Genomic DNA, 56,555 nt, shown 5'->3' with positions numbered 1-56,555 from the left:
GGGCGACGTCGTCGTCGACGGCGGCAACTCCCGCTTCACCGACGACAAGATCAACGCGGACCACCTCGCCGAGAAGGGCATCGGCTACGTCGACGCCGGCGTCTCCGGCGGCATCTGGGGTCTGAAGAACGGTTACGCGCTCATGGTCGGCGGCTCCGCGGAGAACGTCGCGAAGGTTCAGCCGTTCTTCGACGCGCTCAAGCCGGAGGGCGACTACGGCTACGTGCACGCCGGCCCGGTCGGCGCAGGCCACTTCGCGAAGATGGTCCACAACGGCATCGAGTACGGAATGATGCAGGCCTACGCCGAGGGCTACGAGCTGCTGATGGCCGCCGACGTCGTCGAGGACGTCCCGGGTGTGCTGAAGAGCTGGCAGGAAGGCACCGTCGTCCGTTCCTGGCTGCTCGACCTGCTCGTGAACGCGCTCGAGGAAGACCCGAACCTCGACGAGATCAAGGGGTACGTCAACGACTCCGGCGAGGGGCGGTGGACCATCGAGGAGGCGATCAACCACGCCGTGCCGGTGCCGGTGCTCGCCGCGTCGCTGTTCGCCCGGTTCAGCTCGCGGCAGGAAGACTCGCCGGCGATGAAGGCCGTCGCCGCGTTGCGCAACCAGTTCGGTGGCCACGCGACCACCAAGGCGGGCCAGGCTGCGACCGCGGCCCACCTCGGCGGGCCGGGCGACACGATCGACTCCTGACTCCCCGGCAATTCCAGCTTAAGAAGGGGAAATGAACACGGATCGGGCCGGGACCCCTCACCGGCAGGGTGGCACGTACGTCCGCCACCTGTCCCTGGTCGACTACCGCAGCTATCCCGCGGTGTCGGTCGACCTGGAACCCGGCCCGAACGTGTTCGTCGGACCCAACGGTCAGGGCAAGACCAACCTGGTCGAGGCGATCGGCTACATCGCGACGCTCGGCAGCCACCGGGTGGCGACCGACGCGCCGCTGGTGCGGGCAGGTGCCGCGCGGGCGGTGATCCGCGCGGCCGTCGTCCGCGACTCCCGCGAGCTGCTGGTCGAGCTGGAGATCGTGCCGGGCAAGGCGAACCGGGCCCGGCTCAACCGCTCGCCGGTCGCCCGCCCGCGTGACGTCCTCGGCGCGCTGCGGACCGTGCTGTTCGCCCCGGAGGACCTGGCGCTGGTGCGTGGCGACCCGGCGGAGCGGCGTCGCTTCGTCGATGACCTGCTGGTGGCGCGCTCGCCGCGCTACGCCGCCGTCCGAACCGACTACGACCGGGTCCTCAAGCAGCGCAACGCGCTCCTCCGCACCGCGGCGTCCGCACGCCGGGCCTCGAAGGGCGGCGGGGACCTCCGGACGCTGGAGGTATGGGACGGTCACCTGGCCGCGCACGGCGCCGAGCTACTGGCCGGCCGGCTCGAGGTGCTCGCAGCGCTCGAACCGTACGTGGCGAAGGCCTACGACGCGGTCAGCGCGGGCCGCGGCCGCACCCGCCTGGCCTATCGATCGTCCACTCATGGCGACGCGGCCACCGACACGCCGGAGCCGGTCGCCGACCGCCCCGAGTTCAACGTCGACGTCGCCGAACTGACCCGGAGCATCCTGGCCGCGCTCGCCGCGTCCCGGAGCCAGGAGATCGAACGCGGCATCACGCTGATCGGGCCGCACCGCGACGACGTCGTGCTCTGGCTCGGCGACCTGCCCGCCAAGGGGTACGCCAGCCACGGCGAAGGCTGGTCCTACGCGCTGGCGCTCCGGCTGGGCAGCTACGACCTGCTGAGCGCGGACGGCGGCGAGCCCGTCCTCATCCTCGACGACGTCTTCGCCGAGCTGGACACCCAACGCCGGGAGCGGCTGGCCGGTCTGGTGGGGGATGCTTCTCAGGTGCTGGTGACCGCGGCTGTCGCCGCGGACGTTCCGCCGGCGCTGCAGGGTGCACGTTTTGATGTCGCGGCGGGGGAGGTCACTCGTGTCTGACGAAGCAGCGGACGCTAAGCCGGCGGACGCCGCATCGGGCGGCGCGTCCGGCACCGGGAAGAAGCCGGTCGCCGGCGCACAGCTCGCCCGCGCCGCGCTGGACGCCGCTCGCGCGGCGGGCCGCACGTACACCACCCGCCCGGGCGGTCCGGCTCGTCGACCCGGTGACGGCCAGAGCCCGAAGCGGCGGCGCTGGAGCGGTGCCGGCCCCGATCCGCGCGATCCGCAGCCGCTGGGCAGCCTGGTGCGTCGGATGGTCACCGAGCGCGGATGGGACCGGGCCAACGCCGAGGCCAGGGTGCTCGGTGACTGGGAGAAGCTCGTCGGCCCCGAGATCGCCGCGAAGTCACGCCCGGTCGGGCTGCGGGACGGCGAGCTGACGCTGCAGGCGGAGTCCACCGCGTGGGCGACGCAGCTGCGGCTGCTCTCCGGCAAGCTGCTCGGCCTGCTCTCCGCCGAAATCGGGCCCGACGTCGTCAAGAAGATCCGGGTGCACGGCCCGGCCGCGCCCAGCTGGAAGCGGGGTCCGCTCTCGATCCGCGGACGCGGACCGCGGGACACCTACGGCTGACGGCGCGTTCGGCGCTGGGCTTCGGCGGACGGCCGGAATCGGTCCGGCTCCTCCCCGTACTCCTCGAGCGTGTGGGCGACCCACCCGGCGCACCGCGCGATCGCGAGGATGGCCAGCCCCGCGTCGGCGGGCATGCCGGCGGTGAACGTCAGTGCGGCCACGCCGAAGTCGATCGTCGGGGCGAGTGGGCGACCGCGCCGGCCGGTCGCGAGGAACTGCTCCACGGCTTCCCACCGACCGCGGTGCGGCGGCTCGGCGGCCAAGACGTCGATGAGCGTCCGGCCGCGGGGGTCGCCGTCCGGGTAGAGCGGGTGGCCGAACCCCGGCAGCTGGTTGGCCTGGTCGAGTAGCCGCGCGACCACGGTGACCGCTCCGTCGCGTTCCGCCTCGGCCAGCGTCCGGTGCACCAGCGGCGCCGTTCCGCTCTCGACCGGGCCGTCGAGCGTGTAGAGCGCGCCCCCGATCGCCGCGTACGGGTGCGCACGGGCCGACGCCGCGACGCGGGCCGCCACCGTCGATGCGGTCACCGTGTGGTCGGCGAGCAGCCCGAGTGCGGTGTTCAGGGAGGCTACGGTGGTCGGCTCGGCGGGGAGTGCGGTCAGCGCGCTCCACAGGCGGTGTGCCACCGATCCGGGCGTCGCGTCGGTGTCGTTCTGACGGGGCAGGCCGTCGACCAGGGCGCCGATCAACGTGGCTGCGGTGATCATCACGGCTTCGGGGCGGAGATCCGCTCGCAGCGGGTCGACCGCGCTGACCGCGGCGACGATCGCCCGGATCCGGTCCAGCAGGCGGGTGCCGTGCGGCAGCGCGCCCGCGGCCGCACGAGCAGCGTCGACGAACTCCGCCGGACCGGTGAACGAGAGCGGCGGCTGCCCCTCGGACCAGAGCCAGCCGGCGACCGCCTCGAACGAGTCGGTGCGCGCCATCTCGCAGGCGTCCCGTCCGCGGTACCAAAGCCGCTGGTCGCGGACCTCGCTGATCGCGCTGCGGATCGAGACGCCGCCGCCGGCGGCGGCCACCGGCGTTCGCGGTTGCTGCGCCATCTGGTCGAGCTCGGCCGGGTCGAAGAAGCTCGTCCGACCGTCGGCACCCCGGACGCGGGCCAACAACCCGCGGCTGACGTAGGCGTACAGGGTTGCCGGTTTCACGCCGAGCCTGCGGGCGGCTTCCGCGGTGGACAGCAAGGAGACCTCGTCGGTCATCCCTCACCTCCCCGCTCGCCCACCCTGCCCACATTGATCAATGTATCGATGCGGTGTCTCCGCGGGATGGCGGTATCCACAGGTGTCTTGTGGATATGTGGATCAATATCGATCGACCCAGGTTGCAGGCGTGTGCGGGAGCAGCGGCCGGCCGGGAATCAGGCGAGCGTGCGGGCGATTTCGACGCCGAGCCGGTGACCGGACAGCCAGGCAGTCTCGATCCGCGGTGACCCCCAAGCGTCGCCGCACAGGCCGATCCGGGCGTCACCGAAGTGGTACGACGTCGCGCGCGGCCCCAGCGGTCGCGCCTCGCGCCACGGTTCGACGTACGTCCAGCTCGGCGGCTCGTCGATCGCGAGAATGCCGCAGACGGCGTCGATCACGGTCTCGGCGGCCTGATCGGGGTCGTCGAGGTGAGCCGTGGCGAACTCCGCAGTGGTGTGGGCGACCAGGACGGGCGCGGAGTCGCCGCGGCGGCGGCCGTCGTCGGCGATCCACTCCACGACCGGGTCGTCGTGCACGAAGACCCCGTCGACGTCCCACCGTCGGTCGGGCCAGCCTGCGGCCACCGCGAGCACCGGTGACCAGCGGGAATCCGCGGTGGCCTCGCGCTCGGCGGCGCAGGCAGGGTCGAGCAGGCGGTGTGCCTGCGGGTCCGGCATCGCGAGCACGACGGCGTCGGCGGGCCATCCGTTGACGCGTGGGCCGGGGCGGACATCGGTGACCGGGTCGCCGAGCGACACCAGCAGCCCGGCCGCGAGGTCCTCGATGAGCGAGCGCAGGCCTCCGGGAGTGCCGTAGCGGACCGGACCGTCCTCGCCGCGGTCGAGGCCCTCCGGGGTGTGAACGGCGAACGAGCTGGTCCACGGGTGGGCGAGGCCGCGGTGGACCCAATCCTCGGCGACCGCACGGAAGGCGTCGTCGCGGCAGGTGAAGTACGACGCGCCGAGGTCCACCGGGCGGCCGCTCAGGTGCCGGGTCGCCATCCGTCCACCCATCACGTTCGACCGCTCGCGGACCACTACCCGGTGACCGGCGCCGACGATCGCCCTCGCACACGCGAGCCCTGCGATCCCCGCACCGATGATCTGCACGTCAGCCGCCATGCGTCCATCGTCACAGCCCGCCCGCGCCGACCTCCCCGGGCCTGGTGCATGGTCAACCCCGTTCCATGACGATCTATGTTGATCAACATCGATCAGACTGCAGCCCAGAGGTGCCTCGGGGAGTTATCCACAGGCCGCCTGTGGAAATGTGGATCAAGCGAAATCGACATTGATCGACAGCGATCGCTATGCATCATTCATCTCATCGAGCACACCGTTCCCGATCGCTTCACCGTCCAACTCGGTCGGTCGCGAGCCCGCTAAAGTCATCCGGCATGGCGACTTCGGCAGCCGAGAAACGACGGCTTCTCGAGCGACTGAGCCAGGTCGACCGGCAAGCGGCGAGCCTCACCCTGCTGCGACAGCAGATTCACGAGGCCGTCTCGCAGGTCGACTCGGCGATCGCCGGCACGGCGACCGGCTACGACCGAAAGGTCCTCGATCAGCTCCAGCGGAACCTCGACGAGCTGGACCGATCGATCGAACTGATGCGCAGCGCGGTCATCGAGGGCCGCAACTTCGCTGCGCGGGTGCCTGAGTGATCGCGACGACCCCAGTTATTCACGCGGGGCCGGTGGGAGAATGACCACGGAGAGCGCGCGAACCGGCACCGAAGGTTCCTGGAGGCGGCCCGATGTCATCTGAGTTGGAGCGGATCGCCGGACGGCTCCGCTTCCTCTCCGACCAGGCCCAGCAGCACCGGCGCCCCGTGGTGGAGGCGTCGCAGAAGCTCCGGGACGCTGCGAGCGCGGTGGCCACGCTCCGGTTCGACCAGCCCGAGGGGCCGCCGATCACCGCGCCACCGAGCCTGGCGGCGCACCTCGTCCAGGCCGCTGACCGCGCGCGGGAAGCCGTGGTGCCGTTGACCCAGACCGCCGAACTGCTCCGCACATTCGCCGCGCGCCTCGCGGCCGGTGGAGCGGCGAGTGGCGCGGCCGGTGGAGCAGCGAGTGGCGCGGCCGGCGGGGCGCCGGGTGGAGCGGCGTCGCCCGGTGGCCAGCCGACGGGCACCGGCCCGTCGGCTCCGGCCGACCCCGGCGCACCCGGAGGTGGCTATCCACAGCCCGATTCCGCACCGGCCCGCCCCCGCCCGGCCGGTGCCGACCGTCGGTTACCCGGCCTGACGACGTCGAGCGGAGCCCGTCCGGGTGAGGCCTCACGGTACGGTCGCTATCCGACTACCACAGCGACCAGGTTCGCGCCGGGAAACCGGTCGTACGAAGTCGGCAGCCAGCCCCAGTAGGTACCCACGTGGACGGGGGGCCAAAAGCGTCAGCTTGCCCACAGGGTGCGCCGCTGCGACTTCCTGTCGGACGTGACGGCTAGACTGGATCTCGTACCCGCGCGTGTCAGGCTTCGCCGCGCCGCGCTCCTCCGGTGCTCACACCGGTCGGCGCGTCGTGGCGATGGGATTCCTGTTGCGCCAGACGCCGCCGGACCCGCCGGTGGAGAGAGCAGCCGAGGCCACTCAGTGTCAGAAAAGAAGAAGTCCGGCTACAACGCCAGCTCCATCACTGTTCTCGAAGGCCTCGAAGCAGTCCGCAAGCGTCCCGGTATGTACATCGGTTCCACCGGTGAGCGCGGCCTCCACCACATGGTCTGGGAGGTCGTGGACAACGCGGTCGACGAGGCGCTCGCCGGCTACTGCGACACGGTCGAGGTCACGCTGCTCGACGACGGCGGAGTCCGCGTCGTCGACAACGGCCGTGGCATCCCGGTCGGCCTGCACCCGGTCGAGAAGCGTCCGGCCGTCGAGGTCGTCCTCACCGTGCTCCACGCCGGTGGCAAATTCGACGGCAAGTCCTACGCGGTCTCGGGTGGTCTGCACGGCGTCGGCGTCTCGGTCGTCAACGCGCTCTCGCACAAGCTCGAGGTCGAGATCAAGACCGACGGCTACGTCTGGTACCAGCCGTACGAGAACACGCAGCCGGCCGCCAAGCTGGAGAAGCGCGGTGCGACCAGCGAGCACGGCACCGCGATCACGTTCTGGGCCGACCCGACGATCTTCGAGACCACGACCTACAACCTCGAGACGATCCGGCGCCGTATGCAGGAGATGGCGTTCCTCAACCGGGGCCTGACGCTGATCCTGCGCGACGAGCGCGGCGAGGACGAGGAGCGCGGTGAGAAGCCACGCGAGTACACGTACCAGTACAAGGGCGGTATCGCCGACTACGTACGGTTCCTCAACGAGAAGAACACCCCGATCCACAAGAGCGTGATCGAGTTCGCCGGTGAGAGCCAGGGCCTCGCCGTCGAGGTCGCGATGCAGTGGAACGAGAGCTACCGCGAGTCGATCCACTCGTTCGCGAACACGATCAACACCCACGAGGGCGGCACCCACGACGAGGGCTTCCGCACCTCGCTGACGAGCATCGTCAACCGGTACGCCAAGGACAAGAAGCTCCTCCGCGGCAACGACGACAACCTCACCGGCGACGACATCCGTGAGGGTCTGGCCGCGATCATCAGCGTCAAGATCGCCGACCCGCAGTTCGAGGGCCAGACGAAGACCAAGCTCGGCAACACCGAGGTGAAGTCGTTCGTCCAGAAGATCTGCAACGAGTGGCTCAACGACTGGTTCGAGCGCAACCCCAGCGAGGCCAGGGCGATCATCCAGAAGGCCTCGGCCGCGTCCCGGGCGCGCATCGCCGCGCAGCAGGCCCGCAAGCTCGCCCGCCGGAAGAGCGCGCTGGACTCCAACGCGATGCCCGGCAAGCTGTCCGACTGCCAGTCGTCCGACCCGCGTGAGTGCGAGCTCTACATCGTCGAGGGTGACTCGGCAGGCGGCTCGGCCAAGCAGGGGCGCGACCCGAAGTTCCAGGCGATCCTGCCGATCCGCGGCAAGATCCTGAACGTCGAGAAGGCCCGGATCGACCGGGTGCTGAAGAACAACGAGGTCCAGTCGCTGATCACCGCGCTGGGCACCGGCATCCACGACGAGTTCGACATCGAGAAGCTCCGCTATCACAAGATCGTGCTGATGGCCGACGCCGACGTCGACGGTCAGCACATCCGGACGCTGCTCCTGACGCTGCTGTTCCGCTTCATGAAGCCGCTGGTCGAGCTCGGCCACGTGTACCTCGCCCAGCCGCCGCTGTACAAGGTGAAGTGGAACAAGAAGGGCGACGACGCCCAGTACGCGTTCTCCGACCGCGAGCGCGACGGTCTGATCCGGCTCCGGCAGGAGAAGAACCCCAAGGCCAAGCCGGACGACATCCAGCGGTTCAAGGGTCTCGGCGAGATGAACTACCCCGAGCTGTGGGAGACCACGATGAACCCGGCGACCCGGACGTTGCTCCAGGTCACGCTCGACGACGCCGCGGTGGCCGACGAGCTGTTCAGCGTCCTGATGGGCGAGGACGTCGAGGCGCGCCGAACGTTCATCCAGCAGAACGCTAAGGATGTCCGTTTCTTGGACATCTAATTCGATCTGATGTTTGTCGTGTGGAAACGCTGGTAAGGGGCTGCAAATGCGCCGTACTGCGCAAGGCCAGGGCCGGAAGTTGTCCACACTGTTCACAGCCTCATCCACATCGTAAAACGGCATATCGGAAAAATCTCCCCGCCGCGGGAGCGATATCCACACCGGAAGGCAGTTCGTGACCGAGACGACGACCCCGCCACCCTCCGGCGACCGCGTCGAGCCCGTCGGGCTCGAGGTGGAGATGCAGCGCAGCTACCTCGACTACGCGATGAGCGTCATCGTCGGGCGCGCGCTACCGGATGTGCGGGACGGCCTCAAGCCTGTGCACCGCAAGGTCCTGTACGGCATGTACGACGGCGGTTACCGGCCGGAACGCGGATACGTGAAGTGTTCCCGCGTCGTCGGTGACGTGATGGGGCAGTACCACCCGCACGGTGACACCTCGATCTACGACACGCTGGTCCGGATGGCGCAGCCCTGGTCGCTGCGCCACCCGCTGATCGACGGCAACGGCAACTTCGGCTCGCCGGGCAACGACCCGGCCGCCGCGATGCGCTACACCGAGTGCCGGCTCGACCCGTTGGCCATGGAGATGGTCCGGGACATCGACGAAGACACCGTCGACATGGTCCCGAACTACGACGGCCGGGCGACCGAGCCGGCGATCCTCCCGTCCCGGTTCCCGAACCTGCTGGTCAACGGCTCGGCCGGCATCGCGGTCGGGATGGCGACCAACATCCCGCCGCACAACCTCCGCGAGGTCGCGGCCGGCGTCCAGTGGTGTCTGGACAACCCGGATGCGCCCGAGGAAGAGACCATCGTCGCGATGGCGGCCCGGATCAAGGGCCCGGACTTCCCGACCGGTGCGTTGATCGTCGGCGCCGAGGGCATCGCGGACGCCTACCGCACCGGCCGCGGTCTGGTCCGGATGCGGTCGGTCGTCGAGGTGGAGGAAGACCGCCGCGGCCGCCAGATGCTCGTCGTCACCGAGCTGCCGTACCAGGTCAACCCCGACAACCTGGCCGAGCGCATCGCCGAGCTGGTCAAGGAGGGCAAGCTCGCGGGCATCGCCGACATCCGCGACGAGTCCTCCGGCCGTACCGGCCAGCGCCTGGTTCTGGTCCTCAAGCGGGACGCGGTCGCCAAGGTCGTGCTGAACAACCTTTACAAGCACACCCAGCTGCAGGACTCGTTCGGCGTCAACATGCTGGCGATCGTCGACGGCGTCCCGCGGACGCTGAACATCGCCCAGATGGTGCGGTACTACGTCGCCCACCAGGTCGAGGTCATCGTCCGGCGCACCCGCTACCGCCTCCGCAAGAAGGAGGAGCGGGCCCACATCCTGCGTGGTTACCTCAAGGCGCTGGACGCGCTCGACGAGGTCATCGCGCTGATCCGCGCGTCGGAGACCGTCGACGTCGCGCGCACCGGCCTGATGCAGCTCCTGGAGATCGACGAGCTGCAGGCCACCGCGATCCTGGACATGCAGCTGCGTCGGCTGGCCGCTCTCGAGCGGCAGAAGATCATCGACGAGTACAACCAGTTGATGGAGGACATCGCCGAGCTCGAGGCGATCCTCGCCAGCGACGAGCGCCAGCGCCAGATCATCGGCGAGGAGCTGCAGGCGATCGTCGACAAGTACGGCGACGACCGGCGGACGACGATCCTGCCGTACGACGGCGACGTCTCGATGGAAGACCTGATCGCCGAGGAGCCGGTGGTCGTCACGATCACTCGCACCGGCTACGCCAAGCGCACGAAGGTCGACCTCTACCGGTCGCAGCGGCGTGGCGGCAAGGGCGTCCAGGGCGCGGCGCTCAAGCAGGACGACATCGTCGCCCACTTCTTCGTCTGCTCGACCCACGACTGGATCCTGTTCTTCACGAACAAGGGCCGGGTCTACCGCGTCAAGGCGTACGAACTGCCGGAGGCGAGCCGAACCGCCCGCGGCCAGCACGTGGCGAACCTGCTCGCGTTCCAGCCGGACGAGCACATCGCCGAGGTCATCGAGATCCGCACCTACGAGGACGCGCCGCACCTGGTGCTGGCCACTCGGAACGGGCTGGTGAAGAAGACCCGGCTCACCGAGTTCGACTCGAACCGGCAGGGCGGCGTCATCGCGATCAACCTGCGCGACGGCGACGAGCTGGTGGGCGCGGAGCTGATCAACGAGAACGACAACCTGCTGCTGGTCAGCAAGCAGGCTCAGGCGATCTGCTTCAAGGCGGACGACGAGTCGCTGCGCCCGATGGGCCGGGCGACCTCGGGTGTTATCGGTATGCGGTTCACCGGCGAGGACGAACTGCTCTCGATGCACGTGGCTCGCGAGGGTATGGATGTCCTTGTCGCGACCGAGGGCGGTTTCGCCAAGCGGACACCAATTGAGGAGTATCCGGTCCAAGGTCGTGGTGGTAAGGGGGTTGTGACTGCCAGGATCGTGTCGAAGCGCGGACGGCTCATCGCGGCCCTTGCGGTAACCACCGATGATGAGCTCTTCGCCATCACGTCCAACGGCGGTGTGATCCGGACGCCGGTGCGGCAGGTTCGTCGCACTCGTGACCGGAACACGATGGGGGTCAAGCTCATGGAACTCCCGGCCGGGGTGACACTGGTGGCGATCGCGCGCAACGAGGACGAACCTGACGGACAGGACGGCTGATGACTGACTCCGAGAGCACGGACGGTCCGGGCGCTCAGAACTCGAGCGGCCCGGCCCGGGCGTCCGCCGCGGTGGGGAAGGCCACCGTGGGCAGAGCCACCGTGGGGGGCGCCACCACGCCGTCGCGCGACACCGGCCGGAGCGGCAACACTGCCGCGCCGTCGGCCAAGCCGACGGCGCCGAAGCAGCCCACCAAACCGGGGGCGACCGACGCGTCCTCGCCCGCGACGACCAAGGCGGCAGGCGCTCCGGCGCCGGCCGCCGGGTCGCAGGGGGGCACGAGCGGGGCCGGGACCGGCGCGGCCAAGCCGGCCGCCGCCGGTACGACGCCGTCCGCGAGCTCCGGAGCCGCTGCCTCCACGCCGACCAAGGCGTCGAGCCCGACGAAGCCCGCCGCGGCGAAGAGCACCCCGGCGTCCGCGTCGGCAGCTTCGGCGTCCGGCGGCGCCGCCAACGGTGCCACCCGGCCGGCGACGAAGAGCCAGGGCACCACGTACGGCAAGCCGGTGGCCACCCCGGCCCCGGCCGCGGCGTCCGGTTCGCCGACCACCCCCACGTCCGGGGGCGGAACCAGCACCTCCGCCGCGCGCACCACCGCTTCCGCGAAACCGCCGACGCCGACCCCGTCCCCGGCTGCGGCCACCGCGTCGATGCCGTCGTTCGACCGGGACACCAGCGTGTCGCAGGCGAGCCGTCCGGCCACCGCGTCGGTCAGCCCGCCGGCCGCGCACGCCGTGGGTGGTACGCCGCAGGCTGCCGCCGCCAGCGCGGCGCCCGTCTCCGGCGGCTCAGCGGGCCAGCCGAGCGGCGCTGCGGCCCCGCCCAGGGTCCAGGTCGGAGAGGCCGTCCGTTCGGCGCGTCAGACCGTCTCGGCGGCCGCGAGCCGGGGTCCGCGCCGGGCCCGGCTGCAGCTGAAGAAGGTCGACCCCTGGTCGGTGATGAAGTTCTCGTTCGCAGTGTCGCTGGTGCTGTTCATCGCGTCCGTGGTGGCCACGTCGATCCTCTACATGGTCCTCGGGGCGCTGGGTGTCTGGGACAGCCTCAACGACACGATCAGCACGGTCACGGCCGGCCAGGACGGCAGCCAGGGCGTCGACCTGGCGATCACCGCGAAGATGGTGATCGGTGGATCGGCCCTGCTCGGAGCGGTGAACATGGTCCTGTTCACCGCGTTGGCGACGCTGGGCGCGTTCATCTACAACGTGTGTGCCGACCTGGTCGGCGGCGTCGAGCTGACGCTGGCCGAGCGCAACCAGTAGCGGCTCGCCGGAGGTCCCGCTGCCCCGCCGGGGGTAGCGGGTTTGGGGCCGGGCGGACGGGTAGGGTAATCTTTCGTCCGCGTCGGGGGCTATAGCTCAGTCGGTTAGAGCGCATCGCTGATAACGATGAGGTCGCTGGTTCGATTCCAGCTAGCCCCACCAGCGCCCGCATTGGTGGGGGCGGAGAAGGGAGCATTCTCCATGTGGAAGAAGGCGCTCGTGCTCGCGGCCATCGCGGGCATCGCCGTTGTGGCTGCCAAGAAGTTCAAGGAAGCCAGCGACGAGCGTGAGCTCTGGCACGAAGCCACCACGGCGCCCGACCACCGCTGATAGCTCCCGCCGTAACGGCGCCCTGCGGTTCGCCGACGGCGTACGCGGGGACGTAGCTCAATTGGCAGAGCACCGCCTTTGCAAGGCGGGGGTTAGGGGTTCGATTCCCCTCGTCTCCACTCCTTCGGGCGGGCTGCGCCGCACCGAAGACTGACACCCTGAACGGGGCCGTGCGAACACTCGCGCGGCCCCGCTCGGCGTTCCGCCACCGGGAAAGACCCCAACCGCGTGACTCCGGTGCGTAATGAGTCACCCGTTCCCTATCCCCGCAATAACGGAAAAGCCATCTTTCTTGGCCCTGCTGTGGCCAATTCCCCCGAGATTCCGGCCTCGTGACCTGCCCCAACGCCCGAATTCAACTACATTACGTAGTGAAGAATCGCGCAGCGTAACAACGCACTCATCTCTTCGGACGGAAGAATCCACAGACTTCCGATCGCTGGCTTGATTCTTCATCTCCTTGGCTATGCTCCTGTCGACTGGTCGCGATGTACCTGCCATAGCGGCTCGAATCCGCCGGTAGAGAGACGCGATTCAGGCGATCGACCGGAAGAGACTGGGAAGCCGCCCGCTGTGGTGCGGCGAGCGTCGGACGCACCGTCGCGTCCACAGTGCGGCAGCACTGCGACGGGGAGCCGGCGCCCATACACTTCTGGCTGTTTCTCGCGCTACCCCGGGCGGCGGCGCGACTGACGCTAGGGAGCGTGATGGCAGTAGGCCTGCAGGAGGCGCGGTCGGCCACGCCGGCCGAACCACCGAGTCCGGCCTCCTCCCGCTCCCCGCTTCCGCCAAAAAAGCCGAAGGCACCGCCGTGGGCGAAGGTCTGCGTGATCCTGGGCACGGTGCTGGTCGTCCTCGCGGGCGGCACGCTCACCGCCGCCTACGGGCTCAGCCAACGCTACGAGAGCAAGCTGAAGCGCGCGGATATTCTGGGTGACCTCTCGGAGGAGCAGTCCACCTACACCGAGGGCCCGCTGAACTTCCTCATCCTCGGTTCCGACAACCGCACCCAGGACGAGTCGTTCGCGCAGAACGAGGGCACGCGGTCGGACACGATCATGCTCGCCCACGTCGACAAGACGCTCAGCAAGTCCTACATCGTCTCGATCCCGCGAGACAGCTACGTCGACATCCCCGCGTCCGACGACGGCAAGTGGGAGGGCGGCAAGAACAAGATCAACGCCGCCTACCAGTACGGTGGCCCGGCGCTGACCGCGAAGACCGTCCAGCAGCTCACCGGTATCGAGCTCAACGGCGCGTTCCTGCTCGACTTCAACAGCGTCCGCAAGCTGGTCGGCATCGTCGGTGGCGTCGAGGTCTGCATCCCGTTCTCGATGAGCTCGATCCACACCGATCGAGTCTGGAAGAAGGGCTGCAACTTCCTCACGGCCGACGGCGCGCAGGACTTCATGCGTCAGCGTAAGAGCGTTCCCGGTGGTGACTTCGGCCGCATCCAGAACCAACAGCGCGTCGTCCTGGCGGTCGCGAAGAAGATGACCACCAAGGGTGTCCTGACCGACCCGGTCAAACTCGACCGGCTGCTCACGACCGTGGCCGAGTCGGTGACCGTCGACGAGAACGTCGACCTGCCCGACCTCGCGCTCGGACTGAAGAAGCTGCGTCCGACGAGCCTGCGCTGCACGACGGTTCCGTTCACTACCGACCAGCTCCCGACGCCGTACGGTGTTTCGGTCGAGCTGGACGAGGTCAAGGGCGAGGAGCTGTTCGCCGCGATGCGCAACGACACGATGGACGCCTACCTGGCCGCGAACCCACCGCAGGCCGCCGGCGGGACGACGGCGTCCACCGGCACGTGCTCGTAACCCCGGCCAAGCCCAGGCGCCGCGACGAGATCCTCACGATCGCGGTAGACCTGTTCGCACGCCGTGGGTACCACGGGGTCTCGATGGACGACATCGGCGCCGCAGCGGGGGTCACCGGCCCGGCGTTGTACCACCACTTCGCCGGCAAGGAAGCGATGCTCGCCGCCGCGTTCACGCCGGTGAGCGAGCATCTGCTGACCGAAGGACGCCGCCGGACCGCGGCCGCGGATACCCCGGTCGCCGCCCTGCAGTCGTTGATCGCTTTCCACGTCGACTTCGCGCTCGGCAACCCGGCCGTGATCAGCCTCTATCTGCACGAGATCGACCGCTTACCGGAGGACAGCAGGCGGACGATCCGTCGCCTCCAGCGTCTGTATGTCGAGGAGTGGGTGGCGGTCCTCGGGAACGTGCGGCCGGAGTGGGACCGGCCGCAGGCCCGGGCCGCCGCTCACGCGGCATTCGGCCTGATGAACGCGACCCCGTTCCTCGATGACGAACTCGAGCGCGCCGACGCCGCAGAACTGCTCGGCCACCTCACGCTGAACGCCCTACTCCCGCACTGATCCAGACGGTTCACTCGCTATACCACGGGGTATCAAGCCCACCGCTGGGCCGCGAAGCCGCAACCCGAGCAGCGTCCTCGGCCCGACCTCAGCAGAAGGGGTGGGTCGCATGACGACCGAGCTAGCGGCAAAACTCGATGTCAACGGCATCGACTACACGATCCTCGGCATCTACTTCGCCATCGTCATCGCGATCGGGTTGCTCGCCCGGCGTGCGGTCGCGACCAGCGAGGACTTCTTCCTGTCGGGCCGTGCACTCCCCGCGTGGGTCACTGGGTTAGCGTTCGTCGCCGCCAACCTCGGCGCGCTGGAGATCCTCGGCATGGCCGCGAACGGCGCCGAGTACGGCATCTCCACCGTGCACTTCTATTGGATCGGCGCAGTTCCGGCGATGGTCTTCCTCGGCCTGGTGCTGATGCCGTTCTACTACAGCACCCGGGTCCACAGCGTCCCCGAATACCTGCGCCGGAGGTTCAACCGGCCGACGCACGCGTTCAACGCGCTGACGTTCGCCGTGGCGTCGGTCCTCACCGCGGGCGTCAACCTTTACGCGCTCGGCCTGATCATCCAGAGCCTGCTCGGCTGGCCGCTCTGGTTGGCGATCTTCATCTCGGCGTTCTTCGTCCTGATCTACATCACGCTCGGCGGTCTCTCCGGCGCGATCTACACCGAGGTGCTGCAGTTCTTCGTCATCCTCGCCGGCCTGATCCCGCTGGTCGTCGTCGGCCTCTCCGCGGTCGGCGGCTGGGGTGGCCTGAAGGACAAGGTCACCGAAAACACCGACATCGGGGCCGCGGCGTTCAGCCAGTGGGGCGGTACGGCGGTCGGCAACGCCACCAACCCGCTCGGTGACTGGATCGGCATCGTCTTCGGTCTAGGGTTCGTGCTCTCGTTCGGCTATTGGACGACGAACTTCGCCGAGGTGCAGCGCGCACTCTCCGCCAAGGACCTCTCGGCCGCCCAGCGCACACCGCTGATCGGCGCGTTCCCGAAGATCTTCATCCCGGCGCTGACGATCATCCCGGGGCTCGTGGCGCTCGTCCTGATCCCGAAGCTCGGCCAGAACGGCGGCCCGACCTACAACGACGCAATCCCGGAACTGATGGCGAAGTTCCTGCCGAACGGCGTCCTCGGTATCGCGCTGACTGGTCTGCTGGCGGCGTTCATGGCCGGTATGGCCGCCAACGTCAGCTCGTTCAACACGGTGTTCACCTACGACCTGTGGCGGCCGTACGTCGTCAAGGACCGGCCGGACCGGTACTACCTGCAGGTGGGCCGCATCATCACGGTCATCGGCATCCTGATCGGCATCGGCACCGCGTTCATCGCCGCCGGTTTCTCGAACATCATGAACTACGTCCAGGCGTTGTTCTCGTTCTTCAACGCGCCGCTGTTCGCGACGTTCATCGTCGGCGTGTTCTGGAAGCGGATGACGCCCTGGGCTGGTTTCGCAGGTCTTGTCTCCGGCACCGCGGCCGCGGTGTTCGCGTACCTGACGCTCAACAACAAGCTCGGCATCCCGGAGATCGTGCACATCGAGTCGATCCAGAGCCGCAACTTCTGGGGGGCGGTCGCCGCGTTCGTGGTGGACGTCGTGGTCACCGTGATTGTCACGATGCTCACCAAGCCGAAGCCGCTGGACGAGGTCAAGGGCCTGGTCTGGGGCGTTCCCGACCCGGACAACCCGGACGCCGCCGATGCTCAGAAGGTCCGCCGCTGGTGGGAGTCGCCGAAGCTGCTCGGTTTCACCGCACTTGGCATCACAGCCGTCCTGTCGTTGATCTTCCTCTGAGTTAGGAGGCGAACCCATGTCCGAAACCGACGAGGAAGTTCACGCCAAGTCCGCGTCCCGCAGCCTGTTCGATCTGCGGTGGCTGATCGCCGGCCTGTTCGTCCTGTACGGCGCCCTGCTCATCGTCCTCGGGATCTTCGACACCGACGCCGAGGTGCAGAAGGCCGACGGGATTCGGATCAACCTGTGGACCGGCATCGGGATGCTGATCCTCGGAGCCCTGTTCGGGCTCTGGTCGTGGTGGCGGCCACTGCGCCCGAACGCGCCCGCGTCGGTGGCCGCTCAGTCCGAAGAACACGATTCGGACGCCTGAGAGCAGCGGGGCACGGGGTTAGCGCCCGCGCTCTGCGCTACTGGATCGATCCAGTGGTGTACCGCGCTCGCGCCGTGTACCGAGTCACATCCGATGTACGGACGTCATCCTTTGGACAGGGACCTGACTTCCGCCCGGCCTATTCTTGAGCGGTTGGTCTGCGGGTAGATACTCCGAGCGGAGGTGACGGCATGGTCAACAGTGAAATCCGGCCCACAGAGGCGCACTCCGATCGGCAGCGATCGCGGCCGATGGCACGGGCGCTGGCCGCGCCGGTCCGGACGCTCGGCAAGGTGCTGCCGCGTCCGTTGGGTGGCCCCACGACCGCCGCCGACTCGCATCCCTCCCGATCGCCCGGCTCGGCGATCGTCGACTGCGGCCTCTACATCGACGGCGTCCGCCGTCCCGGCCGGATGGACTACGTCGCCGCGCTGGAGGCCGCCAAGCGCAACGACAACGCGTTCGTCTGGCTGGGCCTGCACGACGCGACCGCGGACGAGTTCTCCGACATCGCGAAGACGTTCGGCCTGCACGAACTCGCCGTCGAGGACACGATCGTCGCGTTTGCTCGCCCCAAGCTCGAGCGCTACGCCGACGTCACGTTCGTCGTGATCAAAACCGCCCGCTACATCCGCAGCGGCGCGCTCACCGCGACCAGCGAGGTCGTCGAGACCGGCGACGTGATGCTGTTCCTCGGCGAGCGCTTCGCGATCACCGTGCGGCACGGCGACGCCTGCCGGCTCCGCGGCGTACGCGCGAACCTGGAGCAGCGCGACGACCTCGTCCGGCAGGGGCCGTGGGCGGTGTTCCACGCCGTCGTCGACCAGATCGTCGACCGGTACGTCGAGGTGGTCGACGCGATCGAGGACGACATCGACGAGCTGGAAGCCAGCGTCTTCGACAACTCGAACGTCGACATCCCGCGGATCTACAAGCTCAAGCGCGAGGTCGTGGAGCTCAAGCGGGCCGTGCTACCGCTCGCGCGGCCGCTGGAGAGCCTGGTCAGCGGCGCGGTGATGAGCGTCCCGCAGGAGATCCGGCGCTACATCCGCGACGTCGCCGACCACCACAGCCGCGTCGTCGACCAGATCGCGAGCTTCGACGACCTGCTGAACTCGATCCTGCAGGCGAGCCTGGCGCAGGCGGGCATCCAGCAGAACAACGACATGCGGAAGATCTCCGCGTGGGCGGCGATCGGCGTCGTACCCACCGCGGTGGCCGGCATCTACGGCATGAACTTCGACTACATGCCGGAGCTGACCTGGCGGTTCGGCTATCCGATGGTGCTCTTCATCATCTTCGTGATCTGTTTCAGCCTCTATCGGCTGTTCAAAAAATCCGAGTGGTTGTGAACGCGAGGGGCCCGCGACCGTTGCCGGCCGCGGGCCCCTCGCCACTCGATCCTGCTCAGCTACGACGGCTGTTCGCCTCCGCGGAGTCCTTGACCGACGAGGTGGTGCTGTCGGTCGCGGAGGTGTGGGACGTGGTGTCGGTCTTCGACGACGCCGCGCTGGTCACCGCATCCTTCGCGGACGTCGCAGCGCCGGTCACGCGATCCGCCACCTGCTCGGCCTTCGCCTTCGTGGTCGACCGGGTGTCGGGCTCGACGAGGTCGTACTCCTCCCACTCCGGCTGACGGTTACGCCGGGCTGCGAGTGCCGCAGCGGCACCGACGGCGGTGCCCGCCGCCAGCGCACCGAGCATCCACGGCCACCGGCGACGCCGCTCGCCACGCAGTGCGCGAGCGGTTTCCTGCGCCCGCTTCGCGGCTTCCTTACGCTGGCCACGAGTCTGCTTCTCGAACTTCTTCGCAGACTTCTTGACCTGCTTCTTGGAAGTGGACTGGGCCTCGACCGCGGCCGCGACGAGCGGCGCGAGCGCGATCAGGACCTGGTCGACCTTCGGCTTCGCAGTGCTGACCACCGTGTCGCGCGCCGACTCCACCCGCGGCGAAACGGCTTCCTTGGCGTGTTCGAGCGCGTACTCCAGCTTCGGAGCGACCGCCACCCGCGCTGCTTCCACCTTCGGGGCGACGGCTACCCGCGCGGCGTCGACCTTGGGCCCGAGCGCCTCGCGAGCGCTGCCGACCGCCGGCTTGACCGCGTCCCGTGCCGCCCCGGCGGTCGCCACAGCGGCGTTGCGGAGGTGCTCGACCCCCGCCCCGACCTCTGCACCGATCTCCTTGGCCTTGGCCGACGCTTGGTCGAGCGTCGAGGCCTTCTTGCGACGGAACACCATCTTGCCCCCTCTGTGTGGGTCCTCGATGTCCCTATCCTGCACGTCGGTCCAAGCTCGTACCAGCGTGGCAGGATGGGGCCTACACGATAGAGAGGAACTACCCCGTGGCCGACGATCTTTACGCCACTCTGCACACGAATTTCGGGCCGATCACGATCAAGCTGTTCCCGAACCACGCGCCGAAGACCGTGCGCAACTTCGTGGGCCTGGCAGAAGGCAGCATCGACTGGACCCACCCGCGGACTGGTGAGCGTGGCCAGCGGAAGCTGTACGACGGCACGATCTTCCACCGCGTCATCGACGGGTTCATGATCCAGGGCGGCGACCCGATCGGCACCGGCACCGGTGGCCCGGGTTACCAGTTCGCCGACGAGTTCCACCCCGACCTCGTGTTCAACAAGCCCTACCTGCTCGCGATGGCGAACGCCGGGCCGGGGACGAACGGCTCCCAGTTCTTCATCACGGTGGGGCCGACGCCGCACCTGAACCGGCGCCACACGATCTTCGGTGAGGTCGTCGACGCGGAGAGCCAGAAGGTCGTCGACGCGATCGCACAGGCTCCGACCGGCCGCGGTGACCGCCCGGTTCAGGACGCCGTGATCGAGAGCGTGACGATCGAGCAACGCCCGGCCTAACCCGGGTTGACTCCCGACCGCGCCTGGGAACTTCGTTCCCGGGCGCGGCGTTCGGCGTGGCGAGGCTACGAGCGAGCAGAGGATGGGCAGTGACCGAGGACAGCGCGCGGACCACCGCGACGCCCGTGTGCTACCGGCACCCGGACCGCAGCACTTACGTCTCGTGTGTCCGGTGTGACCGGCCGATCTGCCCCGACTGCATGCAGCCGGCCTCGGTGGGATTCCAGTGCCCGGAGTGCGTCCGCGAGGGCCGTAAGACGACGACGCAGGCGCGCACGGTCTTCGGCGGTGGCCTCTCCGGCGAGCAGGGAACGGTCACCCGCACGCTGGTCATCATCAACGTCGCCGCATGGGTGTTGACGCTCGTCGCCGCGGTGCTCACCGGTGAGGTGGGGCTGCGGCAGCTCGGCCGCTTCGTGATCTTCGGCGGCATCACCGGCGTCACCGAATGGGGCGCGGCGGTGCCCGCCTACTCGTGCGGTTTCGCCGGTGAGGTCTGCGGCGGGATAGCGTCGGGTGAGTTCTGGCGGTTGCTGACCGCCGACTTCCTGCACTACGGGCTGATCCACCTGGCCTTCAACATGTACGCCCTGTGGATACTCGGCCGTGAGTGCGAACGTCTGCTCGGCCGTGGACGCTTTCTGGCGCTCTACCTGTTCGCCGGCGTCGGCGGATCGGTGGCCGTCTACCTGTTCTCGCCGCTGAACGAGGCGTCCGCCGGTGCGTCCGCGTCGATCTTCGGCCTGCTCGGCGCGATGTTCTTCTTCCTGCGCCGGCTCCGTGCCGACCCGCGCGGGCTGGTGTTCCTGATCGTCCTGAACTTCAGCCTGGGCTTCGTGGTCGCCAACATCAGCATCTGGGGCCACATCGGCGGGTTCGTCGTCGGCGCGGCCGTCGGCGCCCTGATGGCCTACCTACCGTCCGGGCCCAACCGGGCACGGCTCCAGTGGATGGCGCTGAGTGCCGTCGGTGCCGCGCTGCTCATCCTGGTCGCGCTGCGGACCGCGTCCTTCGGCATCCTCTAGCGACCGGTGCGGAAGGTCGCCAGCTCCTCCGCTACCTCGGCCGGCGGTGCCCCCAACTCGTACTGGGTCAGGAAGTACAGGTCGTCGTCGACGTCGATCTCGAGCATCGTCGAGCGCCCCAGCAGACGACGACGTCGATCGACGCGAATCCGATCGATGACCGCCCACGGGTAGCGACGCCGCCCGGACAGCCCGGACAGCACGGTGACGCCCTCGGCGTCGGCCTCCAGACGGACCGGCACGAGGACGTCACGCAGCCCGGACAGGCTCAGCCCTCCCGCCACGAGGAGCCCGAGCACGGCACCGACCAGGTCGCGGGCGATTGTGACGACGGCCACCACCAGCACACCGGCCACGACGAACTTCGCGACCGGAACAGCGATGGGTACCCGCCACCGGCGGACTGCCTCGTCACTCACGAAACATCCCGAGGTTTTCCACAGGCTGAGGGCGCGGTCGCCCACAACCCGGCGGAGTTATCCACAGTTTCCACAGGCTCCGACGCCGTTCAGAGGGCTATCTGTGGATGACGGGAGCCGTTACCGCCACTGGGTGAACACACCCAGGCTGGCGACGAGCATCCCGAAACCGATGGCGAGGTTCCAGGCGGACAGCTCGGCGACGGGGTACTCGCCTTGTGTCATGTAATAGGTCACCAGCCACGCGATCCCGGCGACGATCAGCGCGATTGCCACCCCGGGTACCCACCGCGGGCTGGGTTTCGCCCGCTTTGCGGTGGTGGTGGCGGCCGGCCGGACATCCGTCGGCGGCGTGTAGACCTTCTTCTTGCGTACGCGTGACTTCGGCACGGGTTTCTCCTGATACGGGGTTCCCGGGTTAGCGTAGTCGTCTAAGGCTCTCGACGAGGAGGCGATGTGGCGGCGATCCGGCCGACCGGGTTCGATCCCGGCAGCCAGCGCCCCCGCAGCTCCGGCCGACGTTCGGGGTGGCGTCGGCTCGGCAGCCGATCTCCGCGGCACCGAGCGGGTCGACCGCGCGCGGGGGCGACCCGGCATGCGCTGGGTTGGCGCCTCGCTCTACCAGGCGTTTTGGTCCTGGCCGGCGTGTTGTTCGCCACGAGCGCCGAGACCTCGAAGGGTTCCGATCTTCGAGGCGGTCGCCGAGATCAGCTCGCGGAGTTGATCCGACGCGGTAACACTGAGGTGGCAGCATCTGAACGTCGGGCCGCCGAGCTTCGTCGTTCAGTTGATGAGGCCACACGTTCGCGCACGCGCACCGACGCCCGCCTGGAAGGCCCGCAGCGGGAGGTCGACGCACTAACCGGGCCGGCAGGGCTCGGCAAAGTTCGCGGACCGTCGCTCACGGTCAAGCTCGACGACGCCCCGCGTCGGCCCGGCGGTGTGTTGCCGCCCGGTGCCAACGCAGACGACGTGGTCGTGCACCAACAGGATGTGCAGGCGGTGGTGAACGCACTATGGGCGGGTGGCGCGGAGGCTATGACGATTATGGGGATCAGGGTGATCTCTACCAGCGCCGTCCGGTGCGTGGGCAACACCCTCCTCCTGCACGGGAGAACGTTCTCGCCGGCGTTCGTGATCACCGCGATTGGCAACGTCTCGTCGATGCGGGCCGCCCTCGACGCGTCGCGCGGGGTGTGGCTGTTCCGCCAAGCGGCTCGCGCATGGAACCTGGGGTATACGGTTGGCGACCCCCAAGTCGTCACGCTGCCGGCGTACGACGGTCCCACCGGATTGACCCACGCGACGAACCCGAGTCGCTGATCCGCAGCTCGATCCGGACCTTCGGTGAGGTTCTGATCACCCTCGGGCTCGTCGTGCTGCTGTTCGCCACCTACGAGGTCTACGGCAAGGCTCTTCAGGTCAACGCCGAGCGGGACCGGCTCAACGCCCAGTTGGACCAGCAGTGGGCCGCCGGTCCGTCGCCGAGCACGTCGTCCGGTCAGCCCGCCGAACCGCTGCCCGGCGAGGGCATAGCCCGGCTCTACATCCCGAAGCTCGACCAGAAGTGGGTAGTCGTCGAAGGCGTCGATCCGGACGACATCAAGCTCGCGCCCGGCCACTACCCGGACAGCCAGATGCCGAACGAGCCCGGCAACTTCGCCGTCGCCGGTCACCGGCTCAAGGCGATGTTCTACGACCTGGACAAGCTGAAGGACGGCGACACGATCGTCGTGGAGACGCAGACCGACTGGTACGTCTACGAGGTCTCGAAGAACTTCATCATCAAGCCCACCGAGGTCTCGGTGGTGAGCGCGAACCCGGAGAACCCCGGGCAGGAGCCGACCGAGAAGATGCTCACGCTCACCACGTGCAACCCGAAGTGGGACAACTACGAGCGCCTGGTCATCTGGGCCAAGCAGACCAAGACCCAACCCCAGTCGGCCGGACGCCCGGCCGAGGTGCAGTAAGGAGGACTGCTGGCGTGTACGGGTGGATCTGGGACCACCTGCCGGGCAACGTGGCGGTGAAGGCGCTCTGCGCGCTGGCCCTGCTCGCCACCGTGCTCTGGCTGCTCTGGTTCGTGGTGTTCCCGTGGGCCGAGCCGCTGCTCCCGTTCGGCGACGTCACGGTCGACGGCAGCACCGCAGGAGCCTAATTCTGTCGTCGGTAGGTGTCACAATCGACGGGTGAGCGTACGCATCCTGGTCGTCGACAACTACGACTCGTTCGTCTACAACCTGGTGCAGTACCTGGGCCAGCTCGGTGCGGAGTGCGTCGTCCGGCGCAACGACGCGGTGAAGCCCGCCGAGGTGCTGGCCGGTGACATCGAGGGCGCTCCGGTCGACGGGGTGCTTCTCTCGCCCGGTCCTGGCACGCCGGAGGACGCCGGCGTCTGCATCCCGATGGTCGAACAGCTCGCCGGTCAGGTGCCGCTGTTCGGGGTCTGTCTGGGGCACCAGGCGATCGGAGTGGCCTACGGGGCCACTGTGAACCGCGCACCCGAATTGCTGCACGGGAAGACCAGCGAGGTCCACCACGACGATGTGGGCGTTCTGGCGGGGCTCCCCGACCCCTTCACGGCCACCCGGTACCACTCGCTGGCCGTCGTGGAAGACACGCTGCCCGCCGAGATCGAGATCACCGGGCGCACGCCGTCCGGTGTCGTGATGGCGATGCGCCACCGCGAGCTGGCCGTCGAGGGTGTGCAGTTCCACCCCGAGTCGGTGCTCACCCAGGGCGGCCACCGCATGCTGGCGAACTGGCTCGGCGCCTGTGGCGACCCCGCGGCCGTCGACCGGTCGACGCCGCTCGTCGAGCAGGTCGAGGAACGGCGCCTGGCGGCTTACGTCTGACCCGCACATGAATATGGCCCGGCCTCGAGAGAGGCCGGGCCATATTTCGGCGGTTCAGCGCACTAGCTCATTGGTCCCTCGCTGGGGCGTCGCGCCCGGGGACGCCGTGGTGTCCGTGCTCTCGGTCGGCTCCGTGGGCTCGGTCGGCTCGGTGTCGTCGGACGGCGACTCGTTCGGGTCGGGCGACTCCGGCGCTGCGCCGGACGACACGGTCAGCGTGATCGTGGTCCCACGGTCCTGCTGGGTGTTCTGGTTCGGCGACTGTGCGATCACGGTGTCGGCCGCCTTGTCGGACGGCGCGTCCTGCCTCCGCACCTTGAGCCCCCGGGACTCCAGCTTGCTCTTGGCGTCGGCGTACGTGTTGCCCACGACGTCAGGCACCAGCACGCGGTTGGCCTTGGAGATGTAGACCGTCACCGTGGTGCCCTCCGGCACCTCCGCGTCCGCTTTCGGGTCCTGCCTGGTGACGCTGCCCTCGGGCAAGTCGCTGTCCTCGTCGACTTCCACCCTCATCTTGAGCTTGGCCTGCTCGAGCCGAGCGCGAGCGCCGTCCTCGTTGGTCTCCGACAGGTCGGGCACCTTGACCTTGTCGGGTCCGGCGCCGACCGAGATCTCGACCGTGTCCCCCTCCTCGGCGGTCTCGCCGGCGGGCGGGTTCTGCTCGATCACCTTGCCTTTTTGTTCGGCGGTGCTCTGGACGGTCTTCGACTCGACCTTCAGCCCCTGGGCTTCCAGCGCTTTCCGCGCCGAGGCCTCGAGCGTGTTGACGACGTTCTCCACCGTGACCTGTTTGCCGCCACCACCGCCCAGCTGGCTGGCCGCGAACGCCACCACGGCGATCAGCGCCACCACCGCCAGGATGCCGACCGCGATCGTTCCGCCCCGGCGCTTGTTGGGAGCACCGCCGACCGCCCCGCCGGTCGACGTCGGGTAGCCGCCGGCAGCACCGGGAACCACCCGAGTGGCGGCCGCGCCCCCGCCGAGCACCGCGGTCCGGTCGTTGCCCGCCGCCACCGGAGTCGCCGCCACCGGACGCCCGGCTGCGGCACGCAGCAGGTCGGCGCGCATTTCACCGGCGCTCTGGTAGCGGGCCGCGGGGTTCTTGGCCATCGACTTCAGCACGATCGCGTCGATCGTGGCGCTGACCTCAGGGTTCCGCTGGCTCGGCGGAACCGGGTCTTCCCGCACGTGCTGGTAGGCCACGGAGACCGGGTTGTCGCCGGTGAACGGCGGCTCGCCGACCAGGAGCTCGTAGAGCAGACAGCCGGTGGAGTACACGTCCGATCGGGCGTCCACGGTCTCGCCGCGAGCCTGCTCCGGCGAGAGGTACTGGGCGGTGCCGATCACGGCCGACGTCGCGGTCATCTGCGACGACGCGCTGGTGATCGCCCGCGCGATGCCGAAGTCCATCACCTTGACCGCGCCCTGCGGGGTCAACATGACGTTTCCGGGCTTGATGTCACGGTGGATGATGCCGTGCCGGTGGCTGAAGTCCAGCGCGGCGCAGACGTCCGCGACGATCTCCAGGGCACGCTGCGGCATCAACCGCCCTTCCGCGCCCAGGACCTCCTTGAGCGTGTGGCCCTCGACGTACTCCATGACGATGTAGGGCACCGCCACGTTGTCCCGGGAGGAGTGGTCCTCCCCGGTGTCGTAGACCGACACGATCGCCGGGTGATTCAGCGCCGCCGCGTTCTGGGCCTCCCGGCGGAACCGGGCCTGGAAGCCGGGGTCGCGGGCAAGGTCGGAACGCAGGACCTTGATCGCGACGTCCCGGCCGAGCCGATGGTCACGTCCCATGTGGACTTCGGCCATTCCGCCGTAGCCCAGCACGGTGCCGATCTCGTACCTGCCGCCAAACAGGCGGGCGTCCGTCATCGCCTAGTCCTCGGTATCGCGGGCCCGACCGGGCCCTCGGTGCGGATCATCAGTTCGCTCGCTGCTCGATGATCGACTTCATGATCGTTCCGGCGATCTCCGCGGAGGAGCTGCTGGACTTGCCGGCGTTCTCCAGGACCACGGCTACCGCAGCGACCGGTTCACCGCCGACGATCGCATAGCCGATGAACCAAGCGTGGTCCTGCCGTTCGTTGCCGTCCTCGGCGGTACCGGTCTTGCCGCCCACGTCGGCACCGTCGACCTGTGCCTTGGTGCCGGTGCCGTTCTGGACGACCGCGCGCATCATCTTCTGAACCTCGCCGGCCGCGGACTCGCTCAACGGCGTGGAGAGGGTCTTCTCCCTGGTCGTCGAGAGCGTCGTGTAGTCGGCCGACTCGACCTTCTTCACCAGGAACGGCGTCATCAGCTTGCCGTTGTTCGCGACGGCTGCGGCGATCATCGCGCCCTGCAGGGGCGTCATGCGGACGTCACGCTGACCGATGCTCGACTGCGCGATCGCCGGCGGGTCCGGGATCTCTCCGGTCTCGCTGGCGGCGACGTCGGTCGGCACCTTCATCTCCTCGCCGAACCCGAACTCCTTGGCCTTCTCCTTGATCCCCTCGGCGCCGATCTCCTCGACACCGAGCTTGGAGAACACCGTGTTGCAGGACTGCTGGAGCGCGTACTCCAGGGTCACCGTGCCGTCGCCGCAGGGCGAGCCGTTGTAGTTCTCGATGTACTTCGTGGTCTGCGGCGCGGTGTAGCGGAGCGGCGCCTCGACGTCGGAGTCGGCCGAGTAACCCTTGTCGACCAGCGCCGAGGCCATGATCACCTTGAACGTGGAGCCCGGCGGGTAGGTCTGACGCAGCGCCCGGTTGAGCAGCGGCTTGTTCACGCTGTCGCCGTTCAGCTGCTTCCAGGCGTCCTTCTGCGGCTGGTCGGTGTGCGCCGCGAACGGGTTGGGGTCGTACGCCGGGTTCGAGACCAACGACAGGATCTCGCCGGTCTTCGGGTCGAGCGCGATCGCCGCGCCCTTCTCCCCCTGGAGCGCGTCCGCGGTCGTTGCCTGGACTTCCTTGTCCAGCGTCAGGATGACGTTGGCGCCCTTGCTCTTCTTGCCGGTGATCATGTCGGTGATCCGCCGCACGAACAGCTTGTCGGACTCCCCGGAAAGGTCCTCGTTCTCGGCTGCCTCGAGCTCGCTGTTCCCGTAGATCATCGACTGGTAGCCGGTGACGTGCGAATACAGCTCACCCTGCGGGTACTTCCGCTGGTACTTGTACCGGCCGTCGGTCTCGACGGACTGCGCGATCGCGGTGTCCTCCACCATGATCAGCCCGCGCGGACGCTCGTAGCTGGAGATCCGGACGCGCTCGTTCAGATCGCTCGTGCGGTAGTCGTCACCCTTGACCACCTGGACGTAGTTCAGGTTGACGAAGAGCAGCGCGAAGAGCACGAACACCGCGATCGCTACGCGTCGAAGCGGAGCGTTCATCGGCTCGGCACCTCCGGTCGACCCGTCATGGACGGACTGCTCACAGCTTGACCACCTCGGTCGGGGCGTCCCGCAGTTGCAGCGGCGGCGCCTTCACCTTCGCCGGACGCCGACCGGCGTCCGAGATCCGGATCAGCAGGCCGATGATCAGCCAGTTGGCGATCAGCGACGAGCCACCGTATGCCAGGAACGGGGTCGTGAGACCGGTGAGGGGGATCAGCTTGGTCACCCCGCCCACAATGACGAACGTCTGCAAGGTGATCGAGAACGCCAGCCCGCCGGCGAGGAGCTTGCCGTACGAGTCGCGGACGTCTAGACCGGCCCGGATGCCCCTGGACGCGATCAGCGCGTAGAGCATCAGCAGCGCGGTCAGGCCGAACAGCCCGATCTCCTCGCCGATCGCCGCGAACACGAAGTCGGTGCTCGCGTACAGGCTGAGCAGGTTCGGCGATCCGGCACCGGGGCCGGCGCCGAACAGGCCACCGCTTCCCAGCGCGAGCAGCGACTGGACGATCTGGTAGCCGGCGTTGAACGGGTCGTCGAACGGGTGCAACCAGACGTTGACGCGCAGCTGCACGCGGCTGACGACCAAGAACGCCGAGTAGGCACCGGCCATGAACAGCAGCAGGCCGATCACCAGCCAGCGCCAGCTGTTCGTGGCGATGTAGAGCATGACCAGGAACAGCCCGAAGTACAGCAGCGAGGACCCGAGGTCCTTCTCGAAGACGAGGATGCTGAGGCTGACCAGCCAGGCGCCGATGATCGGTGCGTACGCGCGGAACAGGAAGCCCGGCGTGGCCTTCAGCGTCTGGTACTTGCCGACGATCTGCAGGAACTCGCGGTTGTCCACCAGGCTGCGCGCGAAGTACAGCAGCAGCGCGATCTTGGCGAACTCACCGGGCTGGATCTGACCGATGCCCGGGATGATGATCCACAGCTTGGCGCCGTTGATCTCGCTGAGCGACGACGGCAGCACCGCGGGCAGCATCACCAGCACGAGGCCGGTGAACAGCGCGATGTACCCGAACCGCGCGAGCGAGCGGTGATCACGGACCAGCCAGAGCAGAGCGACGAAGCCGAGGATCGCCACGGTCGCCCAGATGTACTGCTTGAGCGCTTCACTGCCTTCGCCGCCGAGGACGCCGGCAGCCAGGCGTTCGTCCGGCGTGAGCCGTCCGAGGTCCAGCCGCCGGATGAACACCACGCTGATGCCGTTGATCGTGGCGACGGCGGGCAGCAGGAGCGGGTCGGCGTACGGGGCCAGGAACCGCACGGCCATGTGCGCGCCGAAGAACAGGAGAGCGAGCAGACCGGGCAGCGCGAGCGCACCGGCGTTGATCTCGCCGAGCACCGAGCCCTGGACCGCGACCGACATACCGGTCACCACGACCAGCGAAACGATCAGCAGGAACAGCTCGGTGTTGCGCTGGTTGTTGGCCAGGGGCCGGTCGGGCCGCCCGATCACACTGGTGAGAGCGGGTTCGGCACCGCCGGCGGGGCGGGGAGCGGCCGAAGCCGTCACCGGACCTCCCGACAGTTCACGCCGGGCTTGTCGACCTCGTTGGCGGGGAGGACAACCCCGGAAGGCCGCGAGGCGGAAGGCGTTGCGCCACTGGGGGACGCCGGAGCGCTGCTCGACGGCGTCGTGTCGGTGGCACCGCTGGGGCTCGCGCTGGCAGTGGGCGTGGGCGACACGGAGCCCGACGGTGTGGCGGAAGTCGACGGCTTGCCGGAGGGCGACGCGGCGACGTCACCGTGGCACCACGGGAGGACCTTGTCCTGCCGCAGGTTGTCCACGATCGTGTACGCGTCCTCACGGTTCTCGGCCGGGATGGTCTGTTCCACCGATTCGCGGGCGACCTGCTGCAGGTCGTCGACGCGGAGATCGGTGTCGGATTGCAGAGTGGAGAACTCCAGGCCCGCAAGAGAGCCGGACACGCCGCGGTATATCGCAACGTGTCCGGCTTCGGTGGTTCCTACGTAGTACTGCTGCTGCGTGTAGTGCCAGGCGGCGTAACCGCCGGCGGCCAGCGCGGCCAGCACCAGGACGGTCAGGAGTGCGGTGGTGCGGCGGCGATGCTTGCCGCCGCGTTCCTCCGGCTCCGGCTCGTCGTCGACGCCGTAGTCGTCGTCGAGCGTCGGCCGCGGGGGCGTGGCGAGCGCCGCCCGCCCTGCCGCCGTGTCCGCGGTCGCCGACGTCGTCCGGTCACGTGCGGCGGCGCCACCGACGACCGGCGCGTTGTCGGCCAGGCGGTCGTCGAGGATGTCCGCCACGATCACCGTGATGTTGTCCGGCCCGCCCCCGCGGAGCGCGAGCTGGATCAACCGGTTCGCGACCTGCGCCGGATCGTCGATCCGCATCGCGTCCGCGATCGTCTCCATCGAAACGACGCTGGACAGGCCGTCGCTGCAGAGCAGGTAGCGGTCGCCGGCGCGAGCCTCCCGCACCGAGAACTCCGGCTCGACCTCCCGGCCGTCCAGCGCCCGGGTGAGCAGCGACCGCTGCGGGTGGGTGTTCGCCTCGTCGGCGGTGATCCGACCCTCGTCGACCAGCATCTGGACGTAGGTGTCGTCCCGGGTGATCTGGTGCAGCTCGTTGTTGCGCAGAACGTACGCGCGGGAGTCACCGACGTGAGCCAGGGCTAGCCGAGACCCGCTGAACAGCAGCGCGGTCAGGGTCGTTCCCATGCCCTCCAGGGCCGGGTTCGCGTCGACGGCGTCCCGCAGCTGCTGGTTCGCGTGCCCGATCGCGCCCCGGAGCGCGTCGACCAGGTCACTCGAGGAGACGTCCTCGTCCAGCGGCTCCAGAGCCCGGACGACGATGTTCGACGCCACCTCGCCGGCGGCCATGCCGCCCATGCCGTCCGCGACCGCGAGCAGTCGCCCACCGGCGTAGACCGAGTCCTCGTTCCCTTCCCGGATGAGACCTCGGTCGGACTTTGCCGCGTAGCGCAGCGTGAGGCTCATTCGCGATCCTCACTGAGGAGGTGCCAAAACTGCATGCTTCGCTCGCTTCGCTGGCTCATGAGCGCAACTCGATCGACGTGCGCCCGATCCGGATCGGCGCGCCCAGGGGGACAGGGGTCGGGCCGGAAATCTTGGTCTGGCCAAGATACGTGCCGTTGGTCGACCCCAGGTCTTCGATCAGCCACTCGCCCGCACGCGGCACCAGACGTGCATGCTGCGCTGACGCATAGTCGTCGTTCAGCACCAACGTCGAGTCATCCGCGCGCCCGAGGGTGATCGGTAGATCACTCAGCGTGATCCGAGTCCCGGTCAGCGCGCCCTCCGTGACGACCAGCGTCCGCGGGACACCGGCGTCTCCGCGACCACGCTTGACCTTCGCCGGACGCCCGGGCGGAGCCAGCGGCACGCCACGGGGCGTCGCGACCAGCCGGGGCTGGCGGGCCCCGGTCAGGTCACGCCGGATCACTCCGACGACGGCGAACACGAACACCCAGAGCAGCGCGAGAAAGCCGAACCGGGCGACCGCGAGAACGACTTCCGGCATCAGCCATCCAGCCGGAACGTGAGCGACGTCGTCCCGAGCTGAACGACATCGCCGTGCTGGAGCGCCGCCGCGTTGATCCGGTTCCCGTTCACGGTGGTGCCGTTGGTCGAACTCAGGTCGGTCAGCACCACCCGCGAACCGTCGAAGTCGACGCGCGCGTGCTGGCGGGAGATGCCGACGTCGGCCAGGCGCACCTGGGCGCCCTCGCCACGTCCGATCACGGTCGAGCCGATCACGATCGTGAACTGGCGGCCGTCCGACGTGATCAGCCGAGCCTGCCGGGCGCCGTAACCGCCGCCCTGCGGACCGGGTGCGCCGTAGGGCGCGCCGCTCGAGTGCATCGGCGGTCCGCTGACCGGCCCGTATCCGGGCGGCCCGCTGACCGGGGGCAACCCGCCACCGTGCGGTGGCATGTTGTACCCCTGCGGCGGCGGGTTCTGGTACGGGTTCGGGCTGTGCGCCGGCTCGACGCCACCGGTGTAGACCTCGGCGGCGATCCGGAACATGCCCGTGTCGAGGCCATCCCCCCGCTCGATCTCGACGATGACGTCTCCGTACACCGTCCAGCCCTGCTCGCCGATGTACTCGGCCTGGGCCTGAGCCAGTTCCTGCGCCAGCGGCGCCGCGTACTGCGCCAGCCGATCGTGGTCGCTGGGACTCAGATCGATGATGTAGCGGTTGGGAACCAGGGTGCGCCCACCGCCCAAGATGGACTTGTGCGCATCCGCCTCACGCTGCATTGCGCTTGCGATCTCCACGGGATGTACGACTCCCTTGAAGACCTTGGCGAACGCCCCCTCGACGAGGTTCTCCAACCTCTTCTCGAAGCGCTGCAGAACGCCCACCGGTTCCTCCTGTCCTCGGTTCGGCATGATCGTATCGGCCGCCGCGAACCCCCGAGTGGGGAGCATCCGGCACGTGTTAGAGTTCCCAAGTCTTCGCCGGGCAAGTGGCGGAATGGCAGACGCGCACGGTTCAGGTCCGTGTGTCCGAAAGGACGTGGGGGTTCAACTCCCCCCTTGCCCACAACTTCACCCGCTCGCCCTTCCGGGGCGGGCGAGGTAAGCCCTCTCCGGCTGAGCATGCGGCTACGACCCTCTGTGCTCGGGATGAGCGTCTGCGATCCGACACCAGTGACGGTTGCCCTGGTCACCGGCCGCACGCATCCACGGACGGCCGGAGCCGCCCCGGTTGCGTCGGCGGTACTCATAGCATCCCCTCATCGCTCGCCCTCGGAGCGCGGAACGCTACTACCGGGGCCGTTCGGTGTCGAAATCGTTGCGCGCGAAACGCCCCGCCGCATCCCCTTCCGGCCTTGAAGACCTGTTAGATCCGCCGAGCTACGCCCGGCAGCCTTGCCTCTCTAGACCGAATGGCCGATCGGTAACCCTCCTCCCGCTGTCGTGTGCGCCACACTGCCGGGCGGTGTCAGGCCGGGAAGCGCTCGCGGAGCGCGGGCAGCAACTCCTTCTCCGACCAGTTGAGGAACCCGTCCTGGTGGTCACCGCCGATCTGCACCAGCGCGACGTGAGTGAAGCCGGCGTCGACGTACGGGCGGACGGCCTCTGCGACGGCGTCCACATCGGCGCCGCACGGGATCGATTCAGCAACGTCCTCGGCCCGGACGAACTGGCTCGCGCCGGCGAAGCCGGCCGGACCGGGCAGCTCGGCGTTGACCTTCCAACCGCTCCCGAACCAGCGGAACTGCTCGTGCGCGCGGGAGACGGCCGTGTCCTTGTCCGGGTCGTAGCTGATCGGCAGCTGACCGACCTTCGGCGCACTCTGCTTCCCGCTCTCCCGGTCGAACTGGTCGATCAGCTCCCCGACCGGCTCCACCGCGACCAGGAAGTCCGCGTTCTCGGCCGCCAGCTCGACCGACTGACGCCCGGACACCGCGATCCCGATCGGCGGGGGCTCGTCCGGCACGTCCCAGAGCTTCGCCGAGTCGACCCGGAAGTGCTCGCCGACGTAGTTCACGTACTCGCCGGTGAACAGCGCGGCGATGATGTCGACCGCCTCGCTGAGCATCTCGTGCCGGACGTTCGCCGACGGCCACCCCCGACCGACGACGTGCTCGTTGAGGTTCTCGCCCGAACCCAGACCCAGCCAGAACCGCCCGTCGGTGAGCAACCCCATCGTCGCGGCCTTCTGGGCGATCACCGCCGGGTGGTAGCGGACGGTAGGGCAGGTCACGTAGGTCATCAGCGGCACGCGTTCGGTCACCTGGCTGACCGCGCCGAGCACCGACCAGGCGTACGGGGCGTGGCCCTGTTCGTCTAGCCACGGGAAGTAGTGGTCGCTGATGACTTCGAAGTCGAAGCCGGACTGCTCGGCCCGCCGGGCGTCCCGGACCAGGGCCGTCGGTCCGGCCTGTTCACACATGAGCGTGTAGCCAAAATCCACCATGAGGCGGCGTTACCCGCGGAGCCATTCGGTACGCGATCGCGCGTGGCAGGATCGGCGCCAATGTTGTTCACCGACGCCGAGCCGGTCTCGGACGACGCCCTGCTGGGCCTCGTCTACGAGGTGTGCCCCCGGTTCGTCGCCGGCACCGTGCTGCACCGCAGCTCCACGTCGTTCGTGGTCGCGGGCACCGTGGACCTGAGCCCGGTGGTGGCGAAGGTGCTGGCCGGAGGCTCGCCGTTCTGGCGGGAGCACTTCCTGCGAGAGGTGGAGGCCTACCGTCTGTTCGAGACGTTGCCGCCGCCGGTCCGGACGCCCCGCCTGCGGGACGCGGACCCGAACCGCGGGGTGCTGATCCTCGATCGGGTGTTCGGTCGCCCGCTGGCGTACGACCGGCATCCCACGACGCCGATCCCACCCGAAGAGCTCGCCGGCGCGCTGACCGAGTTACGCCAGCTGGGCAAGTGGCAGCCGCCGGTGGGGCAGTCCTGGATCGTGAACTACACGCCGCGGATCGACCGCGCCCGGCGTCAGGGGATGTTCGACGACGCCGACCGCGCCGCGGTCGCCGCGCTCGCCCGCCGCGCCGCCGGCCGGTGGGAGCTCGCCCACGGCGACGCCGTGCTCGACAACGTGCTGAAGACCAGGGACGGCTTCGTCTTCCTCGACTGGGCCACCGCCGGGCTGTACCTGGCCGGATTCGACCTCGCCCAGCTCTGGGTGCTGCTCGGTGAGCTGCACGGCCCGCGGCGGGTGATCGAGGACCTGATCGACGACGCGGGCCCGGACGCCGCGCCGCCGTTCCTGGTCAACCTCGCGCTGCTGCTCGGCCGCGAGCGCCGCACCTACCAGCACCGGATGGACGACGTCGGGGCCGCTCGCCGGGCGCGCCTCGCCGCCGCGTGGGACGACGTCCGGGAGCGGGTGCACCGCGCGGCCTCGGCCCCGCAGTGACTGTTTCGTGACTCTCCGGTTGACGGCGAGCACCCGCCTCCGATAGACGAGCGTCACACCCCCGAACGAAGGTCCCCCTCGATGATCCGATGGTCCCGTCGTGCCCTGGGCCGTGCCCTGCGGCGCTGCGCCGTTCTCTCGGCCGCCGCCGTGATCGGCGGTGCGAGCCTCGGCGTCCTGCTCCCCTCCACCGCTCAGGCCGCCGGCTGTGCCCCCCGCACGGGGCCCGCCCAGCGTCAGGTGGAGAAGTACCTCGGCCTGCCGGTCGACGGCACCGCCAGCGCCGCGGACTGCCTGGCCGTCCAGCGCTTCCAGCGCCGCATGGACATCCGCCCGGCCGCTGGTTACGCGGGTCCGCTGACGTCGAAGATCGTGTCGCGGCTCAGCAAGGCCTCGCTCGGGTCGTGCGGCTACTCGGCCGGCATCCGGGTCTGCGTCGACCTCACCCACCAGGTCTTCTGGATCACCCGATCCGGCCAGCGCATTCACGGGCCGGCGCCGATCCGGACCGGCCGCAAGGGCCTGACCACGCCCGCTGGGACGTTCAAGATCCAGGACCGCAAGATCAGCACGGTCTCGACGATCTTCAAGGTGCGACTGCCGTACTGGCAGCGCTTCTACCGGGACATGGGCTTCCACCAGACGACGACCTACCTGCACGACTCGGGCTCGCCGGGTTCGCACGGGTGCATCAACCTGCTTCCGGCGGACGCCAGGGTCCTGTGGAAGTACACGAAGACCGGAACGCCGGTGAAGATCTTCGGACGCAAGCCCGGTACCTAAGGACCACCCGGGCGGACCAGCCCGCTCTCGTACGCGAACACCGTCGCCTGCACCCGGTCGCGCAGCCCGAGCTTGCCCAGGATCGCGTTCATGTGGGTCTTCACCGTGCTCGTCGTGACCACCAGCGCAGCCGCGATCTCACCGTTCGACAGCCCCTTGGCGACCAGGCGAAGGACGTCACGCTCGCGGCGGGTGAGCTGGCCGAGCCGGGTGGTCGATCCCGGCTGGCGCGGTGGCGCGGCGAACGCGGAGGCCAGCGTGTTGACCGCGGTCGTGCCGCTCGGCACCGCACCCTCGGCCGCGCGCACGATCAGCTCCACGACCGTGGCCCGGCGCGCGTCGGCGCGGAGAAATCCGATCGCGCCGGCCCGCAGCACCGCCCGTAGCTCGGCGTCAGGTGCGCCCGCGACCAGCGCGATCAACCGGCTCGGCCGCCCGCCGACGTCGGTGACCTCCCGAGCCATCAGCGCGGTCAGCTCCGGCCTTCCGGGGAACCGGCCCACCAGGACGACGTCCGGCTGAGCCCGTTCGAGCAGACCGAGCCGGTCGCGTCCGGCCGAGTGGTCGGTCAGCACGTCGAAGCCCGGCTCCGACTCGAGCAGACCCGTCGTTCGGTGCAGCCCCGGGTCCCGATCGCCGCCGACCACCGCGATCCGAGCCCGATACCGCTCCGCGGGCCGGGCGCGTGGCATCACCGGCGCAGCGATTGGGTCACCCCCGTTCGATCACACGGCGGCGTCCAGCCGTCCGATGCGTACCTTATAGCCACTATCCGTAACTGCTCGATCGTGTCGCGTTACCAACCGCGTGTTCGGGCGTTGGTCTGATCGTGTGGCGGAGAATCGGGAGCGCGCGGCGAGCGGCCGGGGTCGGTGCGCTCGGGCTGCTGGCCGTGCCGGCGTTCCTGATCGGCGCCGGTCTCGGCGACTCGTCCCCCGCCGGACGCTACGGGCCGACCGCAGTGCAGGCACCGGGCCGGGCCGCGGTCGACTCACCATCGGCGACTCCCCAGGCGGTGTCTCCGGCCAGCGATCGGCAGGCGCGGGACGCCGTCGACCTGAGCACCGCACCACCCGAGCCGCGCACGGCTCCCGGGCTGCGTCTCCGCGTAGTGGCACCGGACGGGCCGCTGACCGCCGACGAGCTCGTGCAGTTCCGGGTGCGGTGGTCGGACGGGAACGGCCGGTACGCCGGGCTCGCCGAAGACTGGGGCGACGGCACCGCGGCCAGTTCGCTGGAGGTCGTCGGCTGCCGGGGCGACGCCGGACCGCACAGCGGCGAGCTCACCACCGCCCACCGCTTTCCGGTCGGCCGCTACCGCGTCCGCCTGACCGTGACGACGGCCGACTGCGACGGCCGCACCGAGGCCCGCTCGGCCGAGGTCACGATCGACGTCCGGCCGGCCGACGACCGGAACGACCCCGACGGCCGCTCCGAACCGCCTGCCGAGGACGACGGCAGCGGTCTGCCGATTCTTCCCACCGACCCGGGGTCGACGCCGCCGTCCGGGCCGACCGCCACGACCAGCACTCCCGCGTCCCCGTTGCCCTCGGTGGAGTCCCTCGGGCACCCGTAACCGACACCCGAAAATCCACCTGCGCTGATCGACCAGCACCTCATCCGTATCGCCGAGGCCGAGCGCACCGATTCGGACACGCCGTAGGGGTCCGCTCGCCGACGGTGGATCCGCACGGGCAGACTGAAGAGATGCCCGAGCTACCGGAGGTCGAGGCGCTCGCCGCGTACCTACGCGAGCGCGCGGTCGACCATGCCCTCACGCGGGTGGACGTCGCCGCGATCGGAGTGCTGAAAACGTACGACCCGACGCCGATCGCGCTGCACGGTGCCCTGGTCACCGGTGCGACCCGGCACGGCAAGTTCCTCGACCTGGACGTGGACGGCGTCCACCTGATCACTCACCTGGCCCGAGCAGGCTGGCTGCACTACCGGGAGAGCCTGCCCGCCGCACCGCCGAAGCCGGGCCGGGGGCCGATCGCGCTCCGCGTCCACCTGGATGACGGGTCGGGTTTCGACCTCACCGAGGCCGGGACCAAGAAGAGCCTCGCCGTCTACCTCGTCCGTGACCCGAACGAAGTGCCCGGCATCGCCCGGCTGGGCCCGGACGCGCTCGCGATCTCGGAGGCTGAGTTCGCCGAGCGGGTCCGTGGGCAGCGCGGGCAGATCAAGGGTGTGTTGACCGACCAGACCGTGCTGGCCGGTGTCGGGAACGCCTACTCCGACGAGATCCTGCACGTCGCGAAGCTCTCGCCGTTCGCTCTCGCGTACCGCTTGAGTGACGAGGACGTCACGCGGCTGTACGGTGCTCTCCGGTCGGTGTTGACCGACGCCGTCGAGCGCAGCATCGGTCAGGGCGCTGCGACGCTCAAGGCCGAGAAGCGCTCCGGGCTTCGCGTCCACGCACGGACCGGCCTACCCTGCCCGGTCTGTGGCGACCTCGTGCGGGAGGTGTCGTTCGCCGACCGGTCGCTGCAGTACTGCCCGACCTGCCAGACCGGCGGCAAGCCGCTCGCCGATCGCAGAATGTCCAAGTTGATCCGGTGAAGTCCATGCAGGCAGTGATGAGTCCCACCAGTCACCGGTGTCCCTGGTTTCGCACCGGCAGAAGGAGCGCTACCGTGCCCTATCCGACGCGTGCGCGGTCGGGGGTGGGCGTCCGCGAGTGCACTGACACGGCACCGACCGGTGGCCGTCTCGACCGGATCGCCGTCGGCGACCGGAGTGGGGAGTGGACCTTCGTGCGGTCGAGGCGACTGTCGTGACCCAACGCGCTGAACGGGCAGGCACATCCACGTCCCCGTCCCGGGCTTCTCAACCAGCCGCCGAAGCAGCGCCGTCGACCGGCGCCGCGAACGGCAGTGCTCCGAACAGAAGTGGCCGCATGCACGACCTCGCCGCACCCTCGACCTCTGCCGTCGCTCCACCCGCTACCACCGGCCCGCCGTCGGTGGGTGCGCCCGAGGCCGTCGCCAACACGCTCGCGCCAAGCCTGGAGAGCAGCCTGGTGATCGAACCGGGTGGCGTACAGCGGTCGCCGCGTACCCGCAGCGGTACCCGGCAGACCCGGTGGGCGCTGCGGTACCGCCTGCTGCTGCTGCTGCTCGACTTCCTCAGCTGCTCGGCCGCCGGCTGGGCGGTCATCCACATGTACCCGCAGGCCGAGGCGGGCTTCTTCGACCGCACGGTCCTGAACTGGACCGCGCTGCTGATTCTGCCGGCGGCCTGGATCTTCGCGCTCTGGGTGCACGGTGCGTACGAGGGCCGGTACCTCGGCCTCGGCCCGGACGAGTTCAAGCGCGTGCTGAAGGCGATCATCTCGCTCACCGCGGTGGTCTGTTTCCTCGCGTTCACCCAGAAGGCCGACCTGTCGCGTCTGTCGGTCGGTACGGTCCTGCCGCTCACGGCAACGGTGACGCTGCTCGTGCGGTTCGTGACGCGGAAGGCGCTGCACGTCATCCGCAAGCGTGGCCGTGCCTCGCAGCGAATCCTGCTGGTCGGGACGCTCGGCGAGGCGCTGTCGGTCTACCGGATCACCACCCGCAACCCGAACGCCGGTCTGGTACCGGTCGGGATCTGCCTCACCGAGCCGACCTCCGAGCAGGCGTCGCTGCCGATCCCGGTGTTCAACGGCAAGGTCGAGCCGCTCGACCGGGTCAAGCAGGTCGGGGCCGACACGATCGCCGTCTGTGGTGCCCGCGGGGTGTCCCCGGAGGCGCTGCGCCGGTTGGCCTGGCAGCTGGAAGGCAGCGGTGTCGACCTGGTCGTCGCGCCCTCGCTCACGAACATCGCCGGTCCGCGGGTGCACATCCGCCCGGTCGAGGGCCTGCCGCTGCTGCACGTCGAGGAGCCGACGATCTCCGGCGTCGGCTGGCTGATCAAGGGCCTGTTCGACCGGCTCGCCGCGTTCTTCGGCCTGCTGCTGATCTCGCCGATCCTCGGCATCGCCGCGCTGGCGATCAAGATTTCCGACCCCGGGCCGGTCTTCTTCCGGCAGGCCCGCGCCGGCCGCGGTGGCCACACGATCCGCGTCTGGAAGTTCCGGACGATGTACGTCGACGCCGAGGAACGCCTGGCCGAGCTGCTCGGTAGCAACGAGACCGACGGCCTGCTGTTCAAGATGTCCAACGACCCCCGGATCACCCGGGTCGGACACTTCCTCCGCAAGACGTCGATCGACGAGCTGCCGCAGCTGATCAACGTGCTGCTCGGCGAGATGTCGCTGGTCGGCCCGCGTCCGCTGCCGGTGAAGAACGAGGAGTTCGCCGGGGACGTCCGGCGCCGGATGTTGGTCCGGCCCGGCATCACTGGGCTCTGGCAGGTCTCCGGCCGCTCGAACCTCTCCTGGGAGGACGCGGTCCGGCTGGACCTGTACTACGTCGACAACTGGTCGCTCGCATTCGACTTCATGATTCTGTACAAAACGCTGTTTGCCGTGATGAAGCGGGACGGGGCTTACTGAACTCGGGGATAGGTCGCGCCGACCGCGGCCAACCCTCATCATGGGGCGATGAGCAGCGTCGCTCCGGCGGCGGCGGTCCCGCTGGGTGCGTCGCTCTGGCCGGCGTCCACGACCGCGGCCACTGTGGCCGCGGTCGTTCTCGGTACGGCGGTCCTGCTCGCGGTCGCCGTGGTCTTACGGTCCCGGAAACGACGGGTGATCGCCACCCCGACCCAGCGCGCGACCTACCAGGTGCTGCACGTGGCGAGCCTGGCCGCGCCGCCGCTGCGCTCCGGCCTGACCGAGGCCACCGCGGCCAAGGCGATCCGGCCGCTGCACCAGCTGCTCGGCGGACCGGCGCTCGGCCTCATCGCTCCCGATCGGGTGCTGGCCTGGGAGGGCCCCGGCGAACACCACGCGCCCGCCGTGCTCGCAGCGCTCGTCAACTCCCGGCCGGAGAACCTGCACGAGGGCACCGGGCGCGTGATCGCGCTCCGCGCCGAGGACCTGACCTGCGACCTGCTGGAGTGCCCGGTCCGCGGTGCGGTGGTGGTACCGCTGTCGACCGGTGAGGAGACGGTCGGTGCGCTGGTCGCGATCGTTGATACCGACGCGGTACCCGGGCTGGTGCGGGCCGCCGTGGAGACCGCCGAGTGGGTGTCCGCGCAGCTGGCGTTCGCCGAGCTCGACGCGTCCCGGGAGCGGCTGGCCGAGGCTCAGCTCCGCGCGCTGCGGGCGCAGATCAGCCCGCACTTCATCTACAACGCGCTGTCCGCGATCTCGGCGCTGGTGCGCACCGACCCGGACCGGGCTCGCGAGCTGATCGAGGAGTTCGCCGAGTTCGTGCGGTACAGCGTCCGCGCCCACGGCGAGTACACGACGCTGGCCGAGGAACTGCGCTCGATCGATCGTTACCTGCTGATCGAGCGCGCCCGCTTCGGCGATCGGCTCCAGGTTCGGCTGCAGGTCGCGCCCGAGGTGTTGCCGGTCGTCGTCCCGTACCTGTGCTTGCAGCCGCTGGTGGAGAACGCGGTCCGGCACGGGCTGGCCGGTAAGGCGGGCACCGGAACGGTCAGCATCATCGCGTCCGATGCCGGCTCGGAGTGCCTGATCAGCGTCGAGGACGACGGCGTCGGCATGGATCCCGAGCAGCTGCGCCGCCCGGAGGGCACCGAGCGCAGCGAGGCACGCAGCGCGCACGTCGGGCTGACTAATGTGGACGACCGGCTGCGCTCGGTGTTCGGACCGGGGTGCGGGCTGGTCGTCGAGACCGCGCTGGGGGCAGGCACGAAGGTGAGCATGCGGGTACCGAAATTCCAGCCTGGGGTCCGGGTGGTGAGCGGATGGGCGTCGTGAGAGCGCCGGGGTTGCGCGTGCTGGCCGTCGATGACGAACCGCTCCAGCTGGACGAACTGGCTTACCTGCTCCGGGGCGACGCCGGGGTCGCCGAGGTCGTCACCGCGAACGACACCACCGAGGCGCTGCGCTGCCTCCGCGACCGAGCCGTCGATGTGGTGTTCCTCGACATCCGGATGCCCGGCCTGGACGGCATGGAGCTGGCCAGGGTGCTGGGGCGGTTCGCCTCACCACCGGTCGTCGTTTTTGTCACCGCGCACGACGACCGTGCCGTTGACGCGTTCGACCTGGGCGCCGCCGACTACCTGCTGAAGCCGGTCAGGGCCGATCGGCTGGCGGAGGCCGTTCGGCGGGCCGCACGGGCCAGGGCGGCGACCGCCGGACCGCGGCCCAGCCAGGAACCGGTCGCCGACGACGTGATCCCGGTCGAGTTGGCAGGCACCACGCGGATGCTGCCGCGGTCGTCGGTGCGGTGGGTGGAGGCGCACGGCGACTACGCCCGGCTGCACACCGCGGACGGTAATCACCTGGTCCGGGTGCCGCTCTCGCTGCTCGCCGAACGGTGGGCCGACGCCGGTTTCGTCCGGATCCACCGGTCCTACCTGGTGGCTCTGCGGGTGATCGCCGAGTTGCGGCTGGGCTCCAGTGGGTACGTGGTGGTGGTCGACGGGCAGGAGTTGCCGGTCAGCAGGCGTCACACCAGGGAACTCAAGGACCGTCTGGTGCGCGCCGCGAAAGCGGGCTGGCGATGAGCCGACTGCACTAACCTGCGCGCGGGAGGTGTGATGGACGACACCACGGCAGCGACCCGTCCGCAGCGTGTCCGGGTCGTGCTGGGTGACATGCCCCAGGCGCGACGGACGCCACCGGTGCGGGCGGAGCTCGACCAGCAGACCGGCGTCGGCGAGGTACTCGTCCGCGGTCTGGTCCGGGCTCAGCTGGGCCTCGCCGTGCGGATGGCCGCGCTGGTCGCCCTGTCGGTGGGTTCGATCCCGCTGGTGTTCGCGCTCTTCCCGGCGTTGGCCGAGGTCACCGTGCTCGGGATCCGCTTACCCTGGCTGCTGCTCGGCGTCGCCGCGTACCCGCTGTTCGTCGGCGCCGGGTGGATCTACACCCGTGGTGCCGAGCGCAACGAGCGAGACTTCGTCGAATTGGTCGAACGCTCGTGAGCCCGGCCGGGCTGGTCGCCGTCGTCGCGGTCACCCTGGCGACGATCTCCCTCGGCCTCTACGGCGTCCGGCTGGCCCGGACCACGAGCGACTTCCTGGTCGCCAGCCGCGCGGTGAGTCCGACCTGGAACGCCGCGGCGATCAGCGGGGAGTACCTGTCGGCCGCCAGCTTCCTCGGCATCGCCGGTCTGGTGATGAAGAACGGCGTCGACATGCTCTGGTACCCGGTCGGCTTCGCCGCCGGTTACCTCGCGCTGCTGCTGTTCGTCGCCGCGCCGCTACGCCGATCCGGCGCGTACACGCTGCCGGACTTCGCCGAGGCGCGGCTCGGTTCCCCCCGCTTGCGCGCGCTGACGACCGCGTTCGTCGTCTTCATCGGCTGGTTCTACCTGGTGCCGCAGCTGCAGGGCGCCGGCCTGACGCTCGGCACGGTCACCGGCGCGCCCTACTGGGTGGGTGCGGTCGGAGTGGCGATCGTCGTCACCGCGAACGTCGCGGGTGGCGGCATGCGCTCGATCACGTTCGTCCAGGCTTTCCAGTACTGGTTGAAACTGACCGCGATCGCGTTCCCGGTCGCCGTGCTGCTGCTGGCCTGGCAGGCCGATCAGCGCGCCGAGCTGGCCCCGCCGAGCGTCCCGGAGTTCCGCGCCTCCACCGACGTCGACGTGCGCGCCCCGGTGCGGGTGGAGGTCAGCGAGCCGGTGACCGTGCAGCTCGACGGTGCGCTCGACGGCGTCGAACGGGACGGGCCCACCACGCTGACGGCGGGCGAGCACGAGATCGGGCCCGGCACGGTCACGTTCCCGGCCGGCGCCGCTGTCCCGCACCTGGTCGGGTTGGCGGCGCGGGACGGTGCCGCCTGGCTGGCCCCGTCGACGACCGGCGAGACCGAGTTGTTCGGCGTCTACTCGCTGATCCTCGCCACGTTCCTCGGGACGATGGGTTTGCCACACGTCCTCGTGCGCTTCTACACCAACCCCGACGGTGCGGCCGCCCGCCGCACCACGCTGGTCGTCCTCGGCCTGCTCGGCACGTTCTACCTGTTTCCCGCGCTGTACGGGGCGCTCGGCCGGGTCTACACCCCGGAGCTGTTCATGACCGGCAACACCGACGCGGTCGTGCTGGTGCTGCCCGGGGCGATGCTCGACGGCTTCGCTGCCTCGCTGGTCGGTGGCCTGGTGGCGGCCGGCGCGTTCGCCGCGTTCCTGTCCACTGCGTCCGGATTGCTCGTCTCGGTCGCCGGTGTGCTCGCCACCGACGTGATCGGCACCGGGGACGTCGGCCGGGGCGCCGGTTCGGTGACCGGGTTCCGGTGGGCCGCGGTGCTGGCCGGTGCGGTGCCGACCGTGCTCGCGCTGCAACTGCACGGGCTGGACGTCTCGCAGGTGGTGGGGCTCGCCTTCGCGGTCGCCGCGTCGAGTTTCTGCCCACTGCTGGTGCTCGGCATCTGGTGGCGCGGCCTGACCGACGCCGGCGCGGCCGCCGGGCTGCTGGTGGGTGGTGGCGCGGCTGCGGTGGCCGTGTTGCTGGCGGTCGCGGGGCCCGAATTCACCGGATGGCCGGCCGCGCTGGTCGCGCAGCCGGCCGCGTGGACGGTGCCGCTAGCGTTCGCGGTGATGGTTGTGGTCTCGGTGCTGACACGGCGTCGCGTTCCGCACGACGTCGGGGCGACGATGCTCCGTCTGCACGCTCCCGAGTCGCTTCGTCACTGATAGTAGCGTTATTGCTGATCAGTTCCGGTGAGGGCCGATCGGACCTCAAAATGGTGGCCTCAGTACGGTGGAACCTCTTCCGAACGGCAGCAAACAGACGCTATACCCGAGGCATCCAATGTCGTGGTGAGCGCGCGACCCGGAGAGGACGGGGACAATGCACCGTTTCCGCGATGCCACCCAGGGTGGATCCGTGCGGCGCACCGGCCGTTCCCATCTGTCCGAAGGCATCCGCGCTCAACATGACCCGGTGACCGCCGGTCTGCCGTGGTACGGCTGGCTGTTCGACCGCATCCTGGCCCATACGCCGGACGTCGCAGCGGTGCTCGAGGTCGGAGCCGGCGCGGGTCTGCTCTGGACCTACAACTACGACCGCCTGCCGATGGCCTGGTGGGTCTGGCTGACCGACCTTTCTCCGGACGTCGTGACCGAGCTGCGCAACGCGGTCGACGGCGCTCCGCAGGTCACGGTCACCCAGGGAGAGTTCGCGGACCTGCCGCTGGGCGACTCCGCGTTCGACACCGTGGTCGCCAACCACCTGCTAGAGATCCTCGACGACCCGGCGCCCGCGCTGGAGGAGTTCGACCGGGTGCTGCGGCCGGGCGGTTCGATCGTGATCGCCGCCGACGGCCCGACCCACCTGATCGAGCTCGACCGCCTGCTGGCTGGCCGGGTCGAGGGTTGGCGTCCGCTGGACGTGCCGCGGTTCCACCTGGGCAACGGGGCACTCGTGCTGGCCGACCGGTTCGCCGGGGTGCGGCTGGAGCGCTTCTCGGACGGGTTCCGGCTGCTCGACCCGGACGCGGTGATGGGGCTGCTGACGATGGTGTGTGGTGCGCAGCTCTCGGCCGCCCACGCCCAGGAGATCCGCGCCGAGGTCGTCGCCGTGATCGACCGCGACGGCGCCTTCCGACTCACCACCGACACGGGCTTGTTCGTCGCAACGGCGCGTTAGATATCCGCTGGGCGGGCATCTAACGGGTTATGACACCGGTACGCTTCGCTGCCCGCTCGCTGTTGGGCTACACGTTCGTCCGTGGGGGCTACGCGGCGCTTCGCAACCCCGAAGAATCCGCGGACGCCGTCCGGCCACTCGTCGAGCGGGTCTCCAACCAGTTCCCGTCCATCCCGAAGGACCCGGCCACCGTGGTCAGGGCGACCGCAGCCGTCCAGATCCTGGCCGGCGTCGCGCTCGCCACCGGCCGTGCGCCGCGCCTCTCGGCGCTGCTGCTCGCCGGCTCGCTGGTGCCGGCAGGCGGCATCCTGCCGCACAAGTCCGCGGACGCGACCCCCGAGGCCAAGGCCCGGCAGCGCGCCGAGTTCGAGAAGAACCTCGCCGTGCTCGGTGGCCTGGTGCTCGCCGCGGTCGACACCGAGGGCCGTCCGAGCCTCTCCTGGCGCGCTCGACGTGCCGCGAAGGACGCCCGTAAGGCGACCGAACACGCGGCCAAGTCGGCCAAGAAGACGACCGGCCACGCCGCGAAGTCCGCCCGGAAGTCCGGCGAGCACGCGGCCAAGCTGGCCCGGGAGAAGCTGCCCGTCTAAATACCGCCTGGCGCTGTGACGAACGCCACTGAGCGCCGAGTCCCGACCGCTCGTCGCAGCGAGCGACCGGGACAGGGTCCGGACCGGTTAAGGATGCTTAGCGTGCGGGCACGATCACCCGGGGAGGTGCCCGCATGTCCACCGATGTCCATTCGACGGACGCCGATGCCCCTGACGAACGCGCTGCGCGCGCGCTCGCGATGCAGGCGAGTCCGGAATTCGCCGAACTCCGCCGCACGATCCGCCGCTTCATCTTCCCGATGACCGCGGCGTTCCTGACCTGGTACTTGCTCTACGTCGTGCTCTCCGCCTACGCGCGCGGCTTCATGGACGCCAAGGTCGTCGGCAACCTCAACGTCGCCTTCTTCTTCGGTGTTCTGCAGTTCGTCTCGACGTTCTTGATCGCCTGGCTCTACTCGCGGTACGCCGCGAAGCGGTTCGACCCGCTGGCCGAGAAGATCAAGGCCGAACTCGACGCCGCGGCCGCCGGAGATGCTGGGGCGGCCAAATGAACACCGGTGCGATTCTCGCCGCAGAAGCGAGCGGCACGAGTTCCGGCGCCCGGACGCTGACGATCGTCCTGTTCCTGCTGTTCGTCGCCGCGACGCTCGGCATCACGATCTGGGCCAGCCGGCAGACGAAGACCGCGACCGACTTCTACGCGGGCGGACGCGGCTTCTCCGGCTTCCAGAACGGGCTGGCGATCGGCGGCGACTACATGTCGGCGGCGTCGTTCCTCGGCATCGCCGGCATCATCGCGCTCTACGGGTACGACGGCTTCCTGTACTCGATCGGCTTCCTGGTGGCGTGGCTGGTCGCGCTGCTGCTGGTCGCCGAGCCCTTGCGGAACTCCGGCCGGTTCACGATGGCGGACGTGCTGTCGTTCCGGATGCGGCAGCGACCGGTCCGGACCGCGGCGTCGCTCTCCACGATCGTGGTCTCGATCTTCTATCTGCTCGCGCAGATGGTCGGCGCCGGCGCGCTGGTCGCGCTGCTGCTCGGCATCAAGTCCGGGGAGACATTCCTCGGGATGACCGCCGACACCGCCAAGATCGTCACGATCATCCTGGTCGGCGCGCTGATGATCGTCTACGTCACGGTCGGCGGCATGAAGGGCACGACCTGGGTCCAGATCGTCAAGGCCGCGCTGCTGATGACCGGCGCCGCGCTGATGACGGTCCTGGTGCTGTGGAAGTTCAACTTCAACATCTCGACGATGCTCGGCGAGGCGGCCGAGGCGTCCGGTAAGGGCACCGCGTTCCTGGAACCTGGTTTGCGCTACGGCGTCGAAACCGCCGGTGATGCCGGAAAGACGCTGACCAGCAAGCTCGACCTGATCAGCCTCGGCCTCGCGCTGGTGCTGGGCACCGCGGGTCTGCCGCACATCCTGATCCGCTTCTACACGGTGCCCACGGCCAGGGCCGCCCGGACGTCGGTCAACTGGGCGATCACGCTGATCGGCATCTTCTACCTGATGACGCTCGCGCTCGGCTTCGGCGCGGCCGCGCTCGTCGGTGGTGAGGCGATCGCTGCCCAGGACGCCGCAGGTAATACCGCGGCCCCACAGTTGGCCGAGGAACTCGGTCGGGACATCGCGGGTGACGGCGGCGGTGCGGTGCTCCTCGCGATCATCGCGGCGGTCGCGTTCGCCACGATCCTCGCGGTGGTCGCCGGTCTGACGCTGGCCTCCAGCTCCTCGCTCGCCCACGACTTCTACGCCAACGTGATCAAGCGTGGGCAGGTGGACGAGCGGAAGGAGGTCAACGTCGCCAAGATCGCCGCGTTCGTGATCGGTGGCGTCTCGATCGTCCTGGCGATCTTCGCCCAGCAGCTCAACGTCGCGTTCCTGGTCGCGCTGGCGTTCGCGGTAGCGGCGTCGGCGAACCTGCCGGCGATCCTGCTCTCGCTGTTCTGGAAGCGATTCAACACGGCGGGCGCGACCGCGGGCATCTACGGCGGTCTGATCGCGGCGGTCGTGCTGGTGTTCTTCTCGCCGGTGGTGTCCGGCAAGGGCGTCAACCCGGTCACTGGCAAGAGCCTGTCGCTGTTCCCGGCCGACGTCGACTTCCACTGGTTCCCGCTGGAGAACCCGGGTCTGGTGTCGATTCCGATCGGGTTCGCCTGCGCGATCATCGGTACGTACCTGTCGAAGGAACACGACAAGGAGAAGTGGGCCGAGCTCGAGGTCCGGTCCCTGACCGGGTCCGGAGCGGTCTGACAGGAGGCTTCCCCGCCCGGTGGCGGCGCTCCACCCCTCGTCCGGGAGGGTGGGACGTCGCCACCGTGGTGTTCCGGAGTGATGTCGACTGCGGGCTGCGGGTCTATGGCGGGGCGGGGCTGGGTACCCTTGCCGGAACCACAGCCGACACACGCGGGGCGGTCGCACGCAGATGGCACAGCGGTACGGAACCGGTCACCGGATCTTGTTGACTGGCGGTGCCGGCTTCGTCGGTTCCCACCTCTGCGACGCGCTGCTCGCGCGCGGCGCCGAAGTCGTCGTCGTCGACAACTTCCTGACCGGCAGCCGCGAGAACATCGCGCACCTCGCCGACGAACCTCGATTCACGCTGGTCGAGGCCGACGTGATCGACGGGCTCCCGGTCGGCGGCCGGTTCGACGCGGTGCTGCACTTCGCCTCGCCCGCGTCACCGACCGACTTCGAGAAGCTCGCGTTCGAGGTCATGAAGGTCAACTCCGCGGGGACGTTCCACTGCCTCGAGCTGGCGCGCGAGCAGGGCGCTCGTTTTGTGCTTGCGTCGACCTCCGAGGCGTACGGCGACCCCGAGGTGCACCCGCAGCCGGAGACGTACCGGGGCAACGTCAACCCGATCGGTCCGCGCGCGGTGTACGACGAGGCCAAGCGGTTCGCCGAGGCAGCGACCGCCGGGTACCGCCGCATTCACGGCGTCGATACGGGCATCGTCCGCATCTTCAACACCTACGGGCCGCGGATGCGGCCCGACGACGGCCGGGCGATCCCGACGTTCGCCTCCCAGGCGCTGGCAGGCGCACCGATCACGGTGCACGGCACCGGCGGTCAGACCCGGTCGATCTGCTACGTCTCCGACCTCGTGGACGGCATCATCGCGATGCTCGACTCGGACGAGCCCGGCCCGGTCAACCTCGGCAGCGAACACGAGCTGACGATGCGGGAGCTGGCCGAGACCATCGTCGAGCTGGCCGGCTCCCGGTCGACGATCAGCTTCCTCCCCCGCCCGACCGACGACCCTGAGCTGCGTCGACCCGATCTGACCCGGGCCCGTGAGCTGCTCGGCTTCGCCCCGTCGGTCGGTCCCGCCGAAGGACTGGGGCGGACGCTCGAGTGGTTCACCGCCCACACCGCCGAGGCCTCCGCGTCGCCCGCCTGACCGCCCCGCTGTCGGTTCTCCGACCCCAGCTCATCGAACCCTGCTCTGACCTGCGAAAACACTGATAAGTGACCGCTCGGGTGCCCGGGTGGACAGTTGTCGTCACGACAGTCTCGCTAGACGACCGTCGATACGCTGAATGTTGTCCGGCCCCGACGAGACGGCGGACGACGACCCCCCAGAGCGAGGAGCGAACCCTGTGGCGCGCACCCAACCCCCCGCGACCAAACCCAGCGGCGCGGGCGGCACCGTGTACGGCACCCGGGGGACGAGCACCCGGGGGACGACGTACGGCACGACCGGCCCGCGGAAGACCAAGCCGCGGTGGGGCCGCATCGCGCTCGTGGTCGGCGGCGTGGTCGCACTGATCGCGCTGCTCGTGGCCGGCTGTGGGATCGCTTACGTCACGAACCTGGACGAGAAGCTGAACCGCACCGACGCCTTCTCCGGCCTCGGTGAGCGGCCGAGCAAGTCGGTCGAGGGGACGCAGAACATCCTGGTGCTCGGCTCGGACTCCCGTGACGGTGGTGCGTACGACCCGAACGCCGAGCCGAACAGCGGCGAGGTCAAGAACGAGCGCGCCGACACGATCATGCTGCTGCACATCCCGGCTGACCACTCCAAGGCCTACATCATCTCGATCCCCCGTGACACCTACGTCTACGTGCCGGAGCTGAACGGGAACGGCGGTACCAGGGCGAAGATCAACGCGGCGTTCGCCTGGGGCGGCATCCCGTTGACCGTGAAGACCGTCGAGAACTTCACCGGCGTCAAGATCGACCACGTCGCGAAGATCGACTTCAACGGCTTCAAAGCGATGACCGAGGCGCTCGGCGGCGTCGACGTCACCGTCGACAAGACGGTCTACGACCCGCGCAGCAAGCGGACGTTCAAGGCCGGCGTGAACCACCTCGACGGCGACGCCGCTCTGGACTACGTCCGCCAGCGGTACAACCTCCCGCGCGGCGACTTCGACCGCGTCCAGCGCCAGCAAATCTTCCTCCGGGCGCTGATGCAGAAGGCCACCGACTCCGGGACGCTGACCAACCCGGTCAAGCTCAAGAAGTTCCTGGACGCCGCGACGACGTCCCTCACCGTGGACAACGCGTTCTCGCTCAAGGACATGGCGCTGGAGTTCCGTGGGCTGCGCCCCGGCGACCTCGCGTTCGTGACCTCCCCGCACCTCGGCTCGCAGACGGTCGACGGCCAGAGCGTCGTGGTCTCCGACAAGGAGAAGGCCGTCGAGCTCTGGAGCGCGGTGGAGAAGGACAACGTGGCCGACTGGCTCGCCGCCAACCCGGGCAACAACGTCACCAGCGGGCGCTGACGACCCGCTCGACGTCGACGACGGCCCGCCGAATCGCTCGGCGGGCCGTCGCTCGTAGTTACCGGGCCGCACGTATGCCAACGGCGGATGGTTCAACTAATCAACCGAACGACTCGACAATTCGGTCGTTCGCATCGTCGTGTCCCGCTAACCGCCAACAATCTAGGCAGAAACTCCACCCGGCCGGGCCCTAGTCGTTACAGTATCCGCGTCCTGACAGTCACCTGACAGTCGCCTGAGAGGACGCGCCGAGGCCATCGTGGGTAGGCACGCGAACGGCGATACGCCGACCGGAGTTCTATTCGTCAAACCCGAGGACCCGAAGTTTCGTCGGGCCGCGGGTGGTCGGAAGACGGGCAAGATCCCTCGGATCAAGCCGCCGTCGGCCGACACCGGGTTCCTTCCGGCTATGTCCGTCAATAGCTCTGACGGAGCGCAGACCGCGATCATCCCGTCGCAGCGACGGTCGCCCGAGCCCGTCGCCGCCGCAGCGGCGCCGGTTCCGGCACAGCGGGCCCCGCTACCCGCCCAGGGGGCACCGCTCCCCGCGCAGAGGGCACCGCTCCCCGCGCAGCGCGGTCCGGTCGCTCGTAGCGCCCGCCCGGTTTCGCCGGCCCGGGTGCCGGCTTCCCCGGCCAGGGTGGCTGTGCCGCCGGTTCGCGTGTCGGTCGCTACTCCTGCGCCGTTCGCCGCTGCGGGCCCGCAGGCACGCGTCCCGATGAGCCTGCCGATGTGGACGAAGGTCTGCCTGGTTCTGGGCGCGGTGCTGGTGCTGGTCGGGTTCGGAGGGCTCGGTGCCGCGTACGCGGTCAACCAGCAGGCCGACACCCGCTCGACTGGCAACGAACTGATCCAGCGCTGACCCCGGCCTCCCACCCGTGACCGGAATTCGGGATCATTGTCGGCATGGTGCAGCCCTCGCTCCCCGCTGAAGTCCCGGACGTCACGCCCGACTCGCTCTCCGACGAGGTCTATCTGCTCGACGTCCGAGAGCACGACGAGTGGGACGCGGGCCACGCACCGCACGCCCACCACATCCCGATGCGAGAGATCCCGGCGCGGCTCGCCGAGGTGCCGACCGTCGGGGAGGTCATCGTCGTCTGCCGTGTGGGTGGACGCTCCGCGCAGGTCGCCGCGTATCTCGCCGCCCAGGGCTGGGAGAACGTCGCGAACCTCGACGGGGGAATGCTCGCCTGGGAGGCCTCCGGACGTCCGGTGGTCGCCGACACCGGTCTCCCCGCTCGGGTGCTCTGAACGCTTCGTTTGCGTCGTTTGGTCGCTATCTGTTCACCAACGTGTGACTCGGTGTTTGCGACCACCCGCAACTTGCGTCCCGGCTGTCCGCTATCTTTTCGGCCGTGCACTCCGACGGCCCGCTGGTCGTGGCCCATCGAGGTTCCTCGTTCCTGCTCGCCGAGCACACCTTGGCCGCCTATGAGAAGGCGCTGACCGAGGGTGCCGACGGTCTCGAGTGTGACGTCCGCCTGACCCGGGACGGTCACCTCGTCTGCGTCCACGACCGCAGGCTCGAACGTGTGTCCAACGGGCGCGGTGCGGTCAGCGACCGCTCGCTCGACGACTTGCATTCGCTCGACTTCGGCGGCTGGAAAGTCGACCTGCCGGAGTCGGCGGACGACCTGATCGCGGCTGCCCGCGACCGCGACTACCGGCAGCCGATCGTCGACGACGACAAGATCCGCGACGCCCAGCGCCGGGTCCTGACGTTCGACCGTCTGCTCGAGCTGTTCGTCGATTCGAGCCGCCGGGTGCAGCTCTACGTCGAGACCAAGCACCCCACCCGCTGGGGCGGGCTGGTCGAGCAGCGCTTGGTCGCCAGCCTGCGCCGGTTCGGTCTGGTCCCCGACCGGGCGACGCCGGAGGTCGCCTCCTCCCCCGTCGTCGTGATGTCGTTCTCGCCGATGGCCGTGCGGCGGCTGCGGGAACTCGCGCCGTCGCTGCCGGCTGTGCTGCTCTTCGACGGCCTACCCCGGCTGTACCGGGAGGGGACGCTGCCGTTCGGCGCGACGATCGCCGGCCCGGGCGTTCACGTGCTGCGGTCGCGGCCGCGGTTCGCCGAACGGATCCACGCCGCCGGTAATCAGCTCTACGTCTGGACGGTGGACGAGCCCGAAGACATGGAGTTCGTGATGGACCTGGGCGCGAACATGATCGCGACCAACCGGCCCGCCCGGTTGCTCAGCCATCTCGAACGAGTGGTCTGACTGCCGGTTCTGGCCGGCACGGTGTTCGATGGGACCGTGCCGGACGAGACCGTGGGAGCGCAGCCGGGAGGCGGAGGCCTGCCGCCGCTCGAAAGGGGCCTCCCGCCGCTCGACGCCGCGGACGCCTTCACGGCGATCACTCGCATCCTCGACGACGTCGCAGGCGGGCCGGTGGAAGTGCCAGCCCTCCGCCGCGTGATGGACGCGCTGGAGCAGCTGGTCGGCGGCGTCGGCGCCGCTTTCCTGTTGGCCGAGCCGGGCGCGATGCGAGCCGTCGCGACCAGTGACTCGGTGAGCTGGCTGACCGGTCGGCGATTACCGTTGTCCGGCTCGTCGTTCGCCCGGTTGTTCGGTGGGCCGCACCGCACGATCGAGTTCGGCTGGGCCGACGCGACGCCCGTCCTTCGCGAAGATCTTCGGGAACGCGGTTGCGAATGGATCCTGATGACCAGGGTGGTCCGCCGCTTCGGGCCGCTCGGCGCGCTCGCGGTGGCGATCGAGTCCCCGCGGGACGGGCAGCTGCGCACCGAGCGAGCAGTGCTGGAGTGCCTCGCGGCCGGCGTCGGCGCGCTCGCGGTGATCCGCCCGGACCGTCTGCCCGACCCGATCGGCACGGTGGCCGCTGCGGTGCCCGAGGGGGTCGCCGTCGTGGACGCCGGCGGGCTCATCCAAGCCTGGAACCCGGCCGCTGAGGAGATCACCGAGGGCGCGACCGACAAGATGCTCAACCAGCCGCTTCCGTTTCCCGTGCCGGTGCCCGGCCAGGTGCGCGAACACCGGCTGCAGAACGGCCGCTGGATCGAGGCGCGGTGCGCAGCCCTCGACGCGTCCCGCCGCGTCGTCACGTTCTACGACGTCAGCGAGAGCCGACGCGAGGACGAGGCGCAGAACCTGTTCCTCGCCACCGCGAGCCACGAACTGCGGACGCCGCTGACGATCATCCGCGGTTACGCCGACACTCTGGTGACCCGCTGGGACCAACTCGACGACGTCGGACGCCGCTCGGCCGCGGAGGTCATCGGCACCCGCACCAGACAGCTCGCCGCGCTCGTCGATCGGCTGCTCAGCGGTGACCGGGCCGGCGGTACCCGGCCCGAGACCCAGGCTTTCGACGTCCGCACCGCGCTGGCGAGCGCGCTGGCGTCCGCTCCGGCCAACGAGGACGGCCACCGGTTGCGCGCCCGCATCCCGGCGACACTTCCGGCCGCGATCGGCGAGCCGGACACGATCCCGACGATCGTCACCGAGCTGCTGACCAACGCGTACAAGTACTCGCCGGACGGTGGCGACATCGAGGTGAGTGCCGGTGCCGACGTCTCGGCGGTCTGGTTCCGGGTCGCCGATCGTGGCGTCGGCGTGCCACCGGACCAGGCCGAGTCGGTGTTCGCGCGGTTCTGGCAGGTGGACCGCGGTGACCAGCGGCGATTCGGCGGCGTCGGGCTCGGGCTCTACATCATCCGGCAGCTGCTCGACCGGCAGGGCGGATGGGTTTCGCTGCGGCCACGCCTCGGTGGCGGCTCGGTGGTCGAGGTTCGTCTGCGCCGCGCCGACCATCCACGCCCCACAGCGGAGGGACCGGCGTCGTAGGCTCCAGCCGACCGAGGTGTCGGCAGCGAGGAGTGGTCGTGGGTAAGCGGGGACGTCGGGAGAAGAAAACCAGGGATGTGTTCGTCGGGCGTCCGTTCGAAGGGCTGGCGACCGAGGCCGAGTGGGTCGCCCTGCGCGAACTCGTGCCTGCGGCGACCGCGCCCCTCGCCCTCGCCGATCACCCCGACCGCCCGGTGGTCCTGACCACGGTGCTCCCGATGGCTCTTCCGGCGCTGGTCAAGCCCGACGGACGGATCTTCCTGTCCGTCCAGATGCCTGCGCGGTCCGGTGACCTGAGCCGCGACCTGGCCGCGGTTCTCGAGGACGCGCTCCGGGTGGAGCCCGGCAACTACGTCGGGGCCGCCGGTCTGCCGGAGCCCGGCCCGCGGCTCCAGGATCTGCTCGCTGACGACGGCCGCCTCGACGTGACCGTGCACGCGACGTTCGACTACTGGTTGGACGACCCGCGGCCGGACGACCCGGAGGTCTCGGCCAGCCTCGAACAGGCGAACTCCTCGATCTTGCCGACCGTCGCCGTACCCTCGGCGCCGGCCGCGTACTGGTGCCAGGTCACGGAGAAGGCGCACCTGCGCTGGGTCCTGCCGGAGCCCGAAGACACGGCACTGGACGCGCTCGCCCGGCTGCAGGCCGCAGGCGACCTCGCGCTCGGATCGACCGGCCGGTACGTCGGTGCGTTCCGCGCGCACGGTCTCCTCGCTCCGGTCTGGGACCTGCCGCGCGACCCGGAGCCGGCCGAGTACGAGCAGCCGTTGGCCGACCTCGCGAAGCGATACGCCGACGCGGTCGCGGTCACCGAGCCGCTGAACGCCGCCGAGCGGCGGGCCAGGGACGGCCTGCGCGGCCGGCAGCTGACGCTGCGCTGAACGTGGCCGCCTAGCCGCCGAGCGGGTCGCGGACGATCGGGCAGGACATGCACCGGGGGCCTCCCCGGCCCGATCCGAGTTCGCTGCCGGGGATCCGGATCACCTCGATGCCGGCCTCTTCGAGCTGGGCGTTGGTCTCGACGTTCCGCTCGTACGCCACGGCCAGCCGCGGCGCGATGCAGAGCGTGTTGTTGCCGTCGTCCCACTGTTCGCGTTCGGCGGTGACCGGATCGAGGCCGGTCGGGATGACGCGGAGCCGGTCGAGGCCCATCGCCTCGGCCGCGGCTGCCAGGAACGGGACCGGCCCGCTCACCGTCGGCTCGCCGTCGGAGCCCGGGGTGAGCCGATACGCCACGAGCGTGTCGGCCACCGCGGGGTAGGCGACGACCGCGTCCAGGTCGACCATCGTGCACACGGTGTCGAGGTGCATCGTGGCTCGCTGCTGCGCGATCGGGACGGCCAGCACCGTGTGCGTCGTGCTTGCCTCGCCGTCGGCGAACAACCTGCTCGCCAGCCGTTCCGCGCCAGCCGGCGTCGTGCGCTCGCCGACACCGACGGCCACGACGCCGGGCGCCAGCAGCAATACGTCGCCGCCCTCGAGCGGCTCGAGGTCACGGCCGTACAGCGCGGGGGATCCGGCGAAGCGCGGGTGCCAGCGGTAGATCGTCCCGGTGATCGTGCTCTCCCGGAGGCGCGCGGGCATGGCCATGCTGGTCACCGCCGACGCGTCCCGCACCCAGACGCTGGAGTCCCGGGTGAACAGCGTGTTCGGCAGCGGTTCGAGCACGAAGTCGTGCTGGTCCATGAGGCGGTACGTGAGCCCGGATCCGTTGCGGAGCTCTTCGTGCGCGAGGCCTGCGATCACGGTCGCCGCGAGGGCTTCGGCGTCGAGCTCTTCGAGGTGGTCGGCCACTCGCTTGCGGAGAGTGTCGCCCCACCGGCGGTCGCCGAGAAGCGATTCGGAGATCTCCTTGCGAGCGCCCGGATCGGCCAGCGCCTCGGCGAGCAGCTGGTCGACGTAGAGCACTTCGACGTCGTGCGAGCGGAGCGCTTCGGCGAACGCGTCGTGCTCCTCCTGCGCTCTTCCGACCCAGGGGATGCCGTCGAAGAGGAGCGAACCGTTGTTCCGCGGGGTGAGGCGCCGGAGCTCTGGGCCGGGCCGGTGCAGCATGACCGTGCGAAGCCGGCCCACCTCGCTATCGACGTACGGGCGCCGTGTCGAGGACTGGGGTCGTTCGAGGTCTGACACGCGGGAAGGTTACCCAGGCCCCTCAATTCCACCCTCGGGTTCGAGCGGAACGGCGCCCCAGGAGCCTCAGAAACCCCACGCAGCCCGCTGACCAGCCGATTTGCAGATCGCTACGGCCCCTGCCTAAAGTTCAACCCGTCGCCGCGAGCGGATCGAAAGATTCACGAGCGCGACGCGGGCCGGAAACCTACGCAGGTAGGTGGAAGGGCCGCCGGGCGGTTGCTCAAGTAGCCCGGGAACTTCTCGAAAGTCCCCGGGTTGACAGAGCGAGACCGACCGAGCTAAGTTGGAGGGGTTGCTGCGGGCGGAGCGGCGCGGGCGAAAGTCCAGCGAAACGCGAATCCGACCGAGTGCAGCCAATCACAAGAAGTAAGCCCCAGCAAAGCCTTGGCGGGCGGGTCTGGTGCGCGTGTGTTGTTTGAGAACTCAACAGTGTGTTCAAAAGTTAGTGCCAAGTGTTTTACCCTCGGCCCATCGTTTGGTGGGTTGATGGTTCCTT

55 protein-coding genes and 3 tRNA genes (1 of these 58 running past the window's edge) are annotated in these 56,555 nt (G+C 69.4%); 43 read left to right on the top strand and 15 right to left on the bottom strand.

The genetic code is table 11. From position 1 onward, the window contains the following. The 3 genes in view from gnd to BUB75_RS36850 are tightly spaced (at most 31 nt apart) and all read left to right on the top strand, a layout consistent with a single transcriptional unit that may run on beyond the window. Positions 1 to 700, top strand: partial view of a phosphogluconate dehydrogenase (NAD(+)-dependent, decarboxylating) gene (gnd, locus tag BUB75_RS36860; RefSeq protein ID WP_073264139.1) — the 3' portion only. 233 nt of this gene lie to the left of the window's left edge; the window shows 700 of its 933 coding nt (coding positions 234-933); its start codon lies off the left edge, out of view; its stop codon occupies positions 698 to 700. Between the two features lie 31 nt (positions 701 to 731). Next, a complete protein-coding gene (gene recF / locus BUB75_RS36855) occupies positions 732 to 1,940 on the top strand; it encodes a DNA replication/repair protein RecF (RefSeq protein ID WP_073264137.1) in 1,209 nt (402 codons plus the stop codon). After that, on the top strand, positions 1,933 to 2,511 hold the full coding sequence (locus tag BUB75_RS36850) for a DciA family protein (RefSeq protein ID WP_073264135.1): 579 nt from the start codon (positions 1,933 to 1,935) through the stop codon (positions 2,509 to 2,511). The genes recF and BUB75_RS36850 overlap by 8 nt, the downstream gene beginning before the upstream one ends. On the opposite strand, the gene BUB75_RS36845 is transcribed toward BUB75_RS36850, so the two are convergent. Then, positions 2,502 to 3,713, bottom strand: coding sequence for a citrate synthase (locus BUB75_RS36845; RefSeq protein WP_073264133.1), 1,212 nt, complete (start codon positions 3,711 to 3,713; stop codon positions 2,502 to 2,504). The two genes, BUB75_RS36850 and BUB75_RS36845, sit on opposite strands and share 10 nt — an antisense overlap. 158 nt (positions 3,714 to 3,871) lie before the next feature. Continuing rightward, on the bottom strand, positions 3,872 to 4,819 hold the full coding sequence (locus tag BUB75_RS36840) for an NAD(P)/FAD-dependent oxidoreductase (protein ID WP_073264131.1): 948 nt from the start codon (positions 4,817 to 4,819) through the stop codon (positions 3,872 to 3,874). Between the two features lie 275 nt (positions 4,820 to 5,094). Here BUB75_RS36840 and BUB75_RS36835 point away from each other — a divergent pair, with 275 nt between their 5' ends. From BUB75_RS36835 to gyrA, 4 genes are all read left to right on the top strand, one after another. Further along, positions 5,095 to 5,361, top strand: a complete 267-nt coding sequence (locus tag BUB75_RS36835) for a hypothetical protein (RefSeq protein WP_073264129.1) — start codon at positions 5,095 to 5,097, stop codon at positions 5,359 to 5,361. Positions 5,362 to 5,453: 92 nt separating this feature from the next. After that, complete coding sequence (locus BUB75_RS46750) at positions 5,454 to 6,062, top strand: hypothetical protein (RefSeq protein WP_178380080.1); 609 nt, start codon at positions 5,454 to 5,456, stop codon at positions 6,060 to 6,062. A gap of 228 nt (positions 6,063 to 6,290) precedes the next feature. Further along, a complete protein-coding gene (gene gyrB, locus BUB75_RS36825; protein ID WP_073264125.1) occupies positions 6,291 to 8,246 on the top strand; it encodes a DNA topoisomerase (ATP-hydrolyzing) subunit B in 1,956 nt (651 codons plus the stop codon). A gap of 175 nt (positions 8,247 to 8,421) precedes the next feature. Next, a complete protein-coding gene (gene gyrA / locus BUB75_RS36820; RefSeq protein ID WP_073264123.1) occupies positions 8,422 to 10,905 on the top strand; it encodes a DNA gyrase subunit A in 2,484 nt (827 codons plus the stop codon). Between the two features lie 34 nt (positions 10,906 to 10,939). Here the strand turns inward: gyrA and BUB75_RS47390 are convergent, their stop codons facing one another. After that, on the bottom strand, positions 10,940 to 11,608 hold the full coding sequence (locus BUB75_RS47390) for a hypothetical protein (protein WP_218617991.1): 669 nt from the start codon (positions 11,606 to 11,608) through the stop codon (positions 10,940 to 10,942). Here BUB75_RS47390 and BUB75_RS47385 point away from each other — a divergent pair. The 9 genes from BUB75_RS47385 (at position 11,583) to BUB75_RS36780 (ending at position 18,337) form a co-directional block, all read left to right on the top strand. Then, entirely contained in the window at positions 11,583 to 12,164 is a 582-nt protein-coding gene (locus tag BUB75_RS47385) for a DUF3566 domain-containing protein (RefSeq protein ID WP_218617990.1), read from the top strand. The genes BUB75_RS47390 and BUB75_RS47385 overlap by 26 nt on opposite strands. An 85-nt stretch (positions 12,165 to 12,249) precedes the next feature. Then, positions 12,250 to 12,326, top strand: a tRNA-Ile gene (locus BUB75_RS36810). A 39-nt stretch (positions 12,327 to 12,365) separates the two neighbouring features. Then, positions 12,366 to 12,494: a DLW-39 family protein gene (locus tag BUB75_RS47380; protein WP_218617989.1), complete on the top strand. Its 129-nt coding sequence runs from the start codon at positions 12,366 to 12,368 to the stop codon at positions 12,492 to 12,494. A gap of 46 nt (positions 12,495 to 12,540) precedes the next feature. Beyond that, positions 12,541 to 12,613: transfer RNA gene (locus tag BUB75_RS36805), tRNA-Ala, on the top strand. A gap of 588 nt (positions 12,614 to 13,201) precedes the next feature. Beyond that, positions 13,202 to 14,317 carry an LCP family protein gene (locus tag BUB75_RS36800; RefSeq protein WP_084742163.1) on the top strand — a complete coding sequence of 372 codons (1,116 nt, stop codon included), beginning with the start codon at positions 13,202 to 13,204 and terminating at the stop codon, positions 14,315 to 14,317. Beyond that, positions 14,308 to 14,880, top strand: coding sequence for a TetR/AcrR family transcriptional regulator (locus BUB75_RS36795; protein ID WP_073264121.1), 573 nt, complete (start codon positions 14,308 to 14,310; stop codon positions 14,878 to 14,880). Before BUB75_RS36800 ends, BUB75_RS36795 begins: the two co-directional genes overlap by 10 nt. Positions 14,881 to 14,989: 109 nt before the next feature. Beyond that, positions 14,990 to 16,672, top strand: a complete 1,683-nt coding sequence (locus tag BUB75_RS36790; RefSeq protein ID WP_073264119.1) for a sodium:solute symporter family protein — start codon at positions 14,990 to 14,992, stop codon at positions 16,670 to 16,672. 16 nt (positions 16,673 to 16,688) lie between these two features. Further along, complete coding sequence (locus BUB75_RS36785) at positions 16,689 to 16,985, top strand: hypothetical protein (RefSeq protein WP_073264117.1); 297 nt, start codon at positions 16,689 to 16,691, stop codon at positions 16,983 to 16,985. A 191-nt stretch (positions 16,986 to 17,176) separates the two neighbouring features. Next, entirely contained in the window at positions 17,177 to 18,337 is a 1,161-nt protein-coding gene (locus tag BUB75_RS36780) for a magnesium and cobalt transport protein CorA (RefSeq protein WP_073264115.1), read from the top strand. A 55-nt stretch (positions 18,338 to 18,392) separates the two neighbouring features. Here the strand turns inward: BUB75_RS36780 and BUB75_RS36775 are convergent, their stop codons facing one another. Then, complete coding sequence (locus BUB75_RS36775) at positions 18,393 to 19,223, bottom strand: hypothetical protein (protein ID WP_073264113.1); 831 nt, start codon at positions 19,221 to 19,223, stop codon at positions 18,393 to 18,395. Between the two features lie 104 nt (positions 19,224 to 19,327). Here BUB75_RS36775 and BUB75_RS36770 point away from each other — a divergent pair, with 104 nt between their 5' ends. Then, positions 19,328 to 19,858 carry a peptidylprolyl isomerase gene (locus BUB75_RS36770; RefSeq protein ID WP_073264111.1) on the top strand — a complete coding sequence of 177 codons (531 nt, stop codon included), beginning with the start codon at positions 19,328 to 19,330 and terminating at the stop codon, positions 19,856 to 19,858. An 89-nt stretch (positions 19,859 to 19,947) separates the two neighbouring features. Then, complete coding sequence (locus BUB75_RS36765; RefSeq protein WP_073264109.1) at positions 19,948 to 20,883, top strand: rhomboid family intramembrane serine protease; 936 nt, start codon at positions 19,948 to 19,950, stop codon at positions 20,881 to 20,883. On the opposite strand, the gene BUB75_RS36760 is transcribed toward BUB75_RS36765, so the two are convergent. Both BUB75_RS36760 and BUB75_RS36755 read right to left on the bottom strand, forming a co-directional pair. Next, positions 20,880 to 21,302 (bottom strand): PH domain-containing protein, encoded by a 423-nt coding sequence (locus tag BUB75_RS36760; RefSeq protein WP_073264280.1) that lies wholly within the window; start codon positions 21,300 to 21,302, stop codon positions 20,880 to 20,882. The two genes, BUB75_RS36765 and BUB75_RS36760, sit on opposite strands and share 4 nt — an antisense overlap. A 120-nt stretch (positions 21,303 to 21,422) precedes the next feature. Further along, entirely contained in the window at positions 21,423 to 21,692 is a 270-nt protein-coding gene (locus BUB75_RS36755) for a cell division protein CrgA (RefSeq protein WP_073264107.1), read from the bottom strand. A 255-nt stretch (positions 21,693 to 21,947) separates the two neighbouring features. On the opposite strand from BUB75_RS36755, the gene BUB75_RS47375 reads away from it, so the two are divergent. From BUB75_RS47375 to BUB75_RS36740, 4 genes are read left to right on the top strand one after another with little or no spacing between them, the layout of a single operon-like run. Next, a complete protein-coding gene (locus tag BUB75_RS47375) occupies positions 21,948 to 22,625 on the top strand; it encodes a DUF881 domain-containing protein (protein WP_218617988.1) in 678 nt (225 codons plus the stop codon). Beyond that, positions 22,526 to 23,272, top strand: coding sequence for a class E sortase (locus BUB75_RS36745; RefSeq protein WP_218617987.1), 747 nt, complete (start codon positions 22,526 to 22,528; stop codon positions 23,270 to 23,272). The genes BUB75_RS47375 and BUB75_RS36745 overlap by 100 nt, the downstream gene beginning before the upstream one ends. Positions 23,273 to 23,286: 14 nt before the next feature. Beyond that, positions 23,287 to 23,460: a hypothetical protein gene (locus tag BUB75_RS46745; RefSeq protein ID WP_178380079.1), complete on the top strand. Its 174-nt coding sequence runs from the start codon at positions 23,287 to 23,289 to the stop codon at positions 23,458 to 23,460. A 31-nt stretch (positions 23,461 to 23,491) separates the two neighbouring features. Continuing rightward, a complete protein-coding gene (locus BUB75_RS36740) occupies positions 23,492 to 24,157 on the top strand; it encodes an aminodeoxychorismate/anthranilate synthase component II (RefSeq protein ID WP_073264103.1) in 666 nt (221 codons plus the stop codon). Between the two features lie 54 nt (positions 24,158 to 24,211). Here BUB75_RS36740 and pknB read toward each other — a convergent pair whose 3' ends face one another. From pknB to BUB75_RS36710, 6 genes are read right to left on the bottom strand one after another with little or no spacing between them, the layout of a single operon-like run. Next, entirely contained in the window at positions 24,212 to 26,035 is a 1,824-nt protein-coding gene (pknB, locus tag BUB75_RS36735) for a Stk1 family PASTA domain-containing Ser/Thr kinase (protein WP_073264101.1), read from the bottom strand. Positions 26,036 to 26,084: 49 nt separating this feature from the next. Next, positions 26,085 to 27,530 (bottom strand): peptidoglycan D,D-transpeptidase FtsI family protein, encoded by a 1,446-nt coding sequence (locus BUB75_RS36730; protein ID WP_073264099.1) that lies wholly within the window; start codon positions 27,528 to 27,530, stop codon positions 26,085 to 26,087. Positions 27,531 to 27,570: 40 nt separating this feature from the next. Continuing rightward, positions 27,571 to 29,052, bottom strand: coding sequence for an FtsW/RodA/SpoVE family cell cycle protein (locus tag BUB75_RS36725; RefSeq protein WP_084742161.1), 1,482 nt, complete (start codon positions 29,050 to 29,052; stop codon positions 27,571 to 27,573). After that, positions 29,049 to 30,497, bottom strand: a complete 1,449-nt coding sequence (locus BUB75_RS36720) for a PP2C family protein-serine/threonine phosphatase (protein WP_073264097.1) — start codon at positions 30,495 to 30,497, stop codon at positions 29,049 to 29,051. Before BUB75_RS36720 ends, BUB75_RS36725 begins: the two co-directional genes overlap by 4 nt. 55 nt (positions 30,498 to 30,552) lie before the next feature. Beyond that, positions 30,553 to 31,041, bottom strand: coding sequence for an FHA domain-containing protein FhaB/FipA (locus BUB75_RS36715; RefSeq protein ID WP_073264095.1), 489 nt, complete (start codon positions 31,039 to 31,041; stop codon positions 30,553 to 30,555). After that, positions 31,041 to 31,913, bottom strand: a complete 873-nt coding sequence (locus tag BUB75_RS36710) for an FhaA domain-containing protein (RefSeq protein WP_073264093.1) — start codon at positions 31,911 to 31,913, stop codon at positions 31,041 to 31,043. Before BUB75_RS36710 ends, BUB75_RS36715 begins: the two co-directional genes overlap by 1 nt. A 71-nt stretch (positions 31,914 to 31,984) precedes the next feature. Here BUB75_RS36710 and BUB75_RS36705 point away from each other — a divergent pair. Further along, positions 31,985 to 32,067: transfer RNA gene (locus BUB75_RS36705), tRNA-Leu, on the top strand. A gap of 402 nt (positions 32,068 to 32,469) precedes the next feature. Here BUB75_RS36705 and BUB75_RS36700 read toward each other — a convergent pair. Then, positions 32,470 to 33,447 carry an LLM class F420-dependent oxidoreductase gene (locus BUB75_RS36700; RefSeq protein WP_073264091.1) on the bottom strand — a complete coding sequence of 326 codons (978 nt, stop codon included), beginning with the start codon at positions 33,445 to 33,447 and terminating at the stop codon, positions 32,470 to 32,472. Between the two features lie 60 nt (positions 33,448 to 33,507). Here BUB75_RS36700 and BUB75_RS36695 point away from each other — a divergent pair, with 60 nt between their 5' ends. Continuing rightward, a complete protein-coding gene (locus BUB75_RS36695) occupies positions 33,508 to 34,398 on the top strand; it encodes a hypothetical protein (RefSeq protein WP_073264089.1) in 891 nt (296 codons plus the stop codon). 81 nt (positions 34,399 to 34,479) lie between these two features. Then, positions 34,480 to 35,181, top strand: a complete 702-nt coding sequence (locus BUB75_RS36690; protein ID WP_073264087.1) for a L,D-transpeptidase — start codon at positions 34,480 to 34,482, stop codon at positions 35,179 to 35,181. Here BUB75_RS36690 and BUB75_RS36685 read toward each other — a convergent pair. Continuing rightward, positions 35,178 to 35,873 carry a LuxR C-terminal-related transcriptional regulator gene (locus BUB75_RS36685; RefSeq protein ID WP_084742160.1) on the bottom strand — a complete coding sequence of 232 codons (696 nt, stop codon included), beginning with the start codon at positions 35,871 to 35,873 and terminating at the stop codon, positions 35,178 to 35,180. The two genes, BUB75_RS36690 and BUB75_RS36685, sit on opposite strands and share 4 nt — an antisense overlap. Before the next feature lie 137 nt (positions 35,874 to 36,010). Between BUB75_RS36685 and BUB75_RS36680 the strand changes: the two genes are divergently transcribed. The 18 genes from BUB75_RS36680 to BUB75_RS36600 all read left to right on the top strand — a co-directional run bounded on the left by BUB75_RS36680 (position 36,011) and on the right by BUB75_RS36600 (position 54,807). Then, the gene (locus BUB75_RS36680) at positions 36,011 to 36,757 is read left to right on the top strand and encodes a hypothetical protein (RefSeq protein ID WP_073264085.1); all 747 of its coding nucleotides are present in this window, start codon (positions 36,011 to 36,013) and stop codon (positions 36,755 to 36,757) included. Positions 36,758 to 36,888: 131 nt separating this feature from the next. After that, on the top strand, positions 36,889 to 37,743 hold the full coding sequence (locus BUB75_RS36675) for an Fpg/Nei family DNA glycosylase (RefSeq protein ID WP_073264083.1): 855 nt from the start codon (positions 36,889 to 36,891) through the stop codon (positions 37,741 to 37,743). A 337-nt stretch (positions 37,744 to 38,080) separates the two neighbouring features. Beyond that, positions 38,081 to 39,658 carry a sugar transferase gene (locus tag BUB75_RS36670; protein ID WP_084742159.1) on the top strand — a complete coding sequence of 526 codons (1,578 nt, stop codon included), beginning with the start codon at positions 38,081 to 38,083 and terminating at the stop codon, positions 39,656 to 39,658. 48 nt (positions 39,659 to 39,706) lie between these two features. Continuing rightward, a complete protein-coding gene (locus tag BUB75_RS36665) occupies positions 39,707 to 40,993 on the top strand; it encodes a histidine kinase (RefSeq protein ID WP_084742158.1) in 1,287 nt (428 codons plus the stop codon). Continuing rightward, positions 40,981 to 41,745 (top strand): LytR/AlgR family response regulator transcription factor, encoded by a 765-nt coding sequence (locus BUB75_RS36660; protein ID WP_073264081.1) that lies wholly within the window; start codon positions 40,981 to 40,983, stop codon positions 41,743 to 41,745. Before BUB75_RS36665 ends, BUB75_RS36660 begins: the two co-directional genes overlap by 13 nt. 33 nt (positions 41,746 to 41,778) lie before the next feature. Beyond that, positions 41,779 to 42,162: a cofactor assembly of complex C subunit B gene (locus BUB75_RS36655; protein WP_073264079.1), complete on the top strand. Its 384-nt coding sequence runs from the start codon at positions 41,779 to 41,781 to the stop codon at positions 42,160 to 42,162. Continuing rightward, positions 42,144 to 43,874 carry a sodium/solute symporter gene (locus BUB75_RS36650; RefSeq protein WP_425430917.1) on the top strand — a complete coding sequence of 577 codons (1,731 nt, stop codon included), beginning with the start codon at positions 42,144 to 42,146 and terminating at the stop codon, positions 43,872 to 43,874. Before BUB75_RS36655 ends, BUB75_RS36650 begins: the two co-directional genes overlap by 19 nt. 250 nt (positions 43,875 to 44,124) lie before the next feature. Then, positions 44,125 to 44,829 carry a class I SAM-dependent methyltransferase gene (locus BUB75_RS36645; RefSeq protein WP_073264074.1) on the top strand — a complete coding sequence of 235 codons (705 nt, stop codon included), beginning with the start codon at positions 44,125 to 44,127 and terminating at the stop codon, positions 44,827 to 44,829. Positions 44,830 to 44,858: 29 nt separating this feature from the next. Beyond that, the gene (locus tag BUB75_RS36640; protein ID WP_073264071.1) at positions 44,859 to 45,419 is read left to right on the top strand and encodes a DoxX family protein; all 561 of its coding nucleotides are present in this window, start codon (positions 44,859 to 44,861) and stop codon (positions 45,417 to 45,419) included. Positions 45,420 to 45,553: 134 nt separating this feature from the next. Next, positions 45,554 to 45,931, top strand: coding sequence for a DUF485 domain-containing protein (locus BUB75_RS36635; RefSeq protein ID WP_073264069.1), 378 nt, complete (start codon positions 45,554 to 45,556; stop codon positions 45,929 to 45,931). Continuing rightward, positions 45,928 to 47,637, top strand: coding sequence for a solute symporter family protein (locus BUB75_RS36630; RefSeq protein WP_073264066.1), 1,710 nt, complete (start codon positions 45,928 to 45,930; stop codon positions 47,635 to 47,637). The genes BUB75_RS36635 and BUB75_RS36630 overlap by 4 nt, the downstream gene beginning before the upstream one ends. A 172-nt stretch (positions 47,638 to 47,809) precedes the next feature. Further along, positions 47,810 to 48,787, top strand: coding sequence for a UDP-glucuronic acid decarboxylase family protein (locus BUB75_RS36625; RefSeq protein WP_073264064.1), 978 nt, complete (start codon positions 47,810 to 47,812; stop codon positions 48,785 to 48,787). Between the two features lie 139 nt (positions 48,788 to 48,926). Beyond that, positions 48,927 to 50,114, top strand: a complete 1,188-nt coding sequence (locus BUB75_RS36620) for an LCP family protein (protein WP_084742156.1) — start codon at positions 48,927 to 48,929, stop codon at positions 50,112 to 50,114. 718 nt (positions 50,115 to 50,832) lie between these two features. Then, positions 50,833 to 50,976 (top strand): hypothetical protein, encoded by a 144-nt coding sequence (locus tag BUB75_RS45800; RefSeq protein ID WP_178380077.1) that lies wholly within the window; start codon positions 50,833 to 50,835, stop codon positions 50,974 to 50,976. A gap of 44 nt (positions 50,977 to 51,020) precedes the next feature. Continuing rightward, entirely contained in the window at positions 51,021 to 51,368 is a 348-nt protein-coding gene (locus tag BUB75_RS36615) for a rhodanese-like domain-containing protein (RefSeq protein WP_073264062.1), read from the top strand. Positions 51,369 to 51,472: 104 nt separating this feature from the next. Further along, positions 51,473 to 52,336 (top strand): glycerophosphodiester phosphodiesterase family protein, encoded by an 864-nt coding sequence (locus tag BUB75_RS36610; RefSeq protein WP_073264060.1) that lies wholly within the window; start codon positions 51,473 to 51,475, stop codon positions 52,334 to 52,336. A gap of 36 nt (positions 52,337 to 52,372) precedes the next feature. Further along, positions 52,373 to 53,923, top strand: coding sequence for a sensor histidine kinase (locus tag BUB75_RS36605; RefSeq protein WP_143175647.1), 1,551 nt, complete (start codon positions 52,373 to 52,375; stop codon positions 53,921 to 53,923). Next, positions 53,821 to 54,807 (top strand): DUF5926 family protein, encoded by a 987-nt coding sequence (locus BUB75_RS36600; protein ID WP_425430915.1) that lies wholly within the window; start codon positions 53,821 to 53,823, stop codon positions 54,805 to 54,807. The genes BUB75_RS36605 and BUB75_RS36600 overlap by 103 nt, the downstream gene beginning before the upstream one ends. A 10-nt stretch (positions 54,808 to 54,817) precedes the next feature. Here BUB75_RS36600 and BUB75_RS36595 read toward each other — a convergent pair whose 3' ends face one another. Further along, positions 54,818 to 56,056 (bottom strand): arginine deiminase, encoded by a 1,239-nt coding sequence (locus tag BUB75_RS36595; protein ID WP_073264056.1) that lies wholly within the window; start codon positions 56,054 to 56,056, stop codon positions 54,818 to 54,820. Between the last annotated feature and the right edge of the window lie 499 nt (positions 56,057 to 56,555).

This window comes from Cryptosporangium aurantiacum, from assembly GCF_900143005.1.
GTDB lineage: Bacteria > Actinomycetota > Actinomycetes > Mycobacteriales > Cryptosporangiaceae > Cryptosporangium > Cryptosporangium aurantiacum.
The sequence above is the reverse complement of the archived record's forward strand: the minus strand, read 5'-3'. Positions and strand labels throughout refer to the sequence as shown.

Bases quoted from the DNA above. Each gene is read 5' to 3' on its own strand.
- BUB75_RS36690 (WP_073264087.1), top strand. From the start codon at position 34,480: ATGATCCGATGGTCCCGTCGTGCCCTGGGCCGTGCCCTGCGGCGCTGC.
- BUB75_RS36615 (WP_073264062.1), top strand. From the start codon at position 51,021: ATGGTGCAGCCCTCGCTCCCCGCTGAAGTCCCGGACGTCACGCCCGAC.
- BUB75_RS36630 (WP_073264066.1), top strand. From the start codon at position 45,928: ATGAACACCGGTGCGATTCTCGCCGCAGAAGCGAGCGGCACGAGTTCC.
- BUB75_RS36745 (WP_218617987.1), top strand. From the start codon at position 22,526: ATGGAACCTGGGGTATACGGTTGGCGACCCCCAAGTCGTCACGCTGCC.
- BUB75_RS36625 (WP_073264064.1), top strand. From the start codon at position 47,810: ATGGCACAGCGGTACGGAACCGGTCACCGGATCTTGTTGACTGGCGGT.
- BUB75_RS36660 (WP_073264081.1), top strand. From the start codon at position 40,981: ATGGGCGTCGTGAGAGCGCCGGGGTTGCGCGTGCTGGCCGTCGATGAC.
- BUB75_RS47380 (WP_218617989.1), top strand. From the start codon at position 12,366: ATGTGGAAGAAGGCGCTCGTGCTCGCGGCCATCGCGGGCATCGCCGTT.
- BUB75_RS36840 (WP_073264131.1), bottom strand. From the start codon at position 4,819: ATGGCGGCTGACGTGCAGATCATCGGTGCGGGGATCGCAGGGCTCGCG.
- BUB75_RS36665 (WP_084742158.1), top strand. From the start codon at position 39,707: ATGAGCAGCGTCGCTCCGGCGGCGGCGGTCCCGCTGGGTGCGTCGCTC.
- BUB75_RS36710 (WP_073264093.1), bottom strand. From the start codon at position 31,913: ATGCCGAACCGAGGACAGGAGGAACCGGTGGGCGTTCTGCAGCGCTTC.
- BUB75_RS36715 (WP_073264095.1), bottom strand. From the start codon at position 31,041: ATGCCGGAAGTCGTTCTCGCGGTCGCCCGGTTCGGCTTTCTCGCGCTG.
- BUB75_RS36640 (WP_073264071.1), top strand. From the start codon at position 44,859: ATGACACCGGTACGCTTCGCTGCCCGCTCGCTGTTGGGCTACACGTTC.
- BUB75_RS36800 (WP_084742163.1), top strand. From the start codon at position 13,202: ATGGCAGTAGGCCTGCAGGAGGCGCGGTCGGCCACGCCGGCCGAACCA.
- BUB75_RS36695 (WP_073264089.1), top strand. From the start codon at position 33,508: ATGTTGTTCACCGACGCCGAGCCGGTCTCGGACGACGCCCTGCTGGGC.
- BUB75_RS36720 (WP_073264097.1), bottom strand. From the start codon at position 30,497: ATGAGCCTCACGCTGCGCTACGCGGCAAAGTCCGACCGAGGTCTCATC.
- BUB75_RS45800 (WP_178380077.1), top strand. From the start codon at position 50,833: ATGAGCCTGCCGATGTGGACGAAGGTCTGCCTGGTTCTGGGCGCGGTG.
- BUB75_RS36785 (WP_073264117.1), top strand. From the start codon at position 16,689: ATGTCCGAAACCGACGAGGAAGTTCACGCCAAGTCCGCGTCCCGCAGC.
- BUB75_RS36835 (WP_073264129.1), top strand. From the start codon at position 5,095: ATGGCGACTTCGGCAGCCGAGAAACGACGGCTTCTCGAGCGACTGAGC.
- recF (WP_073264137.1), top strand. From the start codon at position 732: ATGAACACGGATCGGGCCGGGACCCCTCACCGGCAGGGTGGCACGTAC.
- BUB75_RS36780 (WP_073264115.1), top strand. From the start codon at position 17,177: ATGGTCAACAGTGAAATCCGGCCCACAGAGGCGCACTCCGATCGGCAG.
- BUB75_RS36685 (WP_084742160.1), bottom strand. From the start codon at position 35,873: ATGCCACGCGCCCGGCCCGCGGAGCGGTATCGGGCTCGGATCGCGGTG.
- BUB75_RS36635 (WP_073264069.1), top strand. From the start codon at position 45,554: ATGTCCACCGATGTCCATTCGACGGACGCCGATGCCCCTGACGAACGC.
- BUB75_RS36790 (WP_073264119.1), top strand. From the start codon at position 14,990: ATGACGACCGAGCTAGCGGCAAAACTCGATGTCAACGGCATCGACTAC.
- BUB75_RS36600 (WP_425430915.1), top strand. From the start codon at position 53,821: ATGGGTTTCGCTGCGGCCACGCCTCGGTGGCGGCTCGGTGGTCGAGGT.
- BUB75_RS36655 (WP_073264079.1), top strand. From the start codon at position 41,779: ATGGACGACACCACGGCAGCGACCCGTCCGCAGCGTGTCCGGGTCGTG.
- BUB75_RS36775 (WP_073264113.1), bottom strand. From the start codon at position 19,223: ATGGTGTTCCGTCGCAAGAAGGCCTCGACGCTCGACCAAGCGTCGGCC.
- BUB75_RS36845 (WP_073264133.1), bottom strand. From the start codon at position 3,713: ATGACCGACGAGGTCTCCTTGCTGTCCACCGCGGAAGCCGCCCGCAGG.
- BUB75_RS36700 (WP_073264091.1), bottom strand. From the start codon at position 33,447: ATGGTGGATTTTGGCTACACGCTCATGTGTGAACAGGCCGGACCGACG.
- BUB75_RS36730 (WP_073264099.1), bottom strand. From the start codon at position 27,530: ATGAACGCTCCGCTTCGACGCGTAGCGATCGCGGTGTTCGTGCTCTTC.
- BUB75_RS36670 (WP_084742159.1), top strand. From the start codon at position 38,081: ATGCACGACCTCGCCGCACCCTCGACCTCTGCCGTCGCTCCACCCGCT.
- pknB (WP_073264101.1), bottom strand. From the start codon at position 26,035: ATGACGGACGCCCGCCTGTTTGGCGGCAGGTACGAGATCGGCACCGTG.
- BUB75_RS36620 (WP_084742156.1), top strand. From the start codon at position 48,927: ATGTTGTCCGGCCCCGACGAGACGGCGGACGACGACCCCCCAGAGCGA.
- BUB75_RS36675 (WP_073264083.1), top strand. From the start codon at position 36,889: ATGCCCGAGCTACCGGAGGTCGAGGCGCTCGCCGCGTACCTACGCGAG.
- BUB75_RS46750 (WP_178380080.1), top strand. From the start codon at position 5,454: ATGTCATCTGAGTTGGAGCGGATCGCCGGACGGCTCCGCTTCCTCTCC.